56 protein-coding genes and 1 tRNA gene (2 of these 57 running past the window's edge) are annotated in these 54634 nt (G+C 72.4%); 33 read left to right on the forward strand and 24 right to left on the reverse strand.

Going from position 1 to position 54634, the window contains the following annotated elements; genetic code table 11:
* The 6 genes from glp to ACFVFH_RS19840 form a co-directional block, all read left to right on the forward strand.
* Window positions 1–1091: the 3' portion of a gephyrin-like molybdotransferase Glp gene (glp, locus tag ACFVFH_RS19815; RefSeq protein WP_383770195.1), read on the forward strand. 220 nt of this gene lie to the left of the window's left edge; only the last 1091 of its 1311 coding nucleotides appear in the window; its start codon lies beyond the left edge, outside the window; its stop codon occupies window positions 1089–1091.
* A 151-nt stretch (window positions 1092–1242) separates the two neighbouring features.
* Complete coding sequence (moaC, locus tag ACFVFH_RS19820; RefSeq protein ID WP_383770199.1) at window positions 1243–1743, forward strand: cyclic pyranopterin monophosphate synthase MoaC; 501 nt, start codon at window positions 1243–1245, stop codon at window positions 1741–1743.
* Window positions 1740–2264 carry a molybdenum cofactor biosynthesis protein B gene (locus ACFVFH_RS19825; RefSeq protein ID WP_383770202.1) on the forward strand — a complete coding sequence of 175 codons (525 nt, stop codon included), beginning with the start codon at window positions 1740–1742 and terminating at the stop codon, window positions 2262–2264. The genes moaC and ACFVFH_RS19825 overlap by 4 nt, the downstream gene beginning before the upstream one ends.
* A 17-nt stretch (window positions 2265–2281) precedes the next feature.
* A complete protein-coding gene (locus ACFVFH_RS19830) occupies window positions 2282–2893 on the forward strand; it encodes a GNAT family N-acetyltransferase (protein ID WP_383770204.1) in 612 nt (203 codons plus the stop codon).
* A gap of 158 nt (window positions 2894–3051) precedes the next feature.
* Window positions 3052–4143 carry a gephyrin-like molybdotransferase receptor GlpR gene (glpR, locus tag ACFVFH_RS19835; RefSeq protein ID WP_383770207.1) on the forward strand — a complete coding sequence of 364 codons (1092 nt, stop codon included), beginning with the start codon at window positions 3052–3054 and terminating at the stop codon, window positions 4141–4143.
* A gap of 96 nt (window positions 4144–4239) precedes the next feature.
* Window positions 4240–4313 (forward strand) — tRNA-Ala (locus ACFVFH_RS19840).
* Between the two features lie 138 nt (window positions 4314–4451).
* On the opposite strand, the gene ACFVFH_RS19845 is transcribed toward ACFVFH_RS19840, so the two are convergent.
* The 3 genes from ACFVFH_RS19845 to ACFVFH_RS19855 all read right to left on the reverse strand — a co-directional run bounded on the left by ACFVFH_RS19845 (window position 4452) and on the right by ACFVFH_RS19855 (window position 7811).
* On the reverse strand, window positions 4452–4577 hold the full coding sequence (locus ACFVFH_RS19845) for an ALQxL family class IV lanthipeptide (protein ID WP_383770210.1): 126 nt from the start codon (window positions 4575–4577) through the stop codon (window positions 4452–4454).
* 77 nt (window positions 4578–4654) lie between these two features.
* On the reverse strand, window positions 4655–7501 hold the full coding sequence (gene lanL / locus ACFVFH_RS19850; RefSeq protein WP_383770212.1) for a class IV lanthionine synthetase LanL: 2847 nt from the start codon (window positions 7499–7501) through the stop codon (window positions 4655–4657).
* A 139-nt stretch (window positions 7502–7640) separates the two neighbouring features.
* Window positions 7641–7811, reverse strand: a complete 171-nt coding sequence (locus ACFVFH_RS19855) for a hypothetical protein (protein ID WP_383770215.1) — start codon at window positions 7809–7811, stop codon at window positions 7641–7643.
* Window positions 7812–8006: 195 nt separating this feature from the next.
* On the opposite strand from ACFVFH_RS19855, the gene ACFVFH_RS19860 reads away from it, so the two are divergent.
* Window positions 8007–9155: a hypothetical protein gene (locus ACFVFH_RS19860; protein WP_383770218.1), complete on the forward strand. Its 1149-nt coding sequence runs from the start codon at window positions 8007–8009 to the stop codon at window positions 9153–9155.
* 291 nt (window positions 9156–9446) lie between these two features.
* Here the strand turns inward: ACFVFH_RS19860 and ACFVFH_RS19865 are convergent, their stop codons facing one another.
* Complete coding sequence (locus tag ACFVFH_RS19865; RefSeq protein WP_383770220.1) at window positions 9447–12623, reverse strand: BTAD domain-containing putative transcriptional regulator; 3177 nt, start codon at window positions 12621–12623, stop codon at window positions 9447–9449.
* A 201-nt stretch (window positions 12624–12824) separates the two neighbouring features.
* Between ACFVFH_RS19865 and ACFVFH_RS19870 the strand changes: the two genes are divergently transcribed.
* Together ACFVFH_RS19870 and ACFVFH_RS19875 are read left to right on the forward strand one after the other, a co-directional pair.
* Complete coding sequence (locus ACFVFH_RS19870) at window positions 12825–13610, forward strand: SAM-dependent methyltransferase (RefSeq protein WP_383770222.1); 786 nt, start codon at window positions 12825–12827, stop codon at window positions 13608–13610.
* Between the two features lie 85 nt (window positions 13611–13695).
* The gene (locus ACFVFH_RS19875) at window positions 13696–14853 is read left to right on the forward strand and encodes a serine hydrolase domain-containing protein (RefSeq protein ID WP_383770226.1); all 1158 of its coding nucleotides are present in this window, start codon (window positions 13696–13698) and stop codon (window positions 14851–14853) included.
* A gap of 41 nt (window positions 14854–14894) precedes the next feature.
* On the opposite strand, the gene ACFVFH_RS19880 is transcribed toward ACFVFH_RS19875, so the two are convergent.
* Window positions 14895–15536: a TetR/AcrR family transcriptional regulator gene (locus ACFVFH_RS19880; RefSeq protein ID WP_383770229.1), complete on the reverse strand. Its 642-nt coding sequence runs from the start codon at window positions 15534–15536 to the stop codon at window positions 14895–14897.
* A 113-nt stretch (window positions 15537–15649) separates the two neighbouring features.
* Between ACFVFH_RS19880 and ACFVFH_RS19885 the strand changes: the two genes are divergently transcribed.
* Window positions 15650–16702, forward strand: coding sequence for an alpha/beta hydrolase (locus ACFVFH_RS19885; RefSeq protein ID WP_383770232.1), 1053 nt, complete (start codon window positions 15650–15652; stop codon window positions 16700–16702).
* Between the two features lie 27 nt (window positions 16703–16729).
* Here the strand turns inward: ACFVFH_RS19885 and ACFVFH_RS19890 are convergent, their stop codons facing one another.
* Complete coding sequence (locus ACFVFH_RS19890; protein WP_383770235.1) at window positions 16730–17209, reverse strand: GNAT family N-acetyltransferase; 480 nt, start codon at window positions 17207–17209, stop codon at window positions 16730–16732.
* Between the two features lie 50 nt (window positions 17210–17259).
* On the opposite strand from ACFVFH_RS19890, the gene ACFVFH_RS19895 reads away from it, so the two are divergent.
* Complete coding sequence (locus tag ACFVFH_RS19895; RefSeq protein WP_383770238.1) at window positions 17260–18078, forward strand: exodeoxyribonuclease III; 819 nt, start codon at window positions 17260–17262, stop codon at window positions 18076–18078.
* A gap of 97 nt (window positions 18079–18175) precedes the next feature.
* Here the strand turns inward: ACFVFH_RS19895 and ACFVFH_RS19900 are convergent, their stop codons facing one another.
* Window positions 18176–18823: a MerR family transcriptional regulator gene (locus tag ACFVFH_RS19900; RefSeq protein WP_383770734.1), complete on the reverse strand. Its 648-nt coding sequence runs from the start codon at window positions 18821–18823 to the stop codon at window positions 18176–18178.
* 194 nt (window positions 18824–19017) lie between these two features.
* Between ACFVFH_RS19900 and ACFVFH_RS19905 the strand changes: the two genes are divergently transcribed.
* From ACFVFH_RS19905 to ACFVFH_RS19920, 4 genes are all read left to right on the forward strand, one after another.
* Window positions 19018–20544 (forward strand): flavin-containing monooxygenase, encoded by a 1527-nt coding sequence (locus ACFVFH_RS19905; RefSeq protein WP_383770241.1) that lies wholly within the window; start codon window positions 19018–19020, stop codon window positions 20542–20544.
* Entirely contained in the window at window positions 20541–21506 is a 966-nt protein-coding gene (locus ACFVFH_RS19910; RefSeq protein WP_383770243.1) for an alpha/beta fold hydrolase, read from the forward strand. The genes ACFVFH_RS19905 and ACFVFH_RS19910 overlap by 4 nt, the downstream gene beginning before the upstream one ends.
* Window positions 21503–22396 (forward strand): SDR family oxidoreductase, encoded by an 894-nt coding sequence (locus ACFVFH_RS19915; RefSeq protein WP_383770246.1) that lies wholly within the window; start codon window positions 21503–21505, stop codon window positions 22394–22396. The genes ACFVFH_RS19910 and ACFVFH_RS19915 overlap by 4 nt, the downstream gene beginning before the upstream one ends.
* 84 nt (window positions 22397–22480) lie before the next feature.
* Complete coding sequence (locus tag ACFVFH_RS19920; protein ID WP_383770249.1) at window positions 22481–22771, forward strand: hypothetical protein; 291 nt, start codon at window positions 22481–22483, stop codon at window positions 22769–22771.
* Between the two features lie 191 nt (window positions 22772–22962).
* Here the strand turns inward: ACFVFH_RS19920 and ACFVFH_RS19925 are convergent, their stop codons facing one another.
* The 3 genes from ACFVFH_RS19925 to ACFVFH_RS19935 all read right to left on the reverse strand — a co-directional run bounded on the left by ACFVFH_RS19925 (window position 22963) and on the right by ACFVFH_RS19935 (window position 24954).
* Window positions 22963–23361: a hypothetical protein gene (locus tag ACFVFH_RS19925; RefSeq protein ID WP_383770251.1), complete on the reverse strand. Its 399-nt coding sequence runs from the start codon at window positions 23359–23361 to the stop codon at window positions 22963–22965.
* 145 nt (window positions 23362–23506) lie between these two features.
* Window positions 23507–24496, reverse strand: coding sequence for a serine/threonine dehydratase (locus tag ACFVFH_RS19930; RefSeq protein WP_383770737.1), 990 nt, complete (start codon window positions 24494–24496; stop codon window positions 23507–23509).
* Window positions 24497–24564: 68 nt separating this feature from the next.
* Window positions 24565–24954 (reverse strand): DUF4259 domain-containing protein, encoded by a 390-nt coding sequence (locus ACFVFH_RS19935; RefSeq protein WP_383770253.1) that lies wholly within the window; start codon window positions 24952–24954, stop codon window positions 24565–24567.
* Window positions 24955–25228: 274 nt separating this feature from the next.
* Here ACFVFH_RS19935 and ACFVFH_RS19940 point away from each other — a divergent pair, with 274 nt between their 5' ends.
* Window positions 25229–25828 carry a DUF6058 family natural product biosynthesis protein gene (locus ACFVFH_RS19940; protein WP_383770255.1) on the forward strand — a complete coding sequence of 200 codons (600 nt, stop codon included), beginning with the start codon at window positions 25229–25231 and terminating at the stop codon, window positions 25826–25828.
* Window positions 25829–25903: 75 nt separating this feature from the next.
* On the opposite strand, the gene ACFVFH_RS19945 is transcribed toward ACFVFH_RS19940, so the two are convergent.
* Genes ACFVFH_RS19945 through ACFVFH_RS19955 form a run of 3 tightly spaced genes read right to left on the reverse strand, consistent with a single transcriptional unit; the run spans window position 25904 to window position 28175 of the window.
* Window positions 25904–27106: a hypothetical protein gene (locus ACFVFH_RS19945; protein WP_383770258.1), complete on the reverse strand. Its 1203-nt coding sequence runs from the start codon at window positions 27104–27106 to the stop codon at window positions 25904–25906.
* A gap of 33 nt (window positions 27107–27139) precedes the next feature.
* Window positions 27140–27343: a DUF397 domain-containing protein gene (locus tag ACFVFH_RS19950; RefSeq protein WP_383770261.1), complete on the reverse strand. Its 204-nt coding sequence runs from the start codon at window positions 27341–27343 to the stop codon at window positions 27140–27142.
* A complete protein-coding gene (locus ACFVFH_RS19955) occupies window positions 27324–28175 on the reverse strand; it encodes a helix-turn-helix domain-containing protein (protein WP_383770263.1) in 852 nt (283 codons plus the stop codon). The genes ACFVFH_RS19950 and ACFVFH_RS19955 overlap by 20 nt, the downstream gene beginning before the upstream one ends.
* Before the next feature lie 115 nt (window positions 28176–28290).
* Between ACFVFH_RS19955 and ACFVFH_RS19960 the strand changes: the two genes are divergently transcribed.
* Complete coding sequence (locus ACFVFH_RS19960; protein WP_383770266.1) at window positions 28291–28515, forward strand: hypothetical protein; 225 nt, start codon at window positions 28291–28293, stop codon at window positions 28513–28515.
* Entirely contained in the window at window positions 28512–28883 is a 372-nt protein-coding gene (locus ACFVFH_RS19965; protein ID WP_383770269.1) for an ATP-binding protein, read from the forward strand. Before ACFVFH_RS19960 ends, ACFVFH_RS19965 begins: the two co-directional genes overlap by 4 nt.
* A 59-nt stretch (window positions 28884–28942) precedes the next feature.
* On the opposite strand, the gene ACFVFH_RS19970 is transcribed toward ACFVFH_RS19965, so the two are convergent.
* Both ACFVFH_RS19970 and ACFVFH_RS19975 read right to left on the reverse strand, forming a co-directional pair.
* A complete protein-coding gene (locus ACFVFH_RS19970) occupies window positions 28943–29488 on the reverse strand; it encodes a hypothetical protein (RefSeq protein WP_383770272.1) in 546 nt (181 codons plus the stop codon).
* A gap of 289 nt (window positions 29489–29777) precedes the next feature.
* Window positions 29778–33068 (reverse strand): S41 family peptidase, encoded by a 3291-nt coding sequence (locus ACFVFH_RS19975; RefSeq protein ID WP_383770275.1) that lies wholly within the window; start codon window positions 33066–33068, stop codon window positions 29778–29780.
* 304 nt (window positions 33069–33372) lie between these two features.
* Between ACFVFH_RS19975 and ACFVFH_RS19980 the strand changes: the two genes are divergently transcribed.
* Entirely contained in the window at window positions 33373–33945 is a 573-nt protein-coding gene (locus ACFVFH_RS19980; protein ID WP_383770277.1) for a TetR/AcrR family transcriptional regulator, read from the forward strand.
* Window positions 33946–34082: 137 nt separating this feature from the next.
* Window positions 34083–36314 carry an MMPL family transporter gene (locus ACFVFH_RS19985; RefSeq protein ID WP_383770280.1) on the forward strand — a complete coding sequence of 744 codons (2232 nt, stop codon included), beginning with the start codon at window positions 34083–34085 and terminating at the stop codon, window positions 36312–36314.
* Between the two features lie 373 nt (window positions 36315–36687).
* On the opposite strand, the gene ACFVFH_RS19990 is transcribed toward ACFVFH_RS19985, so the two are convergent.
* Entirely contained in the window at window positions 36688–37050 is a 363-nt protein-coding gene (locus ACFVFH_RS19990; RefSeq protein ID WP_383770283.1) for an SsgA family sporulation/cell division regulator, read from the reverse strand.
* Window positions 37051–37262: 212 nt separating this feature from the next.
* Here ACFVFH_RS19990 and ACFVFH_RS19995 point away from each other — a divergent pair, with 212 nt between their 5' ends.
* The 5 genes from ACFVFH_RS19995 to ACFVFH_RS20015 all read left to right on the forward strand — a co-directional run bounded on the left by ACFVFH_RS19995 (window position 37263) and on the right by ACFVFH_RS20015 (window position 41921).
* Window positions 37263–38321: an energy-coupling factor ABC transporter permease gene (locus tag ACFVFH_RS19995; RefSeq protein WP_383770286.1), complete on the forward strand. Its 1059-nt coding sequence runs from the start codon at window positions 37263–37265 to the stop codon at window positions 38319–38321.
* A gap of 1 nt (window position 38322) precedes the next feature.
* Window positions 38323–39084, forward strand: a complete 762-nt coding sequence (cbiQ, locus tag ACFVFH_RS20000) for a cobalt ECF transporter T component CbiQ (RefSeq protein ID WP_383770289.1) — start codon at window positions 38323–38325, stop codon at window positions 39082–39084.
* Window positions 39081–39851, forward strand: coding sequence for an energy-coupling factor ABC transporter ATP-binding protein (locus tag ACFVFH_RS20005; protein ID WP_383770291.1), 771 nt, complete (start codon window positions 39081–39083; stop codon window positions 39849–39851). The genes cbiQ and ACFVFH_RS20005 overlap by 4 nt, the downstream gene beginning before the upstream one ends.
* 103 nt (window positions 39852–39954) lie before the next feature.
* Entirely contained in the window at window positions 39955–41118 is a 1164-nt protein-coding gene (locus ACFVFH_RS20010; protein WP_383770740.1) for a serine hydrolase domain-containing protein, read from the forward strand.
* On the forward strand, window positions 41115–41921 hold the full coding sequence (locus ACFVFH_RS20015) for an SDR family NAD(P)-dependent oxidoreductase (RefSeq protein ID WP_383770294.1): 807 nt from the start codon (window positions 41115–41117) through the stop codon (window positions 41919–41921). Before ACFVFH_RS20010 ends, ACFVFH_RS20015 begins: the two co-directional genes overlap by 4 nt.
* An 18-nt stretch (window positions 41922–41939) precedes the next feature.
* Here ACFVFH_RS20015 and ACFVFH_RS20020 read toward each other — a convergent pair whose 3' ends face one another.
* Window positions 41940–42449 carry a MarR family winged helix-turn-helix transcriptional regulator gene (locus ACFVFH_RS20020; RefSeq protein WP_383770296.1) on the reverse strand — a complete coding sequence of 170 codons (510 nt, stop codon included), beginning with the start codon at window positions 42447–42449 and terminating at the stop codon, window positions 41940–41942.
* Window positions 42450–42532: 83 nt separating this feature from the next.
* Between ACFVFH_RS20020 and ACFVFH_RS20025 the strand changes: the two genes are divergently transcribed.
* Window positions 42533–44029 (forward strand): MFS transporter, encoded by a 1497-nt coding sequence (locus ACFVFH_RS20025; protein ID WP_383770298.1) that lies wholly within the window; start codon window positions 42533–42535, stop codon window positions 44027–44029.
* A gap of 45 nt (window positions 44030–44074) precedes the next feature.
* Here the strand turns inward: ACFVFH_RS20025 and ACFVFH_RS20030 are convergent, their stop codons facing one another.
* Entirely contained in the window at window positions 44075–45067 is a 993-nt protein-coding gene (locus ACFVFH_RS20030) for an Lrp/AsnC family transcriptional regulator (RefSeq protein ID WP_383770301.1), read from the reverse strand.
* A gap of 295 nt (window positions 45068–45362) precedes the next feature.
* On the opposite strand from ACFVFH_RS20030, the gene ACFVFH_RS20035 reads away from it, so the two are divergent.
* Entirely contained in the window at window positions 45363–46901 is a 1539-nt protein-coding gene (locus ACFVFH_RS20035) for an MFS transporter (protein ID WP_383770742.1), read from the forward strand.
* 28 nt (window positions 46902–46929) lie between these two features.
* Here the strand turns inward: ACFVFH_RS20035 and ACFVFH_RS20040 are convergent, their stop codons facing one another.
* The 3 genes from ACFVFH_RS20040 to ACFVFH_RS20050 all read right to left on the reverse strand — a co-directional run bounded on the left by ACFVFH_RS20040 (window position 46930) and on the right by ACFVFH_RS20050 (window position 48372).
* Window positions 46930–47139 carry a DUF397 domain-containing protein gene (locus ACFVFH_RS20040; protein WP_383770304.1) on the reverse strand — a complete coding sequence of 70 codons (210 nt, stop codon included), beginning with the start codon at window positions 47137–47139 and terminating at the stop codon, window positions 46930–46932.
* Window positions 47140–47307: 168 nt separating this feature from the next.
* The gene (locus ACFVFH_RS20045; RefSeq protein ID WP_383770306.1) at window positions 47308–47514 is read right to left on the reverse strand and encodes a DUF397 domain-containing protein; all 207 of its coding nucleotides are present in this window, start codon (window positions 47512–47514) and stop codon (window positions 47308–47310) included.
* Between the two features lie 12 nt (window positions 47515–47526).
* Complete coding sequence (locus ACFVFH_RS20050) at window positions 47527–48372, reverse strand: Scr1 family TA system antitoxin-like transcriptional regulator (protein ID WP_383770309.1); 846 nt, start codon at window positions 48370–48372, stop codon at window positions 47527–47529.
* A 71-nt stretch (window positions 48373–48443) separates the two neighbouring features.
* Here ACFVFH_RS20050 and ACFVFH_RS20055 point away from each other — a divergent pair, with 71 nt between their 5' ends.
* The 3 genes from ACFVFH_RS20055 to ACFVFH_RS20065 all read left to right on the forward strand — a co-directional run bounded on the left by ACFVFH_RS20055 (window position 48444) and on the right by ACFVFH_RS20065 (window position 50919).
* On the forward strand, window positions 48444–48704 hold the full coding sequence (locus tag ACFVFH_RS20055) for a hypothetical protein (protein WP_383770312.1): 261 nt from the start codon (window positions 48444–48446) through the stop codon (window positions 48702–48704).
* Window positions 48701–49195 (forward strand): hypothetical protein, encoded by a 495-nt coding sequence (locus tag ACFVFH_RS20060; protein WP_383770315.1) that lies wholly within the window; start codon window positions 48701–48703, stop codon window positions 49193–49195. The genes ACFVFH_RS20055 and ACFVFH_RS20060 overlap by 4 nt, the downstream gene beginning before the upstream one ends.
* 227 nt (window positions 49196–49422) lie before the next feature.
* Window positions 49423–50919 (forward strand): hypothetical protein, encoded by a 1497-nt coding sequence (locus ACFVFH_RS20065; RefSeq protein ID WP_383770318.1) that lies wholly within the window; start codon window positions 49423–49425, stop codon window positions 50917–50919.
* Here ACFVFH_RS20065 and ACFVFH_RS20070 read toward each other — a convergent pair.
* Entirely contained in the window at window positions 50886–51407 is a 522-nt protein-coding gene (locus ACFVFH_RS20070; protein ID WP_383770321.1) for an NUDIX hydrolase, read from the reverse strand. The two genes, ACFVFH_RS20065 and ACFVFH_RS20070, sit on opposite strands and share 34 nt — an antisense overlap.
* Before the next feature lie 214 nt (window positions 51408–51621).
* On the opposite strand from ACFVFH_RS20070, the gene amcB reads away from it, so the two are divergent.
* From amcB to ACFVFH_RS20085, 3 genes are all read left to right on the forward strand, one after another.
* Complete coding sequence (gene amcB, locus ACFVFH_RS20075) at window positions 51622–52773, forward strand: cyclophane-forming radical SAM peptide maturase AmcB (RefSeq protein WP_383770324.1); 1152 nt, start codon at window positions 51622–51624, stop codon at window positions 52771–52773.
* The gene (gene amcA, locus ACFVFH_RS20080; RefSeq protein ID WP_344517284.1) at window positions 52770–52958 is read left to right on the forward strand and encodes a multiple cyclophane-containing RiPP AmcA; all 189 of its coding nucleotides are present in this window, start codon (window positions 52770–52772) and stop codon (window positions 52956–52958) included. The genes amcB and amcA overlap by 4 nt, the downstream gene beginning before the upstream one ends.
* A 70-nt stretch (window positions 52959–53028) precedes the next feature.
* The gene (locus tag ACFVFH_RS20085) at window positions 53029–53715 is read left to right on the forward strand and encodes a pentapeptide repeat-containing protein (protein ID WP_383770329.1); all 687 of its coding nucleotides are present in this window, start codon (window positions 53029–53031) and stop codon (window positions 53713–53715) included.
* 11 nt (window positions 53716–53726) lie between these two features.
* Here ACFVFH_RS20085 and ACFVFH_RS20090 read toward each other — a convergent pair whose 3' ends face one another.
* Together ACFVFH_RS20090 and ACFVFH_RS20095 are read right to left on the reverse strand one after the other, a co-directional pair.
* Window positions 53727–53936, reverse strand: coding sequence for a DUF397 domain-containing protein (locus ACFVFH_RS20090; protein ID WP_383770332.1), 210 nt, complete (start codon window positions 53934–53936; stop codon window positions 53727–53729).
* Window positions 53937–54044: 108 nt separating this feature from the next.
* On the reverse strand, window positions 54045–54634 hold the 3' portion of the coding sequence (locus ACFVFH_RS20095; RefSeq protein ID WP_383770335.1) for an EamA family transporter. Its footprint extends 262 nt past the window's final position; the window shows 590 of its 852 coding nt (coding positions 263–852); the start codon falls outside the window, past its right edge; it ends in the stop codon at window positions 54045–54047.

Genomic DNA, 54634 nt, shown 5'->3' on the forward strand with positions numbered 1-54634 from the left:
TGGTGCTCACCGTCATCGGTGACGTCGCGGCGGGCAGTGACGGCCTGCCCGACGGCCGGGCGGTCGGCCCCGGCGAGGCCGCCCGCATCATGACCGGCGCCCCGCTGCCCGCCGGTGCCGAGGCGGTCATCCCCGTCGAGTGGACCGACGGCGGCACGGGCGGCGGCCCCGCCGAGACCATGCACCCCCTGAGCGACGCCCCGCAGGCCGCGGGCGGCGAGGTCCGGGTGCACCGTCCCGTCGAGGCCCGCGCCCACGTCCGGGCCCGCGGCAGCGATGTGAAGCCGGGCGACCTGGCGCTGAGCGCCGGATCGGTCGTCGGCCCGCCGCAGATCGGGCTGCTCGCCGCGATCGGCCGCTCGACGGTGAAGGTGCGGCCCCGGCCCCGGGTCGTCGTCATCTCCACCGGCAGCGAGCTGGTCCAGCCCGGCGAGGAGCTGACCGGCGGTCAGATCTACGACTCGAACAGCTTCGCGCTCACGGCCGCGGCCAAGGACGCCGGAGCGATCGCCTACCGCGTCGGCGCCGTCACCGACGACGCCGACGTCCTGCGCGCCACGATCGAGGACCAGCTGATCCGCGCCGACGTCGTCGTCACCACCGGAGGCGTCAGCGTCGGCGCCTACGACGTCGTCAAGGAAGCCCTGTCCTCGGTGGGCGACGAGGACGAGCCCGGCAGCGGCATCGACTTCCGCAAGCTCGCCATGCAGCCGGGCAAGCCGCAGGGCTTCGGCTCGATCGGCCCCGACCACACACCGCTGCTGGCGCTGCCGGGCAACCCCGTCTCGTCGTACATCTCCTTCGAGCTCTTCGTCAGGCCCGTGATCCGCACGCTGATGGGCCTGTCGGACGTGCACCACCCCACCGTCCGGGCCACCCTGAAGGCCGACAAGGCGCTCGCCTCCCCGGCCGGCAGGCGCCAGTTCCTGCGCGGTACGTACGACGCGGAGGCCGGCACGGTCACCCCCGTCGGCGGCTCCGGATCGCATCTGGTCGCCGCGCTCGCGCGGGCCGACGCGCTCATCGTGCTGCCCGAGGACGCCACCTCGGCCGAGCCCGGTACGGACACCGAGGTGATCCTGCTCCGCTGACCGCCCTGCGGTGGCGGTACGGTATCTGCTCGCTGTGCCTTCCCGGGGACACCCCCGGGCCCCCGGCCCGCACCCCGGTGCGGGCCCAGGGCCTGTCCGGCGGACAGGCCTGGCGGGCAACCGGCGCGCCCTACCGCGAGGCGGAGTGAGCTTGAGTACGCAGAACAGACTGACGCACATCGACGAGGCGGGCGCGGCCCGCATGGTCGACGTCTCGGAGAAGGACGTCACCGCGCGGGTGGCCCGCGCGAGCGGCCGGGTCCTCGTCTCGCCGCGCGTCGTCGAGCTGCTGCGCGGCGAAGGGGTGCCCAAGGGCGACGCCCTCGCGACGGCCCGGATCGCCGGGATCATGGGTGCCAAGCGCACCCCCGACCTGATCCCGCTCTGCCACCCGCTGGCCGTCTCCGGCGTCGGCGTCGAGCTGGTGGTCGCCGACGACGCGGTGGAGATCACGGCCACGGTGAAGACCACGGACCGCACCGGCGTCGAGATGGAGGCCCTGACCGCCGTCTCGGTCGCCGCGCTCACCGTGATCGACATGGTCAAGGCGGTCGACAAGGCGGCGGTCATCACCGACGTACGGGTCGAGTCGAAGTCGGGCGGCACATCCGGCGACTACCGCCGCACCGAGGCGGACGGAGCGAACGCGTGACGCCGCCCGGGGCGTCACCGGCCCCGCCCCCCTACCGCGCCCTCGTCGTCACCGCCTCCAACCGCGCCTCCGCCGGCGTCTACGCGGACCGCGGCGGCCCCCTGATCACCGAGGCGCTCGCCGAACTCGGCTTCGCCGTCGACGGCCCGCGGGTCGTGCCCGACGGCGACCCGGTCGAAGAGGCCCTGCGCGCCGGAGCGGCCGCCGGGTACGACGTCATCGTCACGACCGGCGGTACGGGGATCTCGCCCACCGACCGGACCCCCGAGGCCACCCGCCGGGTCCTCGACCGCGAGATCCCCGGCATCCCCGAGGCCATCCGCGCCGAGGGGCGCGACAAGGTCCCCACCGCCGCGCTCTCCCGGGGCCTCGCGGGCGTCGCGGGCGGCACGCTCATCGTGAACCTGCCGGGCTCGACCGGCGGGGTGCGCGACGGCCTCGCCGTCCTCGCCCGTCTCCTGGTGCACGCCGTCGACCAGGTGCGCGGCGGCGATCACCCCCGACCGGGGAGCCCGAGCTGAACGTCTCGACCTGGCCGGTGGTCCTCGGCGACGGCGATGTGGTGCTCCGTCCGATCAAGATGCGCGACCAGCGCGTGTGGCGCGAGGTCAACCGGCGCAACCGCGACTGGCTGCGCCCCTGGGAGGCGACCGTTCCGCCGCCCGCTCCCGGCGCCCCGGCGGCCCAGCGGCCGACGTACCGTCAGATGATCCGTCATCTGCGGGCCGAGGCCAACGCGGGCCGGATGCTGCCCTTCGCCATCGAGTACCAGGGACGGCTGGTGGGTCAACTGACTGTCGCCGGAATCACCTGGGGTTCGATGTGTTCCGGCCATGTCGGCTACTGGGTCGACCAGGACGTGGCGGGGCGCGGCGTGATGCCGACCGCGGTCGCCCTCGCCGCCGACCACTGCTTCCGGACGGTCGGACTGCACCGCATCGAGGTGTGCATTCGGCCGGAGAACGGACCCAGCAGAAGGGTCGTGGAGAAACTGGGATTCCGCGAGGAGGGCCTGCGCCCGCGCTATCTCCACATCGACGGGGCCTGGCGGGACCATCTCATCTACGCGCTCACGGCGGAGGAAGTGCCCGATGGGCTGCTCCGGCGCTGGCACCGGTCACGGCCCGGAACGCCACGGGAAATAAAATAAATGTTCGATATTGATCGGCGATTGACCGGTGATGGACACGCAAACCTCCGTGGCTGATCTGAACAATCACAAAAAAAGTCCGTGATATCAGCCGGATCGTGCGACACACCGGGCCAATTGGCGGATGCCCCCGTGCAAACCCCTCTACGGTGTGAGACGTGAGCAGCAGCGGCCTCATCTACGCAGTCATCGTCGGGGCCTGGGCCGCCTACCTGGTGCCGATGTGGCTCCGCAGGCAGGACGAACTCAACGAAGCCCGTCCGACGGAACGCTTCAGCACGGCCATCCGGCTGCTGTCCGGACGGGCGGCGATGGAGCGCCGGTACGCCAAGGAGCTGCGGGAGCGCACCGCCGGGGAGGCGGAGCCCGACGCGGACCCGGATGGTGCCACGGACCGAATGGACTCCGTGGACGTCCGGGCCTTCGCCGCGCCCGAGCAGCGGTCCGAACCGGCACAGGCGCAAGCCCCGGCCAAGGCACCGGCTTCCTCCCGGCGCGCACGCCAGCGCCCCGGCGGCTCGGAGGCCGAGCGCGTCCGGCGCGCCAAGCGCCTCCAGGTCCTCGCGCGCCGACGGCGCACCACCGTCGTCCTCTTCCTGGCCTTCACCCTCGGCGCGGTCGTCGCGGCGGTCGGCGGTCTCCACTTCCTGTGGGCGCCCGCGGTCCCGGCCGTCCTGCTGAGCACGTACATCGTGCATCTGCGGGCCCAGGAGCGGCACCGGTTCGCCTTCACCATGGACCGGCGCAGGGCCGAGGTGGCGGCGCAGCACCTGCGCGAGAGCCGCACCCGCAGGCACCAGCCGGCCGCGGCGGCCCCCGCCGAGCCCGACGAGGAGCCGGAAGCACGCCGCCCCGAACCGGAGCCCGCGCCCGAGGTCTCCCCGCAGGAGGCCGGCCGCCGCGCCCTCGTCGAGCAGACGGACCACGCGGAGTGGGTCGACCAGCAGCGCGAGCGCGGCCCGGTCCAGGGCGACAGCTGGGAGCCGGTCCCGGTCCCGCTGCCGACCTACGTCACCGCCCCGGTCGCCCCGCGCGCCACGGGCGGCGTCGAGGTCGGCAACCCGGAGACCTGGAGCGCGGCCCGCTCCAGCGCCGCCGAGCCCACGGGCACCTCGCACCCCGTGGCACCCCCGGCCGACCCGGCCCCGCGCCGCCGCACCAACCAGTCCCGCCGCACCCGGGACCGCGGCCGCACCCCGCTCTTCGACCAGTACGAGGACGGGGAACGCCCCCGGGCCGCCAATGAGTGAGCCGGTCCGGCCCCGCTGCGCCGCCGCCTCGGCTGACCAGCACGGACCGGATTTCCGAGCACCCCGTTCGGGGTGCTAGAGTTTCACTCGTTGCAAGGGCCTGTGGCGCAGTCTGGTAGCGCACCTCGTTCGCATCGAGGGGGTCTGGGGTTCAAATCCCCACAGGTCCACCGCACACACGGAGGTCCCGTCCGATCGGAAGATCGGGCGGGACCTCCGTCGTTGTGTCCGCAAGGGACACGACACCGCAGCGGATACGACAGCGCAGGGGACCGGCGCGATGCCGGGCCCCTGCGCTGTACGGGCCGTCAGCAGCCGCTGGTCATCCACCGGCAGGCGGTGATCAGGGCGGCGGCGTGCTCCTCGCCGCGGGCGTCCTCGGTGCGGACGTCCTCGGGCAGCACCTGCAGGGCGTCGATGTCGTGCTCCATCATGTCGGTCTCCTTCGTTCGGGAGGGGTGCCGGTCCGGGGTGCGGAACGGCTGCCGGTGGCCGGCGGCCACCGGACGTATCAGGGGGTGGTGCGGGCGCCCTCGGGAAGCCAGGCGCGGGGGCCGCCGTAGCGCAGGCGCAGCAGCAGCGAGAGGCTTCCGGCGAGGCCGGTGGCGTATTCGGCGAGGACCGTCCGCCGGTTCTCGTCCGGGACCAGGAGGCGGCCGTCGCGCAGGACCGCCTGGGCCGCCAGGTGTTCGACGAGGAGTTCCGCGTCGGCGCGGTGGCGGTCGTCGCCGGTCAGTTCGGCCAGGTCCAGGAGGAGTTCGGCGTTGCCCGCCAGGCCGTGGCAGGTGGCGGGGGAGTCCGTCACCCGGCCCGCCCGGACCGCCTCGGCCGCCCCCTCCGCCAGGGCGCGCAGCTCGTCGTGTCGGGAGTCCCCGGCGCCCTCGGCCGCCCACAGGCGGATCAGGAAGGTGCCCACGCCGGACGAGCCGCTGCACCAGTGGCGGGCGAGGTCCGGCGAGTCGGAGAGGTGCCGGGCGCGGTCGACGGGCCAGAGGGCACCCGCCGGGCCGCTGCGGACGGCGCTCGTCAGGGTCTCGCCCGCCGCGACGGCCGCGGCGCGGAAGCGCTCGTCCCCCGTGGCCCCGGCCGCAAGCAGCAGGAACGTGCCGACTCCGGCGACGCCGTGCGCGAAGCCGTAGTGCCAGGAGCCCGCCAGTGCCGAGCCGAAGTCCTCGGGCACCGGCCAGAAGACGCCCTCCGGGGTCTGCCGGGCCGCGCCGAGCAGCCCCTCGGCGGCCTGGGCGGCGCGGTCGAGGAAGCGGTCGTCCCCGGTGCCGTGCCAGAAGTGCAGCTGCGCCAGGCCCGATCCGGCCGCGCCGTGCGTCACATCGGGGTTGGGCCACCGTACGGGCAGCTCCAGGGCCAGCTTCCTGGCGCGTTCGGCGAGGTCGGTGTCGTCCAGCGCACGGGCGGCGTCGAGCAGCGCCCAGGCCGTTCCCGACCGGCCGAAGTGCAGACCGGGCAGCTCCCCGGGGAGTTCGTCCTGCCGGTCGGCGGTCCAGTGCGCGGCGGTCCGCAGCCCCTCGCGCAGCGCTTCGCGGCTCACGGGCCCCGACGTTCCGGCGGGCCGGTCGTCCCACTGGCGCAGCGCCCGTGCGAGCACCGCCACCCCGCCCGCCGAGCCGTGCTGGAGGGCGACCGGGTCGCAGGTCTCGCCGAAGCTGTCCGAGGGCCAGAGCCGTTCCGGGTCGCCGGGGCGCATGGTGGCCAGCAGATGGGCGATGCCGTCGTGCAGCAGGCGGTCGCGGGTGTCCTCGGCCCGGTCCGCGGGGCCCGCCGGGCCGGTGCGGGTGTTCCCGGCCGCGTCCGGGCGGAAGGTGCGGGCCGCCTCCAGGGTCCAGCGTTCGGCGGGCTCGTCCCGCATCAGTCCCAGGACCAGCGGCGCGTAGCCGCGCACCAGGGGCCGGTCGCGGGCGAGGAGTTCGACGAGCGCGGCCAGGCGCTCCTCGTCGGGGCGGGCCGCGGCCTCCGGCAGGTCGGGGGCGAACAGCGGGTCGGCGCCGCTCAGCGCGTGCAGGACGGTCGCGCCCAGGGCGAACAGGTCGGCGGAGGGCGGCAGCGCGGGGGCCACCTGCTCGGCGGCGCGCAGCTCCGGGGCGGTGTAGCCGGGGGTCGCGCCGAGTACCCAGCGCTCGCCCTGCGGGGCGGCCATCTCCAGATCGATCAGCAGCAGCCTGCCGTCCGGGGTGACCATGATGTTGTTGGGGTTGAAGTCGTGCAGGGTGAGACCGGACCCGTGGGCGGCGGCGACCAGGTCGACGAGCCGGCCGACCAGGGACTCGGCCGTCCCGGCGTCCGGGCAGGCGGTACCGTCCTCGGCCAGCCGGTGCGCGACGCTCCGGCGCAGGGTGGTCCCGGGCACCGACTCCACGGCGAGGAAGACACTGCCCTGCTGCTCGAAGACCTCGACGACGCGCGGGACGACCGGGTCCGGGAGGCCGACCTGGTCCGGGCGGTCCGCGCCGAGGCGTTCCAGCAGCGCGGCCTCCCGGCGCAGCAGGTCCCGTACGTCGAGCCCTTCCAGCCCGGCGCCCACGTGGGCCCGCGCCTGCTTGACGACGACCTGCTCCCCGGTCCTGGAGTCCTCGGCCCGGAAGACCCCGCCCTTGTTGGAGTGCTGGATCGCGCCCCGTACGAGATAGCGCCCGTTCAGCAGCACGGGCTTGGCGGTGGCGGTGCTGCGGACCGGGGCGGCCGGGCGGTCGGGGAACGGGTCGCCCGCCCAGGCCGGTGGGCTGAACCAGGCATTGCGCTCGTCGGCGACCTGCCTGCCCTCGGGGTCGGTGAGGAGCGCGGCGTACCCGCCGTCCGGTGTCAGGCGGCGGACGCCGGAGAACACCCCGTACCGGTAGAAGACCTGGCTGTCCGGGCGGTAGCGCCGGTCGGAGAGGATGGCGGGTCCCGGCAGCCCGGCGGTGGCCCGGTGCAACTCCTCGGCGAGCAGCCGGAACTGCTCGTCGTCCGCCGGGTACACGGTGATGAACTTGCCGGACCCGCCCCGGGCGAAGCGCCCCGAGACCAGCCCGGCGACCCGCGCGGGGCTCCCCGCGAACTTGAACCTGCACCGGTGGGCGACCAGCACCTCGGCGGCCCTGGCCAGGGTCAGGGGCGCGGCGAGCGGGGTGGCCGGGACATGGAGCTTCCAGCCCTGCGCCCGCCGCACCGACCCCGCCGGGACCACATGGCACCAGAACTCGCCCTGGTCGACGGTCCATTCCCGGGCCGCGTCCGGTGTCTGCCGGGCGATCACGGCACGCACCAGATCGGGCAGCAGCGCGAGGTCCGCCGGGCGCTCGGCGCGGACGCGCCGGGGCCCCGGTCCTGACGGTGAGGCGGTCTCGGGCAGTGCTGCTGACACGCTGGTCGACCTCGCATCTTGTGGACGGGACGGGACGGGACGGGACGGGGCGGGACTTGGCGGTGGCGCGGGTCCGGGGGGCCTGGCGGACTTGGCGGGCCTGGCAGGTTTGGCGGACCCGGACCCGGGGCCGGTGGGCCTACTGCCGGGGCGGGGCGTACTCGTCGCCCCAGCTGGTGTCGAGGAGCGACGCCGCGACCGTGCCGACCGGCTCCGCGCCGGATCCGTGTGCCGAGGGGAGCGCCGCGACGGCGGCGCCGGCGGACAGCAGGACCGTGAGGACGAGAAGGCTGCGGACGGCTGAGGGCATGGCGCGGCTCCTGGGTCGGGAGTGGGGGCGGCGGCGAGTACCGCGAGGGACGGGGTTCGCCGCCAGATGTCGCGGCTGAGGGGGTTTCGGCCGGACGACCAAAGTTCATCCTCCAACGCCCTGTTGGTCCAGCGCTCCGGGCTGGCAATACCCTGCATGGCACGGAAGTAGCAGGGCCGCATTGCGGGGAAGAACATGACTACAGGGAAAAATTCCGGCGAACTGCCGCGCCTCGATCCGGCGACCGTCGCGGTCTTCGAGCACGCGCTGTCGCTGGGCAGCGTCGGGCGGCGGCACCCCGACGTGCCGCCCGGCCTCGGTCTGGACCCGGAGGAGGTCGAGCGGGCCTGCCGCGCCCTGCTGGCGCTGCGCCTGCTCCGGCCGGCCCCGGGCGACCCCGGTCGGCTGATTCCGGTCAGCCCGGACGCCGCGGCGGCCGAGGTGGTCGGCCCCCGGGAGGCGGAGCTGGCGCGGGCGGCGGCGCACATCCAGGCGGTGCGCGACGAGTTGCAGTCCCTGATGCCGCAGTACCGTGCGGCCCGGCGGGCGCGGAGCGGCGAGGAGGGCATCACCGTACTGCCCGATCTGGCGGCCGCGTCCGCGATGCTCACCGAGGAATCGGCCCGCTGCTGGGACGAGGTGTTCACCGTCCAGCCCGGTGGCGGACGCTCCCCGCACCACCTCCGGGACGCCATCGACCGGGACCTGGCGATGCTCGGCCGGGGCGTGCGGATGCGCACCCTCTACCAGCACTCGGCCCGGACCAGCCTGGCCACCCAGGGATACGTGGAACGGCTCACGGCGGCCGGTGCCGAGTACCGCACTGCCGCCGAACTCCCGGACCGGGCGGTGGTGTTCGACCGGTCCGTGGCCTTTCTTCCCCGGCGCGTGAGCGGTGGCTCGGGCGAGGGCGCGGTGCTCGTCAGGGACGCCGACGTGGTGGCGTACCTGTGCCGGTCCTTCGAGCAGCACTGGTCGGGCGCCACGCCGTTCCGGGGCACCAGCGAGGCCGCCTACAAGGAGGTCGGTGGCAGCATGCGCCGCGCGTTGGTGGGGCTGCTGGCCGAGGGCGTGAAGGACGAGGTGATCGCCCGGCGGATGGGCATGTCGCTGCGCACCTGTCGACGGCACATCGCGGAACTGCTGGAGGAGCTGGGTGCTTCGTGCCGCTTCCAGGGCGGTGTCCTCGCCGAACGCGCGGGCCTCACGGCCCCGGCGCCGCCCGGCGCGCCGGGCGAAGTGGTCGGTGGGTGTGTCGACGTGTCCGATGTGCCGGAAGAGTCCGGAGGGTCCGTGGTGCCTGGTGGGCCTGTCGCGCCCGTTGCGGGTCAGGTGACTCCCTGAGCGGTTGCCGCGTCGGAGCCTGGGGCGTGTCGATGTGTGCGAGGTACTGGATGGGTTCGGCGGGGTCCTGACGACCGGCGTGGCGGGCATGGCGGGCATGGCGGGCGTGGCGGGGATGGTCTGTGTGCCTGTTGTGCCCGTTGTACCTGTTGTGCCTGTGTGGGTCGGGCGTTTCCCTGAGCGGTTCTAACGTCGGAGCCGGGGCGCGTTAGACGATGCTCAGCGAAGCGTTGGTGGCCGTCGTGGCCGCACTCGTACGCGCTGCGGTCGGCTTGCTTCGCGGCGCACCCGTCAGGAAGGTACGGGCCGGTCGGCGCCGTCCGGTGCCGCCGGGAGGTCCACCGGGCTCCCCAGGGCCTTCAGCTGGGACCTGGCCCGGTCGACCCCCTCCTGGAAGCCCTGGCTCGCGGCCTCCGCGAGTGCCTGACGGGCGCAGCTCTCCGCCGCGTCCCGCTCGCCCAGCGCGAGCAGCGCCTCACCCCGGCTCAGCCGTAGCGCGGCCCTGCGCATGACGCCCAGGCCCGTCGTCACCCCGTGGTCGTCGAGCGCCAGCGCGTACGCCGTGCAGCGTTCCGCCGCCGCGATGTCGCCCCGGGCCAGGAGCTGGTGCGTCCGGTGCTGGAGCGCGAGGAGTTCGGTGAGGACGTCCTGCGCCTCGCGGGCGAGCCGGACCGCGCGGGTGACGTGGCGCAGCGAGGCGCCGGTGACCCCGTCCGAGTCCAGTGCGACCGCCAGGTTGACCAGGGCGATGGCCTCGCTCGACGGGTCGTGCGCGCGGGCCGCGAGGGCGGGCGCGAGCTCCAGCTGGACGAGCGCCTCGGACAGCTGCCCCTCCCGGGTCAGCACCCAGCCCAGCAGCGCCCGTACCCGGGACTCCGCGTCCGGGTCGTCCAGGCGCCTGCTGGCCTCCAGGGCCTGTTCGAGCAGCGGCGCCCAGCCGTCCCGGACGCACCACACCACGTACGGCCACTGGAGCACGGCCAGGCGCCAGGCCCGGTCGTCGTGGCCCGCCGCGCGGGCGGCGGTGACCGCGGCGGCCAGGTTCTCGCGCTCCGCCGCGTACCACCGCAGAGCGGCGGCCCGGTCGGGGAACGACCGGGCCGGGGTGTCGGCCGCCGCCTCCCGGGGCAGGGCGCAGCAGGGTTTCTCGCCCGGTTCGGCGGCGAGGGACGCGGCGAGCGCGGTGGCCGTGTAGCCGTCCAGCAGCCGCAGCAGCGCCCCTTCATCGGTGCCGAGCCCGCGCGCGTACAGCCGGACCAGATCGTGCAGGGAGTAGCGGCCGGGGGCGCACTCGGTCACCAGATGGGCCCCCGCGAGCCGTTCGAGCGCCTCGGCCGCCACAGCGGGATCGCGGCCGAGCAGCGCGGCGGCGGCGTACCGCTCCAGATCCGGCCCGGGGACCACCCCGAGCAGGGCGAAGAGCCGCACCGCCTCCGGCGGCAGCCCCTGCACCGTGATGCGGAGCGCCGCCGCGACCCCCGACTCCTCCGCCTCGTCGAGCGAGAGCAGGGCCAGCCGCCGCTGCTCGTCCGCGAGTTCGTCCGCGAGCTCGGCGAGCCGCCAGTGGGGTCTGGCCGCCAGCTGTGCCGCCGTGATGCGCAGCGCGAGGGGCAGCCCGTCGCAGAGCCGGGCCAGCCGGTCCGCCGCCTCGGGCTCGGCCGCCACCCGCTCCTCGCCGACCGCCGCGGCGAGGAGTTCGGTGGCGGGCACCGGCCCCAGGACGTCGAGCGGCACCGGCCGGGCCAGCTCCTCGACGATCAGCCCGCCGAGCCGGACGCGCGAGGTGACCACGGCGGCCGAGCCGGTCCCCGAGGGCAGCAGCGGGCGGACCTGGTCGGTGCCGCGCGCGTTGTCGAGGACGACCAGGAGCGCGCGTTCCCGGGTCAGTTCGCGGTACAGCGCGGTGGCGGCCGTCGAGGAGTCGGGGAGGTCGCGCGCCGGTACCCCGAGCGCGAGCAGGAACTCCCGTACGGTCTCCCCGGGTTCGGCCGGTACGCCGCCGAAGCCGCGCAGGTCGGCGAAGAGCGTGCCGCCCGGGTAGCGGGCCTGGCCGCGGTGCGCCCAGCGGAGCGCGAGCGCGGTCTTGCCCACACCGGCGGGGCCGGTCACCAGCGCTACGGCCCCGGCTCCGGCGATCCGGTCCAGCGCGGCCAACTCCGCGTCCCGGCCCAGGAACCCCCGTACCCCGCGCGGCAGCAACCGCGGCACGGGGTCGGAGGGGGTGGGGGCGGAGAGGCGGGGGTCGGAGGACGCGAGGCCGGAGGGGGAGAGGCCGGAGGGGGAGAGGCCGGAGGGGGAGAGGCCGGAGCATGCGGGGCAGGAGGGGCCGGGGCAGGAGGGGCTGGGGTCGGAGGGGCTGGTGTCGGAGGGAGTGGGCCAGGCCGGCACGCGAGCAGGACCGGCCCCCGGCCCCGGGGCGGCTTCCATGACCGGCCCGGTCCCAGTCCCTGGCACCAGGCCGAGTCCGTTCCCCGACATCAGCCCAGCCCCCGGCCCCGACACCGGCCCCAGCTCAGCCCCGCACCCGATCCCCGGCCCCAGCCCAGCCCCCGGCCCCGACACCGGCCCCAGCTCAGCCCCGCACCCGATCCCCGGCCCCAGCCCAGCCCCCAGCCCAGCCCCCGGCCCCGACACCGGCCCCAGCCCAGCCCCGCGCCCAATCCCCGGCCCCAGCCCAGCCCCCAGCACAGGCAGCAGGTCCACCGGGCCGGGGCCGGTCGCCCCCGCGGGGTCGCCGTGCAGGATCGTTTCGTAGGCGGCTCGCAGCCCCGGGCCCGGGGCGACGCCCAGTTCGTCGGCGAGCAGGCAACGGGTGCGGTGGTACCGGTCGAGCGCGTCCGACCGGCGCCCCGCCCGGCACAGCGCCAGGATCAACGCCTCGGCCAGTGACTCGCGCAGCGGGTACGCCGTCGCCTCCGCCTGGAGCACGGCCACCGCACCGGCCCGGTCCCCGAGCCGCTCGTGGGCCGCCGCCAGGCTCTCCACCACATCGAGCCGGGCCTCCTCCAGCGCCCGCGCCGCGGCCCGCAGCGAGGCGCTCGGGGTGGCGCCGTCGAGCGCCGGGCCGTGCCACAGCGCGAGCGCCCCACCGAGGTCGGCCACCGCGTCGGCGGGGCGCCGGCGGAGCCCGCCGCGCCGGGCGAGCCGCTCGAAACGGCAGGTGTCGAGCAGCGCCTCCGGCACCTCGAACACGTACGACCGGCCCCGGGTCAGCAGGCAGACCCCGTGCTCCCCGGCATCGGCCGAGGCCAGCAGGGCCCGCAGCCGCGAGACATGTCCCTGAACGACCGTACGGGCATGAGCGGGTGGCGCGTCGTCCCAGAGCGCGGTGATCAACTGATCGACGGGGACCGCCGAGTTGGCCCTGAGGAGCAGCGCCGCGAGCACACTGCGCCGCTTGGCGGGGCCCAGTGGCAGCTCTCCCGCGCCGGTGACGGCCCCCACCCTGCCGAGCAGCCGGAAATCCATCAGCGCCTCCCCATCGGTGCGAGAACGCTCAGCGTCAGGGCCGCCGGGTCGCGCCCGGAGGCCGTGCCCCGGACCGACGATCTTACGAGCCCTGCCATCGGCCCCGGGAACCGCGTCGCCTACGCTGGGCGCGTTCGCACGCGCGTGGATTCCCCCGCGATTCCGCGCTCATGGATTCTCCGTACCGCGAGGAGCGCCCCCGTGCCGGTCGACCAGCCCGAGCCCCGGATCGACACCAGCAAGCCCCATCCCGCCCGCGTCTACGACTGGCTGCTCGGCGGCAAGGACAACTACCCGGTCGACCAGCAGGTGGCCGAGAAGCTGCCCGCGGAGGCGCGGGGCAACGCCGCGCGGAACCGGGCCTTCATGCACCGGGCCTCCGCCTGGCTGGCCCGCACCGGGGTCGACCAGTTCCTCGACATCGGCACCGGCATCCCCACCGAACCCAATCTGCACCAGGTGGTCCAGGGCATCGTCCCGTCCGCCCGGATCGTCTACGCGGACAACGACCCGATCGTGCTGCGGCACGCGGAGGCGCTGCTGATCAGCAGCCCGGAGGGTGTCACCGACTACATCCACGCGGATGTGCGCCGGCCGGAGGCGATCCTCGAACACGCCCGTGAGCTGCTCGACTTCGACCGGCCCATCGCGCTCTCCCTCATCGCGCTCCTGCACTTCCTGCCGGACGACGAGGACCCGTACGGCCTCACCCGAACCCTGGTCGACGCGCTGCCCGCCGGCAGCTACCTGGTGGTCTCGCACGGTACGGCCGACCAGCACCCGGAGCTGAAGCAGGAGACCGAGAGCGCGTACAAGAAGGGGGCGATCCCGCTGCGGATGCGTACCCGGAGCGAGGTCGAGCCCTTCTTCGACGGGCTGGAGATGGTCGAGCCGGGGCTGGTCTTCGCCACCGAGTGGTACCGCGAGGAGCCCGCGCCGGTGCGGGAGCGCAGCGGCTTCTACGTGGGGGTCGGCCGGGTGCGCTGAGCCGTCGGGGCGTACGTCCGGGGCCGATGAGTCCAGGACGGTGCGGCGGTCCTTCCTCCGGACGCACGGGCGAGAGGGTGGACCGATGAGCAATCTGCACGATGTCCTGAGCAAGCATGTCGGCGGCGGAGCGGCGCCGGGAGCCGTCGGCCTGGTGGCCCGCGGGGACCGGGTCGAGGTGGCGGCGGTCGGCTCCGCCGACGCGGACGGCACGGTCCCGATGGAGCGGGACTCGGTCTTCCGTATCGCCTCGATGACCAAGCCGGTGATCGCCGCGGCGACCATGGTGCTGGTCGAGGAGGGCCGGATCGCGCTGGACGAACCGGTGCGGCAGTGGCTGCCGGAGCTGGCGGCGCCGATGGTGGTCCGTACGCCCGCCTCCCCGGTCGACGACGTGGTGCCCGCGGAGCGGGTCATCACCGTGGCCGATCTGCTCACCTTCCGGGCCGGGTACGGCTTCCCGTCGGACTTCTCGCTGCCCGCGGTCGGGCTGTTGTCCAGCGAGCTGAAGCAGGGGGCGCTGCGCCCCCGGGACGTCGTGGCGCCGGACGCGTGGATGGCCGCGCTGTCCGGTATCCCGCTGCTCCACCAGCCGGGCGAGGCATGGCTGTACAACACCTGCTCCGACATCCTCGGCGTGCTGATCGCCCGGGTCTCGGACCGGCCGCTGTCCGAGTTCCTGGCGGAGCGGCTGTTCGAGCCGCTGGGCATGGCCGACACCGGTTTCTCCGTGCCGCCGTCCGAGGCCGACCGGTTCACCAGCCTCTACCGCACCACCCCCGAGGGCGACGGCCTCCGGCTGGTCGACGCCCCGGACGGGCAGTGGAGCGCTCCACCCGTGTTCCCGTCCGGGGCGGGCGGGCTGGTCTCGACCGCCGACGACTGGTACGCCTTCGCCCGGATGCTCCTCGCTGAGGGGCACGCCGGGAAGAGCGGCCGCCGGCTGCTCTTTGCCGAGTCGGTGCGGCTGATGACCACCGACCACCTGACGGCGGCGCAGCGCGAGGGCGGTGCGATGTTCCTGGAGGGCCAGGGCTGGGGGTACGGGGGTTCGGTCGACGTCGCGGCGGTCGAGCCCTGGAACGTTCCGGGGCGCTACGGCTGGGTGGGCGGCTCGGGGACGACCGGGCACCTCACGCCCGCCACCGGTACGGTCGCCGTCCTGCTGACCCAGCTGGAGATGACCGGGCCGACCCCGCCCGCACCGATGCGGGAGTTCTGGACGTACGCGGCCGGAGTCTGAGGGCCCCGGGCGCGGGGCGGGCGGCCCCGGGCCCCCGGGTGTCAGTTCGGCCGCAGGCGCCGGTCCTGATCAAGCAGCGCATCCCCGGCCCGGCCCCGCAGGCCGTACAGCACCATGTCCGCCAGGCGCTCCGGCAGATCCGGTTCGAGCGGGCGGTGGCCGAGCAGGGCACGGGTCTGGAGCGGGGAGCAGAGCAGTTCGAGCGCCAGGGCCGTGTCGGTGTCCGCCGGGAGCTCCCCGCGCTCGACGGCCCGGCCGACGATGACGCCCGCCTGATCGAGGCGGGACTGCCAGAAGGTCTGCCAGGCCTCGGCGAGGCCGGGGTCGTCGGAGCTGAGCGAGGCGGCGCGGGCGATGGCGCGGCCGGTCGGCGTGGCGAGGTACCCGGCCAACGCGCGGGCGAAGGCGGCCAGATCGGTGCGGACGGCCCCGGTGTCGGGGACGGGGATGCCCTCGTCGCTCCCGGCGAGCATGGCATCCAGCACGAGCTTCTCCCGGCTGCCCCAACGCCGGTACACCGTGCTCTCGTTGACGCCTGCGCGAGCCGCGACCTCGGCGATGCTGAGCCGGGCGATGCCCTCCTCGGCCAGCACCTCCATGGCGGCCGCCAGCACGGCCTTGCGGACGCGCGCGGCGCGGCCCCCGGGGCGGCGGCGGATCGGCTCCGATTCTTCCTCGGTCATGTATCGATCACCTCGGCCACCACCTTAACGCAAGTTGCTTGCGTTAAGGATTGCGTGGGTGCATAGTCGCTAATGCAAGAGATCAGGCTTTAAGTGCAGCAGGAGGCAGCACCATGTCATTCACCTGGCCCCTGGACCCGCAGGAACTGTTCGTCGAGCGCTATCCGCAGATGACCCTCGGCCTTCCCGTCGACGAGGTGGACGCGGTCCGTGCCGCCGTCACCGAGATGTGGCCCGACCGGCCCGGCGGCTGGGTGTACGAGTGGTCCGCGCTCGCCGCCCGGCATGCCGAGGCCGGGCAGCACCGGCTGGCCGCGCAGGCGTACGGCTGGGCGAAGTTCCCCTCGCTGGCCGACGCCCCGAAGCGCACCGCGCTCGCCCGCCAGGTCGAGCAGTACGCCCTCGCCGCCCCCGGCTTCCCGGTGGAGTTCGAGCGCCGCACGCTCACCGTTCCGTACCGGGGCGGCGAGGCCACCCTGCCGGTCCACCTGATAGCCGCCCCCGGCCTGCCCGCCGACGCGCCGGTCGTGCTGGCCAGTGGAGGGGTGGACTCCTGGAAGACCGACCTGCACGGGATGTGGGAGCAGCTCGCGTTCGCCCTGCCGGCGCGGCTGCTGCTGTTCGACCTCGCGGGCACCGGCGAGACCGCCCATCTGCCGATGACCCCGGACGGCGGGGCCGAGGTGGTCGCTGGGCTGGTCTCCTTCGCCCGCGCGACCGGGAACGGGAAGGTCGGCCACTTCGGCATCTCGATGGGCGGCTACTACTCCGCGCGGAGCGGGCTGACCGGCGCGGTCGACGCCTCCGTGGTGCTCGGCGGTCCGGTGGAGCGCTCCTTCGCCCCGGGCCGGGGCTTCGCCTTCGGCATGGACGGCATCGTCGGCAACGCCCTGGGCTTCGACGCCATGCCGAGCACGGCCGCGCGCGAGGCGGCATTCGCGGCCTTCGACCTGCGCCCGCTGCTGGACCGGGACACCAATGGGCCGATGCTGGTGGTCAACGGGACCGAGGACGTCCATGTCCCGCTGGACGACACCCTGGTGTTCGAGGGCCGCCGGGACACCCGGGTCGTGCTGATCCCGGACACCGGCCACTGCGCCATCTCGCGCTTCGACGAGGCGATGGCCGTGATCGCCCCCTGGCTGAAGGACACCCTGACCGGCTGACCGGGCGCTTCCGTCGCCCGGCGGCGGCTACCGCAGCGGCTTCGCGAAGCAGCGGCTGCTGTCGTACGTGCGGTAGTGGCCGAACTTCTCGCACGGGGCGTATCCGCTGGACGCGTACAGCGCGATCGCCTCGGGCTGCTGGTCCCCGGTCTCCAGCACCATGCGGACCCGGCCCGCCGCCCGCGCGTCGTCCTCCAGGGCGGCCAGGATGCGGCGGGCCAGCCCGTTGCCCCGGCCCTCGGGTATCACGAACATCCGCTTGAGCTCGGCGTCGCCGTCCGAGTACCCCTCGTCGTTCCGCTCCTGGGAGCGCCAGCCGCCGGTGGCGACGGGGCGGCCCCGCGCATCGTAGGCGAGCAGATACAGACCGTTCGGCGGCACGAACATCGTGGGGTCGAGCGGTGTGACATCGCCCTCGTCCCCGTAGCGCTCGGCGTATTCGAGCTGCACCTGGTCGTTGAGTTCGACGGCATCGGGGTGGTCGAAGGGACGGGGCTGGATATGCATACGAAGAATGGTACATGTATGCAGCCGCTAAGTGTCGGTATCGTGCCGTAATGCTCACCACCGTGACCACCGTCAATGTAAACGGGCTCCGTGCCGCCGCCAAGAAGGGCTTCGTCGAGTGGCTGGCCCGGACCGAGGCCGATGTGATCTGCCTCCAGGAGGTACGGGCCGAGCCGGAGCAGCTGCCCCAGGAGGTGCGTGATCCCGAGGGCTGGCACACCGTGCACGCCCCGGCCGCCGCCAAGGGGCGGGCCGGGGTCTCCCTGTACACCCGGCGTGCGCCCGAGCGCGTGCAGATCGGGTTCGGCGGCTTCGGGGACGCCGGGAGCGAGGAGTTCGACACGAGCGGCCGCTACGTCGAGATCGACCTGCCGGGCATCACGGTCGCGAGCCTGTACCTGCCCTCCGGCGAGGTCGGCACCGAGAGGCAGGACGAGAAGGAGCGGTTCATGGCCGCGTTCCTCCCGTATCTGAAGGGCCTGAGGAAGCGCGCCGCGGCCGGTGGCCGCGAGGTGGTGGTGTGCGGCGACTGGAACATCGCCCACCAGGAGGCCGACCTGAAGAACTGGAAGGGCAACAAGAAGAACTCAGGCTTCCTCCCCGAGGAGCGGGAGTGGCTGACCCGGGTCTTCGACGAGGCCGAGTACGTCGATGTCGTACGGTCCCTGCACCCCGACGAGGAGGGTCCGTACTCCTGGTGGTCCTACCGCGGGCGGGCCTTCGACAACGACACCGGCTGGCGGATCGACTACCAGGTGGCGACGCCGGGGCTGGCCGGGCGCGCGGTGAAGGGCTGGGTCGAGCGGGCCGCGACGCATGCCGAGCGGTGGAGCGACCATGCGCCCGTGACGGTGGTCTTCGAACAGTAGAGCGTGCGAACGCGGGGAGTGCCGGGCCGTCCGGGCCGGGCAGTATCCCGGCGTGCGATCAAGGAAAACGTCCCGTCGGCCGCCGTGCGGCCATCCGTCAGTCAGGGTTCCGCGGCGGTTCGTCGGTGTGCTCGCGGCGCAGGCGCCGGTCCAGGGCCATGGAGAGTTCGGCGTCCACCACCGCGCGGGCCAGCGGGCGCAGCTGGGGTGGTTCGGGGTCGTCGCTGTGGTTCTCCAGGACGCCCACGAAGAGCTCGGCGAGCGCGTCGGCGTGCTCGCGGACGCGGCGTCCGGCCGAGAGCACCGTGGCGAGCGGGACCCCTTCCCGGACCAGCTCGGAGGAGACCTCCAGCAGCCGGCGGCTGATGTGGACGATCTCGTCGCCGTCGGTGGCGAGATAGCCGAGGTCGAGGGCGGCGGCCAGGTTCTCCGCGCTGGTCTCGCCCTCGAAGTAGTCCGCGAGCTGCTCGGGCGTGAGGCGCACCGGGGTCTCCTCGGTCGGCTCGCCCAGCCCCAGCACCTCGGCGACGTCCCGGCCGCTCTCGAAGGTGCGGGCCAGATCGGCGATGCCGGTGAGGGTGTGGCCGCGTTCCAGCAGGCCCGTGATGGTGCGCAGCCGGGCCAGGTGGTGGTCGTCGTACCAGGCGATGCGCCCCTCGCGGCGGGGCGGCGAGATCAGCCCGCGCTCCCGGTAGAAGCGCACGGTCCGCACGGGGATCCCGGCCTCCTTGGCCAGCTCCTCCATGCGGTATTCGCGGTGCTCGCGTCCTTCAGCCACCCCCGCACCCTACCGGCCGGGACCGGGGAGGGGACCGCATGTTGTACCGCCGGTAACTTTCCCCCGCCGACCCCTACCCATCGGTACGGAGCTGCTCTACTCTCCCAACAATGCCAGTGATTGCTGGCAGAGTCGTGTGACGTACCGCGGGAGGCGGCAGCATGGCCCAGCACGAGCATGTACGAGTGGCGGTGATCGGTTCCGGGTTCGGGGGCCTCGGGGCGGCGGTCCGGCTGCGCCGCGAAGGCATCACGGACTTCGTCGTCCTGGAGCGGGCCGACTCCGTCGGCGGCACCTGGCGCGACAACAGCTATCCGGGCTGCGCCTGCGACGTGCCGTCCCACCTCTACTCGTTCTCGTTCGCACCCAACCCGGAGTGGCCGCGCACCTTCTCCGGGCAGCAGCACATCCGCGCCTACCTGGAGCACGTCGCCGACACCTTCGGGCTGCGCCCGCACCTCAGGCTGGGCCATGAGGTGACGGTCATGCGCTGGGACCGCGAGGAGCTGCGCTGGACCATCGAGACGGCGAACGGGGCCTCCTTCACCGCCGAGGTCGTGGTCTCCGCGAGCGGCCCGCTCTCCGACCCGAAGACTCCGGACATCCCCGGACTCGACGGCTTCCCCGGCAAGGTCTTCCACTCGGCCCGCTGGGACCACGACGCCGACCTGACCGGCAAGCGCGTCGCCGTGATCGGCACCGGCGCCTCCGCCATCCAGATCGTGCCCGCCATCCAGCCGAAGGCCGGGCGCCTGACGCTCTTCCAGCGCACCCCGCCCTGGGTCATGCCGCGCATGGACCGCAGGATCAGCGGCGCCGAACGCTGGCTGCACCGCACCCTGCCCATCACCGGCACCGCCCGCCGCGGACTGCTCTGGGGCATACGCGAGTTGCAGGTCAGCGCCTTCACCAAGCATCCGGGCGAGCTCGGCATGGTCGAGAAGATAGCCAAGGCCAACATGGCGCGGGCCATCAAGGACCCCGCGCTGCGGGCCAAGCTGACCCCCTCGTACCGCATCGGCTGCAAGCGCATCCTGCTCTCCAGCGCCTACTACCCGGCGCTCGCCCAGCCCAATGTGGACGTGGTCGCCTCCGGCCTGGCCGAGGTGCGCGGCTCCACGCTCGTCGCCTCCGACGGCACGGAGACGGAGGTCGACGCGATCATCTTCGGGACCGGCTTCCATGTCACCGACATGCCGATCGCCGAGCGGGTGGTGGGCGCGGACGGCAGCACGCTCGCCGACTCCTGGAAGGACGGCATGCAGGCGCTGCGCGGCGCCAGCGCCGCCGGTTTCCCCAACTGGATGACGATCATCGGCCCCAACACGGGCCTCGGGAACTCCTCGATGATCCTCATGATCGAGTCCCAGCTGAACTACATGGCCGACTACCTGCGCCAGCTGGACGTGCTCGGCGGACGGGTCGCCCTCGACGCGCGGCCCTCGGCGGTCGGCACCTGGAACCGCCGCGTCCAGGACCGGATGAAGCGCACGGTGTGGAACACCGGCGGCTGCAACAGCTGGTACCTGGACGCCAACGGGCGCAACACCACGGTCTGGCCGGGCACCACCTCCGAGTTCCGCAAGGCCACCCGATCGGTCGACCTCTCCGAGTACGAGGTCGTACGGCCCCCCGGCAAGCAGGCCGTCGCCGCGCGCAAGGCCGTCGCCGAGGAGGTCGTGGGATGAGCCGGCTGCTCAAGGCCGCCGCCGCCCCGCCCGTCCCCACGCGCGAGCTGACCGCGCGCTCCGCCGACGGCGCCCGCATCCATGTCGAGGTGCACGGGCGGGACGGCGCCCCCGCGGTGGTCCTCGCGCACGGCTGGACGTGCAGCACCCGCTTCTGGGACGCCCAGGTCAGGGACCTCGCGGTGGACCACCGGGTCGTCGCCTACGACCAGCGGGGCCACGGCCGTTCGCCCGCCGTGGGCCGCGAGGGGTACAGCACGGACGCCCTCGCCGACGACCTCGAAGCGGTGCTGGCCGCCACCCTCGCGCCGGGCGAGCAGGCCGTGATCGCCGGGCACTCCATGGGCGGCATGACGCTCATGGCCGCCGCGCGCCGGGCCGGACTGCGGGAACACGCGGCCGCCGTACTGCTGTGCAGCACCGGCAGTTCCAGGCTGGCCGCCCAGTCGCTGGTGGTGCCGTTCGGCGCCGGGGCCGTCCGGACCGCGGTGACCCGTGCGATCCTCCGTGCGAAGGCCCCCCTCGGACCGGTCACACCGATTTCCAGGCGGATGCTCAAGTACGCCACGATGGGAGCGGGCTCCGCACCGGACCGGGTGGACACCTGCGCCCGGATCGTGCACGCCTGCCCGCGCGGCGCCAGGGCGCCCTGGGGCCGTGTCCTCGCGGATCTCGATCTCGACGCGGGCGTACGGGAGTTGAGAGTGCCCGCCGCGGTGATCGCGGGTACGGAGGACCGGATGACACCGCCCGCGCACGCCCGCGCCCTCGCGGCGGCGCTGCCCGACTGCCTGGGGCTCACCGAGCTGACGGGCATGGGGCACATGACACCCGTGGAGGCGCCGGAGGCGGTCACGGCGAAGATCCGGGAGCTCGTCACCGCGTACCTCCCGGCGGGCGGTACGGGAACGAGCACAGGCACGGGCACGGACGGTACGGCCGAGAAGGAGGAGGTCGCATGAGCGACAGGCGGAGTCTCGAAGGACAGGTCGTCGTCGTCACCGGCGCGGCGCGCGGCGTGGGCGAACTGCTGGCCCGCAAGCTCTCGGCACGTGGCGCGAAGCTCGCGCTGGTCGGTCTGGAACCGGATGAACTGAAGAAGGTCTCCGAGCGGCTGCACGCGGAGAGCGACCACTGGTTCGCCGACGTCACCGACCACGACGCGATGGCGCGCGTGGCCCAGGAGGTCAAGGCCCGGTTCGGGAAGATCGACGTCGTCGTCGCCAACGCCGGGGTCGCCTCCGGCGGGCCGTTCGTCGACTCGGACCCCGAGGCGTGGCGGCGGGTCATCGAGGTCAATCTGATCGGTGGCGCGGTCACCGGACGGGCCTTCCTGCCGGTGCTCATGGAGAGCCGCGGCTACTTCCTCCAGATCGCCTCGCTCGCGGCGATGACACCCGCGCCGATGATGACCGCGTACTGCGCGTCCAAGTCCGGCGTGGAGGCGTTCGCGCACAGCCTGCGGGCCGAGGTCGGCCACCGGGGCGTGAAGGTCGGGGTCGGCTATCTCTCCTGGACCGACACGGACATGGTGCGCGGCGCCGACCAGGACGACGTGATGCGGGAACTGCGGCAGCGGCTGCCCTGGCCGGCCAACCGCACCTATCCGCTGGGCCCCGCCGTCGACCGGATCGTGGCCGGCATCGAGCGCCGGTCCCCGCACGTGTACGCGCAGTGGTGGCTGCGCGGGATGCAGTCAGTGCGGGGGTATCTGCCCTCGCTGATAGGGGTCGTCGGCCAGCGGGAGGTCCGCAGGTTCGGGTCCCGGCTGGACGGCGTGAGCAAGGGCCTCGTGGGCGCCGGGGGCGCCGCGGACCGGGACGCGAGGGCGGCGAACACGCAGCGTAAGTGATCGACATGCGGTGGGTGGCGGGGGCTGCGACGCTGAACGAGGTCCTCACGGACCGCCCCCAAGCACCCACGAGGAGTGAACGGCATGGGTATCGCAGACCAGTTCAAGGACAAGGCGCAGCAGCTCGCTGACCAGGCGAAGAAGAAGGCCGACGAGGGCCGCGACGAGGGCCGGGAGCGGATGCGCCCCGAAGGTCAGGAGCGGATGCGGCCCGAGGACCGGGAGCGGATGCGCCCCGAGGGCCGGGAGCGGATGGGCGCCGAAGGCCGGGAGCGGATGCAGGGCGCGTCCGAGCGGGCCTCGAAGACGTCGCAGCAGGGCCGCGACAAGGCCCGGGGCGCCGCGGACGAGCTCCGCGAGCGCCGCGACCGCTGACGCCGGTCCGCGGCACCGCGTGTGACCGGTGAGGGGCGCGCCCGGGTTCCGGGCGCGCCCTTTCCGCACGGCGCTGGTGCCGCGGTGCCTGGCGGGCGCGGACGATCTCCCCGTCAGGCACGGATGATCTCCCCGTCAGGCACGGATCAGACCCGATTAGACCCGATCAGACTCGATCGGATCAGATCAGATCAGGACGGGTCGGGGAGGTGGGACCAGCCGGTCCAGTTTCCGCCGTTGTCACGCCAGTTGGCCCACAACCAGCCGTCGGATCCCTTGAGGACGAGAGCGAAGAGGTAGGGGCGTACCTCCTGAGTACGGATGCCGACCCCGCTGTACCACTCCCCGCCCATGGACGACCACGAGGTCCAGCCCCCGGACTTCGTCCAGCGCGTCCACACCGCACGGTCGGTGCCGATCGCGAACTCCTGCTTCGTGCCGTCGGGGAGCGTCGTGGTGCTCACGCCGTACTCGCAGATGATGGTGCCGCCACCGATGTTGCAGTAGTCGACCGCCTGTGCCGGGGTGGCGGCCACCGCCATGCCCGCGACGACGGTGGCCGTGAGGAGAGCGGCCTTGATTCTCTTCATCCTGAGTCCCTTTGTTCGCCCGAAACGCAACCCTCACACTCTCCGGTCCACCGCTGATGTTCTGCTCACGTCCCGCTTATGCCCACGGACCAGGGCGGTTCGGGATGCCTTGCGGCGACCGGGGCCGGCCCCGGCGGTCCCGGTCTCAGCTGCCGGCCGCCGGGCGCACCAGGTCGCGCGGGTCGGTGTTCGCCCCGCACAGCACGACGGCGATCCGCTCGCCGTCGCCCGGCCGGTAGCCCGGGTCCGGCGCGGTGAGGGCGGCCAGCGCGGTGGCGGCGGCGTGTTCGACGGCGACGCGGTGCTGGTCCCACAGCGCCTGGCGGGCGCGGACGATCTCCACGTCCGGGACGAGGACCGAGCGGACGTCGTTCTCGCGCACCGCGTGCAGTGCCAGGGGGGTGGCGCGCCGGGCGCCGAGGGAGTCGACGGCGACCGAGTCGACGGGCACGTCCACCGGCGCCCCGGCCGCGATGGCGGCGTTCAGCGAACGGCAGTTCTCCGGCTCGACGGCGACCGTACGGATGCCGTGGTGCCGGGCGGCGGTGGCGACCCCCGCGAACAGCCCGCCGCCGCCGACCGAGACCACCACGGTGTCCAGGCCGGGGATCCGGGCGTGGATCTCCTCCAGCAGGGTGCCGGCCCCGGCGGCGATCAACGCATGGTCGTAGGCGTGCGCGGCGAGCGCGCCCGACGAGGCGGCGAACTCCTCGCACGCTTCGAGGGCTTCGGCGTACTCCGTGCCGACCAGCCGCACGTCCGCCCCGAACTCACGGAGCCTGGCCACCTTCACCGCCGGGGCGGTGCCCGGCAGGAACACCGTGGCCCGTACGCCCTGCTGCTGGGCGGCCCACGCGCAGGCCAGCCCGGCGTTGCCGCCGGAGGCGATGGTCACCCCCGCGTCCGGCAGGGTGCCCGCCTCGCGGTGGGCCTGGAGGAAGTTCTGCGCGCCGCGCGCCTTGAAGGAGCCGGTGTACTGCATGAACTCCAGCGCGAACCACATCTCGTACGGTTCCCCGGACGCCGCCGCGCCACCCGGTGCGACGGGCGCGACAGGCGCGACGGCGACCGGGCGGATGCGCCCGGCGGTCCGGTCGGTGGCGGCCTTGATGTCGTCGTAGCTGAGCTGGTCCACGTCGGTGCTCCTGCGGAGAGTCGGGCCGGGATGGTCGAGGTGCGGCACCGGGAAGCCGGGTGCCGGTTTCACGGAAGCAGTTCCTCGCGGATACCGCCAAGGGTGGCACGCCACTCCTCCTCCGTGCCGTCGGCCCACTCCCCGACCAGTGCGGGCGGCGCGGCGGCGATGGCGTCCAGTGCGCTCACGGCCAGCGCCCGCAGACCGGGCAGATCGGCGAACGGCTCCCCGGCGGCGGCCGGTTCGTCCTCCTCGTCGGCGGGGAAGGCGCGGGTGAGCCAGGCGGCCGAGGCCACCGTCAGCCGCGCGGACTCCTCGTCCCGGCCCTCCGCGGCCACGGCCGCCTCGCACGCCGTGCGGACCATGGCCTCCTGCTCCTCCTCGGGGGAGGCGTCGAGAGCGCCCTCGAACTCGTCGGTGAGGTCGTTGTCGAACGGGTCCGTGTCCCAGCCGCCCATGTCTGTTCCGTTCCGTGGTCGCTGCACCGGTCAGCCTATGCGGCGACCGGTCCGGGAAACAGGGCGAGCGGACTCGTCGGGGCGCTGCGGCGAGTCCAACCACCTTGTGTGGCAGCGCGGTTGGCGGTGCCGGTGCGGGCTGGGCCGGTCGCGGGCGAGGCGCCCTCGTGCGGTCGTGACGCCGACGGTTCGGTGAGCGCCGAACCGTCCCGCCAGTAGCGTGCCGAGTCCCGCGCGGGAGGTGCCCGCGCCGGTAGGAGCAGGAGGCGACCCGATGCCGGAGACAGACCTGAAGCAGCAGCTCGCCGGGCGGTTCCGCGAGGTCAACGGTGACCATCCGATGACCGAAGCCGACGACGTGTACGTCAGCGCGCAGTTCGTTGACCTGGAGAAACTGTGCGCGGTCCACGGTCGTGACGCCGATGCCGTCCGGCGGCTGATGCTGGGGCGGCGCCTGCCGCTTCCGGGGTATCTGCGCTCCGACGGCGCCGAGATGGTGCCGTCCGACCTGTTCGCTCTCGCTGGTGAAGCCGGTGGCGTGGAGCTGCTCGAAGCGTGGTTCACCGCTCACTGGGCCGACCCGGCGACCGGGAAGGCGGAGTGGAACGCGTATCTCAGCGGACAGTACGTGTGCCTGCACTCGGTGACCCCGGCCGCCATCCAGCACAAGGCCCATGTGACGGCCGCGATCAGTGCCTCGGAGTACGAGCCGGATGCCGGTACGGCGCGGTGGTCCGAGCGGCTGCACGTGCTGGTCGACGAACTCGACGCGCTGGAACCGGCGTTCACGGCGTATGACCGTCTTCGGTTCGGCGGGCCCACGTCCAGGGACACCTGCATCGACGCCGTACGCGCCCGCTTCCCGCGCTCGTGAGCACGCCCCGGGCCTGCCGCGAACCCGATCCGACCCGATTCGACCCGGCCCGATCCGATCTGCCCGCCCCGGCCGTCACGGCGGCCCGGACCCCAGCAGTGTGAACGCGCCGTACACCCCCGACGCGAGCGCTGCCACAGCCACGATCACCGCCGGGATGGCCCCCCGCCGGGCGCCCGCCAGGGCCACCGCGGCCGGGAGCAGCAACGGGAACGCGGGCATCATCAGCCGGGGCCTGGAGCCGAAATAGCCGGAGCCGATCAGCGAGATCACGACCACCACGAGGCAGTAGACGATCACGGGCAGTGGCTGGCGCGGCCGTTGCCGTACGCACCGCCACACCACCCAGAAGAGGAAGGCGAAGGCCGCGCACAGCCCGAGTCCCGCGAGGACGTCGTGGCGGAACTGCTGCGCCACGAAGGCGGCCAGCGCCGCCCCTCCGTCGATCCGGTTGTTCCAGGCGGCCTGGACGTCGAAGTAGGCGAACGGGCTCCTCTCCCGTACGGCCACGAAGACGATGTACGACAGCCAGCCCAGCGGGGCCAGACAGGCGCCCGCCAGCATCCGGCGGTGTGCCCGCAGAGGTTCGCCCGCGCGCCGCGCGGTGACCAGCCGCCACAGCGCGGTGACGCAGATCGCCGCGATCAGCGCGGCCGCGACCGGCCGGGTGAGCCCGGCGCCCATGCACAGCACACCCGCTGTGATCCATCGGTCGGTCAGTACGGCGTACAGCGCCCAGGCCGCGAGCGCCGTGAACAGCGTCTCGGTGTACGCCATGGACTGCACGAACGCCGTCGGGTACACCCCCCAGAGCACGGCCAGCAGCACCCCCGCCCGGTGCCCGTACAGCCGCGCCCCCACGGCGTAGATGCCTGCGGCGGCGGCCAGCGAGGCGAGCCAGGAGACCAGCAGGCCCGCACCGGCCACGCCGAGGGGCGGGAGGAAGGCGGACACTCCTCGTTCCAGCGCGGGCAGGAGCGGGAAGAAGGCCAGGTCGGAGTGGAGGGTGCCGTCCGGGAGCCGGACCTCGTAGCCGTATCCGTGCTCGGCGATCCGCTGGTACCAGACCGAGTCCCAGCGGCCCGACAGCCGGTGCATGCCGTCCTTGCCGGTGGCGGCGGCCGTGATCAGGAGGATCGCGACGCCGGTGACCCGGACGGCGACGTACCCCAGCAGCGCGGGCGCGGCGTCGCGGAGCGAGAGCGCCGACGGACGGGACGCGGAGCCTGGCCGCAGGGCGGCGGCCCATGAGGGGGGTACGGCCTTGGTCTCGGACATGCCGAAAAGTATGCCCGGGTCGCTTCGGCGGGGTCAGGACGCCTTGACGGACTCGACGAACGGCGTCCAGGCGGACGCGGGAAGCACGAGCACGGGTCCTTCGGGGCGCTTGGAGTCGCGGACGGGGACGAGGTCCTGGTGGCCGTCCGCGACTTCTAGGCAGTTGCCGCCATCGCCATTGCTGTGGCTGCTCTTGCGCCAGGTGGCAGCGCTGAGATCAAGGACGATGCTGGCCATTCCGGTACTCCTCAGCCGCCTTCTCGATCACGTCGAGGGACGCCTCTGGCGACAAGCCGGCGGCCCTCAGCCGATCGTATGCCTTGCGGTAGCGCATGACGATGGACGGATCGTCGATGGTCTGGCCATGGTACGAGCCCTCGGTGTACAGAAGCGGCGGCTCGTTGTCGAAGTCCATGAGGAAGAGCGGTAGTTCTGTGAGCGCCCGGGTCGGACCGTTCCACGGAAGGATCTGTGCAACGATGCGACGGCGGCGTACCAGGGCGGCGATGTGCTCCAACTGCTCGGCCATTTCCGCAGGCGGGAGGACGGAGTGGTGGATCAATGCCTCGTGCAGGATCACCCAGTACTCGGGCCTCTTGGGGTTGTCGAAGAGCTTGGCTCGTTGCAGCCGGGCATCGATCTTGGCTTCGACCTCTTCCGCCGTGTCCAGGGCGTGTGCGGAGCGGATGATGGCATCGGCGTACGACCTGGTCTGGAGTAGCCCGGGAATCAGAGTGCCGGACCACTCGGCGATGGCGCGGGCTCGTTTTTCTGCCTCCACGACCCCCGCGAAGTAAGAGGAATGGGCTCCCTGCTTGGCCTTCCGCACGTCCTCGCACCGCCGCCCGAAGAACCCGTCCGTCTTCAGTACCCGGTCCGCGTGCCGGGCCAGATCCTCAGGCATCCGCCGGTGACCGTGTTCGATCTCGCTCAGGTACGTGACGCCGTAGAAGCTGCCGTCCGACAGCTTCTCCAGGGTCAGGCCCGCCTCCTCCCGCTTGAAGCGGAGTTCCTTGCCGTAGAACTGCGGGACGCCCGCCGAGCCGTCGATCTCCTTGCGTGTGGCCACTGTTGACCGCCTTTCGCGCTGTGCTTTGTGGAGCGGGAAGTCCTTTCACGGTAGAGGCCCATGCGGCAGCGTGTGAGGCGTTCGTCACAGTCAGCAACGAAAGGTGGACTTCCCCATGGACGACGCATACGACCTCGCCTCCGGTCACGACATCGGCGCGGACATCGACGCGCTGCGCGCAGCGCTCGCCGCGCACGGCATCGTGCTGCCGTCGCTCGGGGTCGATCCGCTGACCCTGGCCGCCTGGACGACCCGGCCGCCATTGGTCGCGCTCGGTAACTGCAATGTGGCGACCGCGCGCCGGATGGCCGAAGTGCTGCGGTCGGCGGCCGGGGGATGAGCCCGCTGCCGATCGCGGTGGAACTGCTCGCCGTGCCGAAGGCCGTACCGGAGTTGCGGCGCACCTTGCGGGAGCGGTGTGGGGGTGTGGATTCGCCGGATCTGCTGCTCTGCGTCAGCGAGTTGCTGACCAATGTGATCGTGCATCTCGGTGAGGGGACACCGGTCACGCTCCGGGTGGTGGGTACGTACTCCGGCCGGGTCCGGGTCGAGCTGAGCGATCCCGAGCCGGGCGTCTGGCCGACGCTCCGCGCCGCCGGTCCCGGGGACGAGGCGGGGCGGGGGCTGTCGCTCGTGGACGCGGTGGCGCTGCGGTGGGGCGTCGATCAGGGGCCGTACGGGAAGACGGTCTGGTGCGAGTTGCGGTGAGCGGGAGCAGCGGCCTTGGTCGCGGGCAGAGGCGCGGCGGAGGCCGGGCGGCGGCCGATTCAGCCGGAAGGGGCGGTCATGTCCCACACGATGTAGTGGAACTGCCGTCGGCCGCCCTCGCCCGGGCCGAGGTACTCCAGGCCCGCCACGTGGCCCGCGCTGGTCGGCAGGCAGAACCACGAGCCGGCCGGGGCCATCCGCGCCATTCCGAGTGAGTGGTCACGGATGAGATCCGCGCAGGTCGTGGGGGTCGCTCCTGTCAGGGAGGAGGCGACCCGCCCGTTCAGCGCGGAGAAGGAATCGTTGCCGCTCCACGACATGTCGGGGCTCTCCACCGACTTCCCGGCGGTGCCGTGTTCGAGGTCGGCGAGCCCTCCCTGCTCAAGGGCGAAGGTGCCCGACCGGAGAACGGCGGGGGCCGTCTTCGACGGGGAGGGCGAAGGCGAGTCCTTGGCGGTGTCCTCGTCGGCCGACGCATCCGGCTCCGCAGGGGGGCTCGCCGGTGGAGCGGCGGTCGGCGCGTGTCCGGGCGGCGGACTCGTCTGCGGTGTGTCGGACCGTTGCTGGGTGAGCACCGTGACGACCAGGCCGATCACGGGGATCACGATGCCGACCACCCACCACGCCCAGCGCGGCGCCCCGTGGCCGCTCGGGGGACTGTGGGGCGGGAGGTGCGGGGGATGCGGAGGATGCGGGGGAAGTGAAGGACGCGGCGGTGGCGAGCTGCCCGGATCATGCGTCATCCCCGTAACCGCCCCCATGGCCGTGTGGTCGCGACAGCCGCCGCACTCAGTGATCCACACCGTACCGAGTGCGTCGCGTCCATGTCACTGTCGTTCCCGCAGCCACCGGCCACGGCTGCGGGAACGGCTGCGGGAACGACGGCGGGGCCCCTCAGCGTGGCGGCAACGGTGGCCGTCGCCGGTCCGGGACGTCGTCGTACGTCGGCGGGGTCGCCGCGGGCTGGGCGGCCAGGAGGTCCAGGGCGACCCGGACCGCGTCGTCCAGCACCGCGTACCGGCCCTCCGCCCAGTCGAGGGGGGTGCGCAGCGCCTCCAGGTCCGGTTCGACGCCGTGGTTCTCCACGGACCAGCCGTAGGTGTCGAACCAGGCCGCGTTCATCGGCACCGTGATCACCGTGCCGTCCCCGAGCCTGGTCCGGCCGGTCATGCCGACGACGCCGCCCCAGGTCCGCTGGCCCACCACCGGGCCGAGCTTCAGCAGGCGGAACGCGGCGGTGATCATGTCGCCGTCGGAGGAGGTCGCCTCGTCGGCCAGGGCGACCACCGGGCCGCGCGGGGCGTTCGAGGCGTACGAGACCGGCTGGGCGTTGCGGGTCAGGTCCCAGCCCAGGATGGTGCGGGTCAGCTTCTCCACCACCAACTCGCTGATGTGTCCGCCCGCGTTGCCACGTACGTCGACGATGAGCGCGGGGCGGGAGACCTCCAGGCGCAGGTCCCGGTTGAACTGGGCCCAGCCCGATCCGCCCATGTCGGGGATGTGCAGATAGCCGCACTTGCCGCCGCTCAGCTCCCGTACGACCTCCCGGCGCTTGGCCACCCAGTCCTGGTAGCGCAGCGGCCGTTCGTCGACCAGCGGCACGACCGCGACGCGCCGGGGCCGCCCCTCGTCCCCGGCCGGGCGGAAGGTCAGCTCGACCGTGGTGCCGCCCGCCGCCGTGAGCAGGGGGTACGGGCCCGTCACCGGGTCGACCGGGCGGCCGTCGACATGGGTGAGCACCGCGCCCTCGCGGATGCCCGTACCGGCCAGCGGGGAGCGGGCCTTGGAGTCGGAGGAGTCGCCGGGCAGGATCCGCCGGACCGTCCAGTCGCCGTCCCGGCACACCAGGTTCGCGCCGAGCAGGCCGATCGCCCGCTGGTAGTGCGGCGGGCCCTCGTTGCGGCGGGCCGGTGAGACATACGCGTGCGAGGTGCCCAGTTCGCCCAGGACCTCGCGCATCAGATCGGCGAACTCGTCGGGGGAGGCGACCCGTTCGACCAGCGGGCGGTACTGGTCGAGCACGCCCGACCAGTCGATGCCGCACATGTCCGGCTCCCAGAAGTAGGACCGGATGATGCGGCCGCCCTCCTCGTACGCCTGGCGCCACTCCGCCGCCGGGTCCACCTCGTGCAGGATGCGGCGCAGGTCGAGGTAGACGGTCGTGTCGCCGTCGCCGGGCTCGGTGGCGGGGACCGCGCGCAGCTCGCCCTCGTCCATGACGACCAGTCGGCTCGCGTCGCCGCTGACCGCGAACCAGTCGAGATGGCCGACCAGTTCGGTCTTCCTGGCCTTGGTGATGTTGAAGTGTTCGAGGGTGGGGCGGCCCGACATGTCCGACGGGTTGGCGAAGGTCTCGCCGAGCGCGCCGGAGATGGGCCAGCGCAGCCAGACCAGGCCGCCGCCGCTCACCGGGTGCAGGGCCGAGTACTTGGACGCGGAGACCGGGAACGGCGTCACCCGGCTCTCCAGGCCCTCGAACTCGACGGTGACCGTGGACGGGCCCTCGCCCGTGCCGATGTCGGGGAGGTCGTCGGCCGGGTCGAGACCGCCCGCCGCCGGGCGCCCCTCCGGGGACAGCGCGAACGGGGAGGGCGTGGCGGAGGAGAGCGGCACCAGATAGGGGCGGCAGCCCAGCGGGAAGGAGAGGTCTCCGGTGTGGACGTCGTACACCGGGTCGAAGCCGCGCCAGGAGAGGAAGGCGAGATAGCGGCCGTCGCCCGTGAAGACGGGGTTCTCGTCCTCGAAGCGCCCGTTGGTGACGTCGACGATCACGGGCGCGCCGGTGCCCAGGATGCGGGCCAGCTTGATCTGGCGCAGCGAGCGGCCGATCCCGGGGTGCGACCAGGTGAGCCAGGCGCCGTCCGGGGAGAACGCCAGGTCGCGGACCGGGCCGTTGATGGAGCGGATCAGCTCGGTGGGTTCGCCGGTGGACGTCTCCTCGTCCGTCTCCAGGAGCAGCAGCCGTCCGTCGTTGGTCGCGATGGCGAGGCGTTCGCCGTCCGGGTCGGCGATCAGCTCGTGCACCCGGCCGATCAGCCCGGAGGCCAGCCGGCGCGGGGCGCGGTCGCCGCTGGCGCGCGGCAGGTACGCGATCTCGATCGCGTCCTCGCCCTCGGCGTCCGTGACGTAGGCGACCTGGCCGCCGCTGCCGAGCATCTCGGGGAGCCGGACCCGGACGCCGGGGGTGTCGGCGATGGTCCGGGCGGGGCCGTCGCGGTGGGTGAGCCAGTACAGGCTGCCGCGTACGGTGACGGCGCTGGCCCGGCCCGTCTCGTCCACGGACAGCGAGTCGACGTGGCTGGCGGCGGGCACCTGGTACGGGCGCCGCCCGTTGCGCGGCCCGCCGAGCCGGACCGCGAGCTTGCGGGGCACCGCGTCCGGCGACGCCAGATCGTCCACCAGCCACAGATCGCCCGCGCACTGGTAGACCACCCGGTGGCCGTCGCTGGAGGCGTGCCGGGCGTAGAAGGCGTCGTGGTCGGTGTGGCGGCGCAGATCGGTGCCGTCCGGCCGGCAGGAGTACAGATTGCCGACGCCCTCGTGGTCGGAGAGGAACGCGATCCGGCCGCCGACGAACATCGGGGAGGCGAGATGGCCGCCGATGTCCGGCAGCAGCCGCTTGCCGTGCAGCCAGAGCCGGCCGGTCGCGCCGCCCCGGTACCGCTTCCAGGCGGCCGGTTCGTGCGGCGGTGTGCCGGTGAGCAGCAGGGTGCGCCGCTCGCCGTCGATGTCGGCTACCGCGATGTCGGAGACCGGGCCCCAGGGCAGCTTGCCGCCGGGGCTGCCGTCGGTGGGGACGCTGTAGGCCCAGGAGATGTGCGAGAACGGCTGGTGGTGCGAGGACACGGCGAGGATCTGGGCGGAGTCCTCGGGATCGGGGGTCCAGCCGCAGACCCGGGTGTCCATCGACCCCCAGTACGTGAGCCGGCGGGCCGGTCCGCCGTCGACCGGGGCGAGATGGATCTCGGGATCGAGGCTGCGCCAGGTCGTGTAGGCGATCCGGCTGCCGTCGGGGGAGAAGCGCGGGTGGCTGACCCGGGTCCGGTCGACGGTCAGCCGCCAGGCGCGGCCGGGCCGCTGCCCCTCGGGCGCGAGGGGGGCGACCCAGAGGTCGTCCTCGGCCGCGAAGCAGAGCAGGTCGTCGTGGAGGTGCGGGAAACGGAGATACGCGACGTCGTCACTCACCCTCCAATGCTTTCCGCGCGGGAGGGCCCCGGCAACTCGTGGTGCGGGGCGGGTTGTGGCACGGAACACAAGCGAAACGATTTCGTTTCGCTGGGCGGACGGGTTACCGTCGATGTGTACGAAACAGTTTCGTTCGATTGACAGATGTACGCATACGATTCGATCAACTCGCGTACGCCCGGCAACCGAATGACGTACGCGTAGGAAGAAGCGTACGAGCACGAGACGTACGGGCACGAGACGTACGAGCAAGAGACAACGGACGAGCAGCGGAAGCACGAGCATCCGGACAGGAGGTCGGCTCATGGCACGCACCCGGCTCACACCCGAGCGTGAGGGCGAGCTGTACGCCGCCGTGCTCGACCTGCTCCGCGAGGTCGGTTACGACGCCCTGACCATGGACGCCGTCGCCGCCCGCACCCGTTCCAGCAAGGCCACCCTCTACCGCCAGTGGGGGAGCAAGCCCGAGCTGGTCGTCAAAGCCCTGCGGCACAACAAGCCGGTGACCCTCGGTGCGATCGACACCGGGTCGCTGCGCGGCGACTTCCACGCCGTGCTGGGCCGCAGCGACGACTGCCAGATGGAGAAGGACTCCGCGCTGATGCGGGGCCTGAGCCATGCCGTCCACGAGAATCCCGATCTGCATCAGGCTCTGCGTGAGCTGCTGATCGAGCCGGAGATGACCGGTCTCGACCTGCTGCTGCGCCGAGCCGTGGACCGGGGCGAGGTGCGTCCGGACAATCCGGCGCTGAAATACGTGTCGCACATGCTGATCGGCGCTTTCGCCGCCCGGCAGCTGGTCGAGGACCGCTCGGTCGACCAGGCGTTCCTCATCGATTACGTCGACTCCGTGGTCCTCCCCGCCCTCGGAGTCTGACCCCCGGGCCGCCCCCGCGCGGCCCGTCCCCGCCCGCACGGCCCCCTCCCCGCGCTCCACCTGACACGCCGCTCTCGTCGTCGGGCTGGTTCCTCACGCCCATTTCCACTCACGACCCGACCCGGGAGTACCCCTCCGTGGCCACATTCCTCTACAAGCTCGGACGGCTGTCGTTCCGGCGCCGCCGCTATGTCGCCCTGATATGGGTGGCGCTGCTGGCCCTCGCCGGATTCGGCGCCGCCTCCGCCTCCACCGCCACCTCCAGCTCCTTCTCGATCCCGGGCACGGAGGCCCAGCGCGCCTTCGACCTGCTGGAACAGCGCTTCCCCGGAGCCAGTGCCGACGGCGCGAGCGCCCGGGTCGTCTTCAAGGCCCCGGACAGCGAGAAGATGACCGACCCGGCGAACAAGGCCGAGGTCGGCAAGGTCGTCCGCGAGCTGAAGTCCGGCTCGGACCAGATCGCCTCGGTCTCCGACCCGTACGCGGCGGGAGCCGTCAGCAAGAACGGTTCCACGGCGTACGTCTCGGTCTCGTACAAGGTCAACTCGATGGAGCTGACCGACGCGACCCGGGACGCCCTGGAGGACGCGGGCCACGCGGCGCAGAAGAGCGGGATGACCGTGGAGATCGGCGGTGACGCGCTCCAGGTGATGCCGGAGACCGGAGCCACCGAGATCATCGGCGTCGCCATCGCCGCGGTCGTGCTGGTCATCACCTTCGGCTCGCTGATCGCCGCCGGGCTGCCGCTGCTCACCGCCCTGATCGGGGTCGGCATCGGCGTCTCGACGATCACCGCGCTGGCCAACGTGCTGGACCTGGGCTCCACCACCTCCACCCTCGCGATGATGATCGGCCTCGCGGTCGGCATCGACTACGCGCTGTTCATCGTCTCCCGCTACCGTGCCGAGCTGGCCGAGGGCCGGGAGCGCGAGGAGGCGGCCGGGCGGGCCGTCGGCACGGCCGGGTCCGCGGTGGTCTTCGCCGGTCTCACCGTCGTCATCGCGCTGGTCGGCCTCGCCGTCGTGAACATCCCGATGCTGTCGAAGATGGGCTTCGCCGCGGCCGGCACGGTCGCCATCGCCGTCCTCATCGCGCTCACCCTGGTCCCGGCGATGCTGGGCTTCGCCGGGAAGCGGGTCCTGGGACGCAGGGCGCGCAAGGCCGCCGAGGCTTCGGACGGGGCCGAGGACAAGCCGAACATGGGCACCCGCTGGGCGCGGTTCGTACTGCGCAAGCCGGTCTGGGTGCTGCTGGTCGGCGTCATCGGCCTCGGTACGGTCGCCGTACCGGCCGCCTCCCTGGAGATGGGCCTGCCCGACGACGGCTCCCAGCCCACCAGCACCACCCAGCGGCGCGCCTACGACCTGCTCTCCGAGGGCTTCGGCCCCGGCTTCAACGGGCCCCTGATGGTCGTCGTCGACACCGCGAACAGCTCCGACGGCAAGACCGCCGCCAAGCAGGTCTCCGACGAGATCTCCGGCATGAAGGGCGTCGTCGCCGTCACCCCGGCCCAGTTCAACAAGGCCGGCGACACCGCGATGATCACCGTCGTCCCGAAGGACCGGCCGAGCTCCGTCGACACGGAGAACGTCGTGCACGCGATCCGTGACGCGGGCGAGGACATCAAGTCCGACACCGGCGCCGAGGTCCTGGTCACCGGCTCGACCGCGATGAACATCGACTTCTCGCAGAAGATGAACGACGCGCTGCTGCCGTACCTGGCGCTCGTCGTCGGCCTCGCCTTCCTGCTGCTGATGGTGGTCTTCCGGTCGGTGCTGGTGCCGCTGAAGGCGGCCCTCGGCTTCCTGCTCTCGGTCGTCGCGGCCCTGGGCGCGGTCGTCGCGGTCTTCCAGTGGGGCTGGCTCGGCTCGCTCTTCGGGGTGGAGCAGACCGGTCCGATCATGTCGATGATGCCGATCTTCATGGTGGGCGTGGTCTTCGGCCTCGCGATGGACTACGAGGTCTTCCTCGTGACCCGGATGCGCGAGGCGTACGTCCACGGCGAGAAGCCCGGCCAGGCGATCGTCACCGGATTCCGGCACGGTGCCCGGGTCGTCACGGCCGCGGCGGTGATCATGATGGCGGTCTTCGCCGGGTTCATCGGCTCCAGCGAGCAGATGGTCAAGATGATCGGCTTCTCGCTCGCCATCGCCGTCTTCTTCGACGCGTTCGTGGTCCGGATGGCGATCGTGCCCGCGGTCCTCGCCCTGCTCGGCAGGCGCGCCTGGTCGCTGCCGGGCTGGCTGGACCGGATCCTGCCGAACGTGGACGTGGAGGGCGAGGGGCTGCGCGAGCAGCTCGGCGAGACGCCCGCGGGCGGCGCCGGACACGGTGACGCCGGGGGCGAGCGCGAGCTGACCCGGGTCTGAGCCGTGCGGCCGGAGCCGCGAAGGGCCTCCGGAGCCGCGAAGAGTCTCCGGGGCCCGCGCCCGAGCGGAGCGCGGCCCCGGACGCGCCGGTTACCTGTGGGGACGGGGGACCGGGGCACATGAGGAAGCCCCCGTGCGAGCGGCACGGGGGCTTCCGGCGCGTGCGCCCAGGCCCACCGACGGGGCGCGGTCCTCGGCCAGGCGGGCGTGGCGTCGGGTCCCGCTCTCCGTCCGCTCTCCGCCGGGCGGGCGTGGCGTCGGGTCCCGTTCTCCGTCCGTCCTCGGCTGGGCGGGCGTGGCGTCGGGTCCCGTTCTCCGTCCGTCCTCGGCTGGGCGGGCGTGGCGTCGGGTCCCGTTCTCCGTCCGCTCTCCGTCAGGCGGGTGTCGCGTCGGATGCGGTGCCGACGTCCTCGCCGGTGTGGGTGCGGTGCAGGAAACGGATCAGCGGCGCGCTGTCGAACTGCACCACCTCCACGCCCTCCGCCGAGCGCACCTCCACCACCAGCTGGGTGCGCCCGCAGGGCCACACCCGTACGCCGCCGCGCTCGGTGGGGGAGTGCAGCCCGCCCTCCAGCAGGTCGCGGCCGAAGGTCCATTCGTCGCCGCCGGGGAAGGAGACATGGACGGCCCGGGGGTCCTTGTCGGCGTCGTACAGCAGGTCGACCGGGACCGCCGGAAGGTCGGGGGTGTCGTTGACGAGCCAGGCTTCCGCCTGCTCGTGGATCACGGGGGCCATGGTTCGACTCCTCCTGTACGTGCCGCTTCGCCATCCAATGTCCCATATTTTCGGTAAGGGGCGCGGCGAGCAGTTGTGATGTATCCGCTCTTGCGAAGGCTTTGCAACAAGGTCCTATCATTGAGCGGTTCACGACATCTTCATCCTCTTCACCTTCATCGTCGTCGCCGTCGTCCGCGGCAACGCAGGACCGCAGGAAGCGGAGCCCCTCCATGCATGTACCCGACGGATTCATCAACGCGCCCGTCTCCGCCGCCGCCGGAGTCGTTGCCGCGGGTGCGGTCGCCGTCAGCCTGCGGGGCGCCCGCCGCGAACTGGACGAGCGCACCGCGCCGCTCGCCGGGCTGGTCGCCGCGTTCATCTTCGCCGTGCAGATGCTGAACTTCCCGGTCGCCGCGGGCACCAGCGGGCATCTGCTGGGCGGGGCGCTGGCCGCGATCCTGGTCGGGCCGTATACGGGCGTGCTCTGCGTCACCGTCGTCCTCCTCATGCAGGGCATCCTCTTCGCCGACGGCGGCCTCACCGCGCTCGGCGTGAACGTGCTCGACATGGGCATCGCAACCACCGTCGTCGCGTACGCCCTGTTCCGCGGGCTGCTCAAGGTGCTGCCGAAGGCCCGCCGCTCCGTGACCGCCGCGTCCTTCGTCGCCGCACTGGTCTCCGTACCGGCCGCGGCCTGCGTCTTCACGCTGATCTACTGGATCGGCGGCACCACCGACATCCCGATCGGCAAGGTCTTCACCGCGATGGTCGGGGTCCACGTCCTGATCGGCATCGGCGAGGCCCTGATCACCGCGCTGACCGTCGGCGCCGTCATCGCCGTACGCCCCGACCTGGTCCACGGCGCCCGCGGACTCACCACCTCGCTCAAGCTCCGGGTCGACGGCGAACTCGTCGACGCCCCCGCCCAGCAGCCCGCCGCCCCGGCCGCCGCCCGCTCCCACCGCGGGATCTGGGCCACCGGCCTGGTCACCGCCCTCGTCCTGGCGGGCTTCGTCTCCTACTACGCCTCCGCCAACCCGGACGGCCTGGAGAAGGTCGCCGCCGACCAGGGCATCGACAAGAAGACCGAGGAGCACGCGGCCAAGGACTCCCCGCTCGCCGACTACGGCGTCAAGGACATCTCCGACGCCCGCATCTCCGGCGGCCTCGCCGGAATCATCGGCGTCGGCGCCACGATCCTGGTCGGCAGCGGAGTCTTCTACGTGGTCCGCCGCCGTCGCACGCAGGACGTCCCCGACGGCACCACGCGCACCAGCGAAAACGTCTGACATGGGCGCGGGACACGCACACAAGCTCTACCGGCACGGCCACTCGCCCGTCCACGACCTGCCGCCGCACTGCAAGATCGCCGCCGCCTTCTGCTTCGTCGTGGTCGTCGTCTCGACCCCCCGCGAGTCGGTGTGGGCGTTCGGGCTGTACGCGGTGCTGCTCGGCGCGGTCACCGCGCTCGCCCGCATCCCGGTCGGCTTCCTGCTCAAGCGGCTGCTCATCGAGGTGCCGTTCGTCGCGTTCGCGCTGCTCATGCCGTTCGTGGTGCCCGGCGAACAGACCCATGTCCTCGGCCTCTCCGTCAGCGTCCCCGGCCTCTGGGGCGCCTGGAACGTCCTGGCCAAGGGCACCCTCGGCGTCGCCGCCTCCGTGCTCCTCGCCTCCACCACCGAACTGCGCTCGCTGCTGCTCGGCCTCCAGCGGCTCAGGCTGCCGCCGCTCCTCGTCCAGATCGCCTCCTTCATGATCCGGTACGGCGACGTGATCACCGACGAGATGCGCCGGATGTCGATCGCCCGCCGCTCCCGGGGCTTCGAGGCGCGCGGAGTACGCCAGTGGGGCGTCCTGGCCAAGACGGCGGGCGCCCTCTTCATCCGCTCCTACGAGCGCGGCGAACGCGTCCACCTCGCGATGGTCAGCCGCGGCTACGCCGGTGCCATGCCGGTCATCGACGAGGTGACCGCCTCCCGGGCCCAGTGGGCCCACGCCGCCGCACTCCCCGTGCTCGCCCTCGCCGTATGTCTGCTGGGATGGACCCTATGAGTCAGCCCACCGCCCACGCGCCGTCCCTCGAAGTCAGCGGCCTCGCCTACGCCTACCCCGACGGCCACCAGGCGCTCTTCGGGGTGGACCTCACCGTCGCCCGGGGCGAACGGGTCGCACTCCTCGGCCCCAACGGCGCGGGCAAGACCACCCTGGTCCTCCACCTCAACGGCATCCTCGACGCGGGCGCCGGCACCGTCCGGGTGGCCGGGCTCCCCGTCGAGAAGCGCAACCTCGCCGAGATCCGCCGCCGCGTCGGCATCGTCTTCCAGGACCCCGACGACCAGCTCTTCATGCCCACCGTCCGCGAGGACGTCGCCTTCGGCCCCGCCGCCTCCGGACTGCGCGGCGCCGCGCTGGAGGAACGCGTCACCGAGGCCCTGGAGCAGGTCGGCATGGCGGAGTACGCCGACCGGCCGCCGCACCACCTCTCCTTCGGCCAGCGCCGCCGCGTCGCCGTCGCCACCGTCCTCGCCATGCGGCCGGAGATCCTCGTCCTGGACGAGCCGTCCTCCAACCTGGACCCGGCCTCGCGGCGCGAACTCGCCGACATCCTGCGCTCCCTGGACGTCACCGTCCTCATGGTCACGCACGACCTCCCGTACGCCCTGGAGCTCTGCCCGCGCGCGGTGATCCTCAGCGACGGCGTCATCGCCGCCGACGACCGCACCCAGGACCTGCTCTGCGACGAGGAGCTGATGCGCGGTCACCGCCTGGAACTGCCCTTCGGCTTCGACCCGCGCTCGGTGACGCTGAACGCCCGTTGACGGCGGCGGACGTTCCACGCCCGTGAACATGAGGTGACCCGGCACACCTCCCGCCCGCCACGCGATGCACCATGGGGGGATGAGCGGGAGCGCAGGAGCAGGCGTGGACGTACGGGGCACGGTGGCGGCCGGATTCGAACCGGTCAGGGATGCCTTCATCCGTAACTTCGAGCAGCGCGGCGAACGCGGCGCCGCCGTCGCGGTCTACCGGGACGGGCAGAAGGTCGTCGACCTCTGGGCCGGTACGAGAGACGTCGACGGCACCGAACCATGGGCCGTGGACACCGTGCAGATCGTCCGCTCGGCGGGCAAGGGCATCGCCGCCGCCGTACCGCTGCTGCTCCACCAGCGCGGCCAGGTCGACCTCGACGCCCCGGTCGGCACGTACTGGCCGGAGTTCAAGGAGGCGGGCAAGGAACGCGTGCTCGTCCGCCACCTCCTCGCCCACCGGGCCGGAGTCCCCGCGCTCGACACCCCGCTGACCCCCGCCGAAGCGGCCGACGGGACCTCCGGGCCACGGGCCGTCGCCGCCCAGCGCCCCCAGTGGGAGCCCGGCACCGACCACGGCTACCACGCCCAGACCTACAGCTGGCTCATCGGCGAACTGGTGCGCAGGGTCACCGGCCGCACCGTCGGCCGCTGGATCGCCGAGGAGATCGCCCGCCCGCTCGGCCTGGACTTCTGGTTCGGCCTCCCGGCCGACGAGGCGCACCGCATCGGCCGCATCGGCCCCGTCGAACCCCCCGCCACCACCGCCGACAGCGGCATCCTGCGCGTACGGCCCAAGCGTTCCGTCACCGAGGCGTACCGCGACCCGCACTCCCTCACCCGCCGCGCCTTCGGCGCCATCGACCCGCTGCCCGACGAGAACGACCCCGGCTACCGTACGGCCGAACTCCCCGCCTCCAACGGCATCGCCACCGCCCGCGGGCTGGCCCGCTGCTACGCCGCGATGATCGGCCCGGTCGACGGCCACCGTCTGTTCGCCCCGGCCACCCTCACCCTGGCCCGCACCGAGGAATCGGCGGGCCCGGACCGGGTCCTGGTCGTCAACACCCGCTTCGGCCTGGGCTACATGCTGCACGGCCCGTCCGCCCCGCTGCTCGCCCCCGGCTCCTTCGGCCACCCCGGCCGCGGCGGCTCGCTCGGCTTCGCCGACCCCGAATCCGGCATCGCGCTGGGCTATGTGACGAACGGTCTGCAGAAGGGAGTCACCGCCGATCCCCGTGCCCAGGCCCTGGTCAGGGCAGTACGGTCGGCGCTATGACTCCTCCTCATCCTCACTTCGCAGGTGCACGGTTCGACGGATACGGCGTCCTCATCACCGGAGCGGGCCGGGGCATCGGCGCGGCCACCGCCCGCCGACTCGCCTCGGAGGGCGCCCGCGTCCTGGTGACCGACCTGGACGCCGAGCGCGCCGAACGGACCGCCGAGACGATACGCGCGACAGGCGGCACCGCCGAGGCCCTCGCCTGCGACGTCACCGAACAGACCGCCGTCGAGGCGGCGGTGGCCCACGCGGTCGCCGCCTTCGGCACCCTGGACGTGCTCGTCAACAACGCGTACGCCTGCACCACCGACGCCCCGCTCTTCGAGGACGAGCCCGACGACGCCTGGCAGCGCGACCTCGACGTCACCCTCACCGGCCCCTACCGCTGCGCCCGCGCCGCCCTCCCGCACCTGGTGGCCTCCGGCCGGGGCGCGATCGTCAACATCGGCTCGGTCAACGGCGAACAGGACTTCGGCAACCACGGCTACAGCGCCGCCAAGGCGGGCCTCGCCAGCCTCACCCGCACCCTCGCGGGCCACGCCGGACCGCGCGGCGTCCGGGTCAACCTGGTCGCCCCCGGCACGGTCCGCACCGACGCCTGGGCGGGCCGGGGCGCCGAACTCACCCGCGCGAGCGCCCTCTACCCGCTCGGCCGGATCGGCGAGCCGGACGACATCGCCGCCGCCGTCGCCTTCCTCGCCTCGCGCGACGCGGCCTGGATCACCGGGACGACGCTGCGTGTGGACGGCGGGCTGACGGCGGTCAACTCCGGCTTCCGGCAGGCGGTTTCGGGGGAGTAACGCCTTGGCCGCGTGCGGTCAGCGGCCGGTCGCCCCGTCGTAGACGCCGACCACCCGCCGCAGGAACGCCGCCACCACGGCCCGGTCCTGCGGGGAGAGGTCGGCCGCGGCCTCGGTGACGCCCTGGATGACCGGGGCCACATGCTCGTACGCCAGGGCCTCCCAGTGTTCGGCGGGAGCCACGATCACCTTGCGCCGGTCGGTCGGATGGGGCTCCCGCCGGGCGTGCCCGGCGGCCACGAGCCGGTCGATCACCAGCGTCGTCGCCGCCGTCGACGCGTCCAGCCGGCGGGCGAGGTCGGTGGGGGTGGTCGGCCCGACGTGCACGAGATGGTCCATCACGGCCAGCCCGGCCGCGTCCACCCGCAGCCGACGGCCCAGATGGCGCTCGAAGCGCTGCTGGCGCAGGGTCAGATTCCGCAGCTGCTCACGGATGGCACCGTCGTCGGCGGGGGCGCCGGAGGGAGCCCCGGCGGGGGCTTCGGCCGGGGGTCCGGTGGGGGTGCCGACGTGCGGTTTGACATCCATGGGGCTCAGGATACTCTCAATCTTGCTAAGAATATTGGTAAGTTTATTGGCGAGTTAATTGGTAACCAATGAGTAGAGGTAAAATGAGTGCCGACCCGAGCGCCGCACCGCCGCCCTACCGGTGGCGGTGGCTGATCCTGGCGGTGATGCTCGTCGCGGAGATCATGGATCTGCTGGACGCGTCGATCGTCAATGTGGCCGGGCCCGGACTGGAGCGGTCGCTGGGCGCCGGCCCGGTCGGGCTCCAGTGGGTGATCGGCGGATACGCCCTCACGCTGGGCGCGGGGCTGATCCTCGGCGGACGGCTCGGCGACCGCTACGGGCGGCGCCGGATGTTCCTGATCGGCCTCGCCTCGTTCACCGCCACCTCCCTGCTGTGCGCCTGCGCGCCGGACATCGGGTCCCTGATCGCCTTCCGGCTGCTCCAGGGCACCGCGGGGGCGATGCTCCTGCCGCAGGGGCTCGGGCTGCTGCGGGAGAACTTCTCGGGTGCCGAACTCACCAAGGTCTTCGGCATCTTCGGGCCCGTCCTGGGGCTCGGCGGCATCATCGGTCCCGTCCTGGGCGGCGGCCTGATCCAGAGCGACCTCCTCGGCCTGGGCTGGCGGCTGGTCTTCCTGGTCAACCTGCCCATCGGTATCGTCGCCCTGATCGTCGCCGCGAAGTTCGTCCCCCGGCGGCCGGGCGACCGCACGGTGGTCGTCGACGCGGTGGGCGCCGCCCTGGTGGCACTGGCCTGCGGGCTGCTCGTCCTGCCGCTGAACCAGGGCCAGGAGGACGGGTGGCCGCTGTGGACCTGGCTCTGCATCGCGGGTTCCGTCATCGGATTCGGCGCCTTCGCGCTCCGGCAGCGCGGCACCGCGGCCCAGGGGCGCCAACCGCTGGTCACCCCCGCTCTGCTGCGCAAGCCCGCCTTCACCGTGGGGCTCGGCGGCATCGCCCTGTTCTTCGCCGGACTGGTCGGCACCCAGCTCGTGCTGACCCTCTACCTCCAGATCGGGCGGCACTTCACGGCGGGCGAGGCGGGCCTCGGCAACCTCCCGCTCGCCGTGGGGACCGCTGTCGGCGGCGCGGTCAGCGGCGCCGTGCTCGCGGACCGGATCGGCCGCGCGGTCCTCCAGATCGGCCCGCTCGTCCAGCTCGCCGGCGCCGCCCTGCTCGGCTACGAACTCGGCGGCCTGGGCGCCTCGTTCTCCATCTGGGACATCGCCCCCGGCGTCGTCGTCTCGGGTATCGGCGCGGGCATGGTCATCGCGGCGCTGTTCAGCTTCATCCTCGCGGCCGTCGACGACCACGAGATCGGCTCCGCCTCCGGTGTGCTCTCCGCGGTCCAGTCGATCGGCGGCTCGATCGGGGTGGCCGTCTTCGGCTCCGTGTTCTTCGCCGACGCCAGGAGCGGCGACTTCACGTCCGGTTTCCGGCACGCCCTGATCGCGCAGTCCTGCCTGCTGGTCGCCTTCCTGGCCATGACCTTCCTGCTCCCGAAGAAGGGACGGCCGGAGGGCGAGGAGTTCACCGCGGACGAGGGGACGGGCACGGGCGAGGGAGCGGACGACGAGCCCCGGCGGACGGTGGCCTGAGCGCGCTTCCGACCGCCTTCCGGTCCGCCCCGCCCCGCCCCCGTGTCAGGCGAGCGCCGGGTGGATCAGGCGCCCGTGGTGGACGAGCGACGCCGCCTGTTTGAGACGGCGCACCCGCACGCTGATCTCGTAGCCGCTGATGCCCTCGGTACGGGCGAACCGGCCGCTGAGGTAGCGGTAGAAGTCCGGGGTGTCCTTGCAGATGACGACGGCCATGAGGTTGTGCTTGCCGCTGATGGCCGCGGCGAAGGCGCACTCGTCGTGCCTGCTGAGCTCCTCGCCGATCTGCTGGAGCCGGGACAGCTCGACCTGGAGCCAGAGGGTGGCGTTGAGCTCGTAGCCGAGGCGTTCGGGCACGGTGTCGATGTCGAAGACCAGCGAGCCGCTGCCCTCCAGGGCCTCCAGACGGCGGGCCACCCGCGGCTTGGACCAGCCGGTGACCTCCGCGAGCCGGGTGTGGGAGGCGCGGCCGTCCTCCGCCAGCGCTTCGAGCAGCGGAAGGTCCTCGTCGGTCGCCGGGACCGGCGGACCGGTGGGTACGGGCCGCCCCGCGGTCAGTATCCGCACCTGCTCGCCGGTGAGCGACCCCTCCCGGCCGGTCCAGCCGGCCGTGTCCTGGGAGCCGAAGGCGTGGATCACCAGGTCGACGTTGAGGTCCAGGACCGAGGCGGCCCGGGGAAGCTGCCGCAGCAGCACGTCGTCCCGGGCGGTCCCGGCGGGTGAACGGATGATGCAGATGATCTCCGAACCGCCGGATGCGATGCTCGTGTACGCGACGTCCGGCCTGCGGGCCAGGGAATCCGCGAGGGGCCCCACGGCGTCCGGGCGGCAGCGCAGCCGTGCGATCCACTCGGTCCGGCCGTGCGCGGCCGGACTGATCAGCCCGACGACGCGTACGACCCCACTGCGCCGCAGGGCGTTGTAGCGCCGCGCCACGGTCTGCTCGGACACCCCGACGACCTCGCCGAGGCGGCGGAAGGAGGCCCGGGGGGAGCAGTGGAGTCCATGGATGATCAAGCGGTCCAGATCGTCAGGCATGGAGGAATGGTCACACGTCCGCTGCCCGAAACGGAGGTTCTGTGACATTCGCCGGGATCGCTTGGGGATTCTCCGATGTCCGGGGCGAAGCTGGTCGGCGGCTCCGCGGGCGATCGGTGGACCGCGCGGAACGCGGCGGTGGACCGGTGCGACCGGCCCGGGAGCGAGCGCACGCCCCACGGCGGTGCTCACCTCGCAGCCGTGCCCGCGCGGCACCGGCCCCCGCAGCAGAAGGAACCTCTCCGTGAATCCCGCAACGACACAGGACAGATCAGGGCGCGGCGTCACGCTCGTCATGGCCTGCCTGGGCGTCTTCGTCTCCTACCTCCCCGTGACCTCCGTGTCGGTGAGCCTGCCCGCCATCCAGCGGGCCCTGGGCGCCTCCACGTCCCAGCTCTCCTGGGTCTCGGACGCCTTCGTACTGCCGATGGCCGCACTGATCCTGACCACCGGGGTATGGGGCGACGTCCACGGCCGCAAGCGGGTGTTCCAGACGGGCATGGCCCTCTGCACGCTGGGCGCGGCGATATCGCTGATGTCGGACACGGTGCAGTGGCTCTGGGCCGGCCAGGCGCTCTCCGGTCTGGGGGCGGCGGCGCTGCTGCCCACGACGCTGGCCCTGATCAGCCACGCGGTCCCCGACCATCGCGAGCGGGGCAAGTACATCGGCCTGTGGGCGATGTCCCTGATGGGTTCGCTCGCCGTGGGCTCGCTGATCGCCGGTGCGCTGCTGGAGCACGTCGCATGGCGCTGGATCTTCCTCCTGCCCATCCCGGTCTCCCTGATCGTGCTGGTCGTGGCGGCGTTCCGGCTGCCCGACTCGCGCGCCCCGCACGGCCGACGCCTCGACTGGCCGGGCCAGATCAGCGCGGCCGTCGCCGTCACCGCGATCGTCTACGGCGTCATCGAGGGCGGCGCGGACGGCTTCGGCGAGCCCGCCGTGGTGACGGCCCTGGTGCTCGGCGCGGTCGCCGCCGCCGTGTTCGTCGTCGTGGAGCGCCGCAGCGCGAGCCCGATGCTCGACCTGGCGCTGTTCCGCAGCCCGGCCTTCACCGCCACCGCCCTGGTCGCCATGATCAGCTTCCTCGGCCTGATCGGCTTCTTCTTCGTGCTGAGCCTCTACTTCGGCATGGTGCAGCACCTGACCACGATCGAGGCGGCGCTGCGGATGGTGATGGTCACCGGGGTGTCCCTCCTCGCGGGCCTGCCCGTCGGACGCCTGATGCACCGGGTCTCCTCCCGGGTCCTGATCACCACCGGCCTGGTCCTCGCTGCGGGCGCGATGTTCCTGCTGACGGATGTCGACGCACACACCTCCTACGTCTCCGTCGCGTGGCGGCTGGCGCTGCTGGGTCTCGGCATGGGCGCCGTGATCACCCCGATGACCGCCTCCGCGGTGTCCTCCGTCCCGTACCAGCTGGCCGGGATGGCCGCCGCCGGGAACAACGCCTTCCGCCAGCTCGGCGGCGCCCTCGGCCCCGCCGTGCTCGGCGCCCTGCTGACCACCCGGGCACTCGACGCGCTGCCCGGCCACCTCACCGACGCGGGAGTGCCCGCCGAGGCGAGTGCCCGCGTCGTGGACACCGCCCGTGAGCAGGGGCTCGGCGCCGTGGCCGGACTCCGCCTGGACGCCGCCACCGGACCGGCCCTGTCGGCCCTGGGCGACTCCTTCCTCGACGGCATGCGGCTCTGCCTGACCGTCTCCGCCTCGCTCGCCCTGCTGGCCGCCCTCGCCTGCGCCGTACTCCTGCGCCCGGCCGCCAAGCCGACCGCCCCGGCGTCCCCGGCCACCGGGGAACCTGCGGCCCGCCCCGCGTCGGTCCCGGTGGGCTGAGCGCCCGCCGTGCGCGGATCGGCCCAGCTCAGACGGCCCTGAACTCCCCCGCCTTGACGCCTGCCACGAAGGCGGCGAAGGAGGCGGGGGAGGTGTGCAGTACGGGTCCGCCGGGGTTCTTGGAGTCGCGTACGGGGACCACGCCGTGCGGGGCGGCGAGGTTGGTGGCGGCCTCCACACAGTCGCCGCCGTTGCTGCTGTAGGAGGAGGTGACCCAGCGGGCGGATTCGATCGCCATGGGAGCCCTTTCGTGACTGGCCGGATGCGGCACCGAAGGCTGTGCAGCGTTCCACGTGCCCGTTGGCCCGGGAAGGCAAACCGGCGCGGGCGGGTACGGACAGCGCAAAGCCCCACCGTGCGTCGCGCGGTGGGGCTCGTCGGATCGGGTGCGCTGGACCTCCGCCGGTCAGACGGTGCCGAACTCCCCTGCCTTGACGCCCGTCACGAAGGCGGCGAAGGAGGCGGGGGAGGTGTGCAGTACGGGTCCGCCGGGGTTCTTGGAGTCGCGTACGGGGACCACGCCGTGCGGGGCGGCGAGGTTGGTGGCGGCCTCCACACAGTCGCCGCCGTTGTCGCTGTAGGAGGACTTGAACCAGCGGGGCTCGTTAGTCACGGAACTTCCCTTTCATGCCTGCTTGATCATCGCCACGGATGCCGCTTGGGAGAGGGCTTCGGCCTGTAGTTGATGGTAGGCCGTCAACAGAGGCAGAACGGAAGCGCTCTCGCGGTCCACGTTCCCCTGCGAGTGGGATTCGGCATACGAGACCATGGAACGGTCCGGAAGGGTGAGCAAGTTGACCGGCAGGTTGAAGGGCCGACGTTCCCCTATGTCAAAAGGCGCCACCTGGAGGACCGTGTTGGGGAGTGCGGCGAAATCGACCAGCTTCTGAATCTGGGACTTCATGACCTCAGGGCCGCCGATCGGGCGACGGATGCAGCTTTCGTCCAGGACCACGATCAGCATGGGTGGCCGCGCCCTTGCCAAGGCGTTCTGTCTCTGAGTCAGGAACGAGACGCGTTCTTCCGCCTGTTCGGGCGTGATGGAGCCGCGCCACACGTGACCGTCCGCCAGCGCCCTCGCGTACTCCGGAGTCTGCAACAGTCCGGGGACGATCCCGATCTGGAACAGTCTGATCTCCGTCGCCCTGCCCTCGTACCCGACGTACTCCGGGAATCCCTCCAGCAGGTTGCCGTGCTTGATATCGCGCCATTCGCGCTCGAACGAATCGGCGGTGTTTGTCGTATCCAGCGCCACATCAACGCGGCGCGAGAATGGCAGAGTCGGTGATTTACGACCAGTTTCGAGGGCCGAGATATGCCTGCCCGTACAGCCGACCAGCGCACCGACGTGATCCTGGGTCCAGCCGCGCTCTTCGCGCAGCCTGCGTAAACGTGCGCCGAAAGCTGCCTGGGGGCTTGCTTCCGGATTCAACTCCTTGCGGTTTACCAATGTGTCCTCCCGTTCGGCCATGTTGATGACACTCCGACTCTAGGTCACTCTGAAGCCTCCTGGTAGTGGGATGACTACGGAGCGGAGTTGACGTGCCCGAAGAAGATGGTGCCCTGACTCGTCACGAGCCCCCTCAAGTTCCGCCCTCAGGAACGCTTTTCCGGGATTCCGGCCATGGCGACCGGGTGGGGGAGTTCCGTGGGGTCGTCGGTCCGTACTGGTCCCTGCGGCCGCTCGGCGGCGGTGTGGAGTGGGAGGCGGAGCCCGAGTGGGTCCAGGCGCTGACTCCGGCCGAGCGGCTGAGCGCGGAGAACGCCTTGCGGAACCTGCGGAGCAGCCGGGGTGGCGTGTGAACGCGGCGGCGGTGCCCGGGGGTTACCAGTGCGAGGCGCTGGCGGTGGAGTTCTTCGGGGGAGAGATGGCGAGGTACGTGCTGGGCACGTTCCGGACCGTCTCCCCGGTGCTGGCGATGCGGTGGCTGGGCGGCCAGGCGCTGTGGATCGCGGACCGGATCGGCGCCGATGCCGATGCCGACCCGGATTCCGACCTGGATTTCGATCTGGGTTGCGACCCGGACCGCGACACCGACTTCGACTCCGACGCCGGCACCGACCTCGGCACCGACCTCGGTCCCTGGCCGGACCCGGCGCGTTCCGCGTGGGCGCAGCCCCTGACGCGGCTACCGGTCGGCTCCACGACCGACCGCCCCGCCGAGCTCCGGGCCTGGTACGAGGACCGGCAGAGCCAGCGCGCGGCTCAGGCGCACATCAAGAACGGCCACCCGTTTCTCGTCGTCGTCCCCGACACCGACTGCACGTACACCCTCTCCGTGCACCCTGATTGAGGCGCGACGGCCGACTCGTGCCGTGTGACGTTCCTTCGCGGACGCCCCGGGAGGTCCGCCCGCCCGGACGGACCCCGAGGGTCAGACGGAGCCGAACTCCCCGCCCCTGACGCCCGCCACGAACGCGGCGAAGGCGGCGAAGGTGGCGGGGGAGCAAGCGTTGGCAGTAAGGGGGGTGGGTACGGTCCGTCCGTCCGGCGGTCCGGGATCGGCAGCGGAGGCGAATCATGAAGAGTGCGGATGTGGGGCTCGCGGCATTCGAGACCAGGGCGGGCAAGGCTGCCCGGACCTTGCTGCACAACCAGGGCCACGACGGTGGGTGGGGTCTCACCCTGACCTCGGTTTCCTCGATCGTCAATACCAGCGAGGTCCTGCCCATTCTGCGGGCTGCGGGCATTGCCGGGCAGCCGGTTCGTCAGGCGCTGGACTTTCTCACCGGCGCCATCCCGGAGCACTCGCGGCCCCGGCCCAAGGGGGGCCGCGGTGAACACACTCGGTTCATCGCCTTTGGCCTGGCCGGACTGCTGTCTCATCCTCGCTTCTTTCACCATGACGGTGTCGCGGAGATCGTGGCTTGGTGCGTCGGCTGGTTGGAGGACCACCGGGTCGACCACGGCTGGCCCGAAGTCCTCGGACTCGACGACACCTCCCTGCACCAGACTGCGCTCGTGGTGCACCGGCTCGCCGAGCTCAGAGATGCCCTTCACGACTTCGGTCCCGGAGTCCTCTTACCCGGTGGGGTGGAGACCACCAGCTTGCTGGAGCGTGTCGTACCGCTGATCGACCATGGGGTGTACGGCCTGCTCTACCACCGGCGCGGAAGTGGGGCATGGGGCTGGCGTACCTACGTCGACACCGAACCGAGCCCGAGCAAGACCGCGCTGTGCCTGCTCGCGCTGTCGGCCGTCTGCGCCGGAACCGGGCCCGGCGGCGAGCCCGCGTACCGGGACGACCCGCGGGAGACGGGTGGTGTGCACGGCTCGGTGCAGCAGAAGCGTCTGTCCGCAGTCGTCGCCGAGGCCGGCCAATGGCTGCTGTACAACCACCACCGGTGGGAGACGTTCGTCGAGGACGACACGGACGTGCAGGGCACCGCATGGGAACACATGGCGTACGCGCTGTGTGCCCAGGCTGCCGTCCGGGGCGGCGCCAGCCCGCGTGATGCCCGGCTCGCCAAGGCGTGGAAGTTGATGAGCGACTTGTGGGATCCGAAGGCCGGACTGTGGAACGAGCCGGGTGCCTCGGGCAAGCGCGCCACCATCCGGGCCGCGTACTACACGGTGTCGGCCTACGAGGAAGCGATGAAGCGTCTGGCCCGGATGCACCTCGCCGACGGCACCTCGGAGGACGTGAGCGAGACCTCCGCCGAGATGGTCATCGTGCATGTCGCACTTGGTCCAGGCCGAACCGTCCTCGTCCGCGCACGCGACAGGGAAGGCAGTGTGGCGTGTGAGCTGTCGGAGCGCCTGTTCGACCTGGTGAAGGTCGTACACGATGCTCCCGAGGCCGGGCTGACGACCGAGCGGATCGCTGCGACGCTCTACGTCGCCCCGTCCTCGGTGCCCAAGTACGTTCAGCGCCTCAACCGGGCCATCTCCGCGGCGTTCGGCGGAGCCCCGGCCCGGCTACTGCTCGCCGGGACGGTGGACGGGAACGGCGGGTATCGCCTCGCAGGACGACAGGCCAGCACCTACGACGTGGCCCGCTCCCCGGTCACCGGATAGTTCAGCAGAGCGAACCGAGCCAGGGAACGGACCTGATCGAAGGTCTTGAGGGTGTCGAGGTCATCCAGGCCGAACCAGGCGGCCCCGTGCACCTCTTCGAGCTGCGCCTCCACGGCCTGCTCCCGGGTGCCCGGCTGCCTCTGAACGTAGAAGAACTGCACCACCGCCGGGGTGGCGAACCCCTCCCGCTCGATGTCGACGTAGAACGGCACGGGCTCGGGCGTGGCATTGGCATCGGCGGGGTGGATCTCCGGCTGGCTCGAAATGGCTTTCACCAGCAAGCCGGTCTCCTCCTTGAACTCGCGCACCGCCGTCCCGGCGAAGGTCTCGCCGGGCTCGATGTGGCCGCCCGGCGGCACCCATTTGTCGAAGCGGTTGTGGTGCACGAGCAGCACCTTGCCGTGCTCGACGAGGTAGCCCGAGCAGATGTGGACGAAGCCGGTATCCCGGGACGTCCGGCCGTCATGGATCAGAATCGAGCGAGGCACATCCGCCACGATATCCCACCACTTGATCCCAGAACTCCTGTGCGGAAAAGGCGACTTCAGGGGTGTCATGGCGCGGCCGATGACATGTCATCGGCAATGACAACGCGATGTCATCGGGTGCACGTCATGGAGAGGCGGATGGTGATCGCATACCGGCCTGCGGCTCCTCTGCCCGCGGTCGGCGATGCCTCCGTCCGTCGAGGAGAGGACTCCGATGCGCTCTCGCCCGTCACCTTGGCGTGCCCGGTACCAGCAGCGGTTCGCGGCCCCGCAGACCGTGGTGGTCCAGCCCACGACATGGTGCAATCTTGACTGCCGGTACTGCTACCTGCCATTGCGCAAGCTCAAGCACCAGATGCCGGCGGAGGTGGCCGAGGCCCTGGCACAGGCGGTCGCCCAGTTCGATGACAGCGGCCATCCGGTCGGTGTCGTCTGGCACGGCGGGGAGCCGCTCGCCGTCGGGCGGCACAAGTTCAAGACCCTTCTCGCGCCGTTCGAGGGCTTGCGCCGGGTGGGCCGAGTCGACCACTACGTGCAGACCAACGCGACGCTTCTCACCGACACGTGGTGCGAACTCCTGGCCGCGTACCGCGTCCGCGTCGGGGTGAGTATCGACGGGCCTGCCGCTCTGAACGCCGAGCGAGTCGATCTCCGGGGCAGGCCCGCCTTCGACCGGATCCTGCGCGGCATCGCGCGGCTGCGTGAGCACGGCATCCCGTTCTCCGTCATCTCGGTGGTCGGTGCCCTGGGCGCAGCGGTGCCGGAGGAGCTGTTGGAGTTCCTGGCTTCCCTGGGAAGTCACTCGGTGGGCTTCAACATCGAGGAGATCGAAGGGGTCAACACCGAACGGCAGCCGCCCACCGCAGTTCAGGCCGAGGAGTTCTGGCGCCGCATCCTCACCTGGTCCCGGGAGCACCCTGGCGCGCCGCCGGTCCGGGAAGTCGAACGCCTCGTCGAGTACCTCCAGCTGATCCGTTGCGGCCGGCGGACGGAGTGGGAACGACGCCGCCTCGATCCGATCCCCACGGTCTCATGGAAGGGTGACGTGGTCCTGCTCTCTCCCGAACTCGCGGACACGGCGGCGCCCGAGTACGGCGACTTCGTGGCCGGAAATGTCCTCGAACAGCCCCTGGCGGAGATCCTCTGCGGGGCCCACCGGCTGGGCTACGTACGCGACTTCCTCACCGGTCTGAGCCGCTGCGAGGCCGCATGCGAGTTCTTCGATTTCTGCCGTGGCGCTCAGGCTGCCAATCGCTACTTCGAGAACGGCAGCCTCCAGTCCACCGAGACCAACTACTGCCGGGTCTCCCGGCAGGCCCTGGTCACGGCCCTGTCCACTCTCGCAACGAAGGAGACAGCTGTATGACGGTCCTGGACAGACTTGCCGTATCCGACACACCTGTGGTGATGGAGTTGATGGCCATGTACGGCTCCCCGGCCCCGGTGATCGCTGGAGGGCCATGGGACAACCGGCCCACGTGGGACAACTGGGCGAAGACCCCGGCGCCCTTCGACAACCGTCCTACCTGGGACAACTGGAACAAGAAGTAGAAGCCCGTTGCTGTCGCCCCGCGGGGGGCGACAGCAACGGTGACCGTGTCACCGCGCTGAAAGGCTGTTGATGGACACCCGCACGATCCGCCGTACGAGCGTCATCCTCCCGGCCCTGAACGAGCCGGGCCTCTACCTTTCCCACGTCACCTCGCTGGAGGGCGGCCGAGGGCGGCTGGCGGAGTTCCACTACGCCGACGCAGATCTACGTGACCTCGACCTCGCCGACACCCACCTGCTCGGCGGGCGGATCACCGGGCTGAAGACTCAGCGCGCCCGGCTGGAGAGGCTGCGCTGCGACTCCGTGGAGTTCGCGTACTGCGACCCGGCCTCTCTGCGGTGGAGCGACAGCAAGGTGTCCCGGACCGTGTTCCGTGACTGCAAGTTCATGGGCGCCACGCTGGAGAACGTCACTTTCGACAACGTGCTCTTCGAGAGCTGCAGGATCGACTACAGCACCTTCGCCCGGGTACGGGCCGTCGGCCCAGTGATCTTCTCGAAGTGCACGCTGCGCGAGACGGCCTTCGCCGACTGCGACCTGGGCGCTGCCCTGATTGACGGCTGCGACCTGCGGCTGACCGAGTTCGACGGCGGAAAGTACCGCGGTCTCGACCTTCGGGGCAATGACCTCTCCCAGCTCCGCGGCCTGGCCTCACTCAAGCAGATCGTCATCGACCGGGCGCAGAAGCTCCAGCTGGCCGAGGCCCTCACCACCGAGCTGGACGTCACCTTCGGCGAAGACCTCGACGACAAGTAGGCCGGTCCAGGTCAGACGGAGCCGAACTCCCCGCCCCTGACGCCCGCCACGAACGCGGCGAACGCGGTGGGCGAGGGGTGCAGCACGGGGCCGCCGGGGTTCTTCGAGTCGCGGACGGGGACGGTGCCGTGCGGGGCGGCGAGGTTGGTGGCGACCTCGACGCAGGAACCGCCGTTGTCGCTGTGGGATGACGTGAACCAGTGCGGGGAGTTGGCTGTCACGGGAAGGCCCTTCGTAGGAGGCGGAGGTGTGGAAGCGACCTACCCGCATCGCCGCCGAACCAGGCCCCTGCACCCGCCCCCTGAACCCGCTCCCTGCACCCGTCCCGCTCACCCCGTGTGCAGCATCAGGCCGATGCCGACGACCATCAGACCGGCCGCCGCGATGCGCGGTGCGCCGAAGCGTTCCTTGAAGAGGAGCGTTCCGATGGCCGCGCCGACGATGATGGAGGACTCGCGCAGGGCCGCGATCGGGGCCAGGGCCGCCCGGGTCTGGGCCCAGAGGACCAGGCCGTACGCGGTGACCGACAGGGCCGCGCCCAGCAGGCCGCGTATGGCGAACGGGCGCAGGGCGGGCAGGAGTTCGGCGCGGCGGCGGTGGAGCGCGTAGGCCGGGATGGCCAGGCCCTCCAGGATCATCAGCCAGGCGATGTAGCCGAGCGGGGTGCCGGAGGCGCGGACGCCGACGCCGTCCACCGTGGTGTATCCGGCGATGGCCAGTCCGGTCGCGAGGGCGGCCAGCAGGGCGGGCCAGTCCGGGCGTCTGCCGCTGCCCCGGATGCCCCAGAGGGCCAGTCCGACCAGCCCCGCCGAGGCCACCGCGACCCCGGCGGTGGCCCAGCCGTCCGGGTGCTCGCCGACGAAGACCGCGGCGAGGACCGTCACCACCAGCGGGGCCGTGCCCCGGGCGATCGGGTACA

It is taken from the genome of Streptomyces sp. NPDC057697 (assembly GCF_042799335.1).
GTDB lineage: Bacteria > Actinomycetota > Actinomycetes > Streptomycetales > Streptomycetaceae > Streptomyces.

Bases quoted from the DNA above. Each gene is read 5' to 3' on its own strand.
- ACFVFH_RS19845 (WP_383770210.1), bottom strand. From the start codon at position 4,577: ATGATGGAGCACGACATCGACGCCCTGCAGGTGCTGCCCGAGGACGTC.
- ACFVFH_RS19855 (WP_383770215.1), bottom strand. From the start codon at position 7,811: ATGCCCTCAGCCGTCCGCAGCCTTCTCGTCCTCACGGTCCTGCTGTCC.
- ACFVFH_RS19860 (WP_383770218.1), top strand. From the start codon at position 8,007: ATGACTACAGGGAAAAATTCCGGCGAACTGCCGCGCCTCGATCCGGCG.
- ACFVFH_RS19865 (WP_383770220.1), bottom strand. From the start codon at position 12,623: ATGGATTTCCGGCTGCTCGGCAGGGTGGGGGCCGTCACCGGCGCGGGA.
- ACFVFH_RS19875 (WP_383770226.1), top strand. From the start codon at position 13,696: ATGAGCAATCTGCACGATGTCCTGAGCAAGCATGTCGGCGGCGGAGCG.
- ACFVFH_RS19880 (WP_383770229.1), bottom strand. From the start codon at position 15,536: ATGACCGAGGAAGAATCGGAGCCGATCCGCCGCCGCCCCGGGGGCCGC.
- ACFVFH_RS19885 (WP_383770232.1), top strand. From the start codon at position 15,650: ATGTCATTCACCTGGCCCCTGGACCCGCAGGAACTGTTCGTCGAGCGC.
- ACFVFH_RS19890 (WP_383770235.1), bottom strand. From the start codon at position 17,209: ATGCATATCCAGCCCCGTCCCTTCGACCACCCCGATGCCGTCGAACTC.
- ACFVFH_RS19895 (WP_383770238.1), top strand. From the start codon at position 17,260: ATGCTCACCACCGTGACCACCGTCAATGTAAACGGGCTCCGTGCCGCC.
- ACFVFH_RS19900 (WP_383770734.1), bottom strand. From the start codon at position 18,823: ATGGAGGAGCTGGCCAAGGAGGCCGGGATCCCCGTGCGGACCGTGCGC.
- ACFVFH_RS19905 (WP_383770241.1), top strand. From the start codon at position 19,018: ATGGCCCAGCACGAGCATGTACGAGTGGCGGTGATCGGTTCCGGGTTC.
- ACFVFH_RS19910 (WP_383770243.1), top strand. From the start codon at position 20,541: ATGAGCCGGCTGCTCAAGGCCGCCGCCGCCCCGCCCGTCCCCACGCGC.
- ACFVFH_RS19915 (WP_383770246.1), top strand. From the start codon at position 21,503: ATGAGCGACAGGCGGAGTCTCGAAGGACAGGTCGTCGTCGTCACCGGC.
- ACFVFH_RS19920 (WP_383770249.1), top strand. From the start codon at position 22,481: ATGGGTATCGCAGACCAGTTCAAGGACAAGGCGCAGCAGCTCGCTGAC.
- ACFVFH_RS19925 (WP_383770251.1), bottom strand. From the start codon at position 23,361: ATGAAGAGAATCAAGGCCGCTCTCCTCACGGCCACCGTCGTCGCGGGC.
- ACFVFH_RS19935 (WP_383770253.1), bottom strand. From the start codon at position 24,954: ATGGGCGGCTGGGACACGGACCCGTTCGACAACGACCTCACCGACGAG.
- ACFVFH_RS19940 (WP_383770255.1), top strand. From the start codon at position 25,229: ATGCCGGAGACAGACCTGAAGCAGCAGCTCGCCGGGCGGTTCCGCGAG.
- ACFVFH_RS19945 (WP_383770258.1), bottom strand. From the start codon at position 27,106: ATGTCCGAGACCAAGGCCGTACCCCCCTCATGGGCCGCCGCCCTGCGG.
- ACFVFH_RS19950 (WP_383770261.1), bottom strand. From the start codon at position 27,343: ATGGCCAGCATCGTCCTTGATCTCAGCGCTGCCACCTGGCGCAAGAGC.
- ACFVFH_RS19960 (WP_383770266.1), top strand. From the start codon at position 28,291: ATGGACGACGCATACGACCTCGCCTCCGGTCACGACATCGGCGCGGAC.
- ACFVFH_RS19965 (WP_383770269.1), top strand. From the start codon at position 28,512: ATGAGCCCGCTGCCGATCGCGGTGGAACTGCTCGCCGTGCCGAAGGCC.
- ACFVFH_RS19980 (WP_383770277.1), top strand. From the start codon at position 33,373: ATGGCACGCACCCGGCTCACACCCGAGCGTGAGGGCGAGCTGTACGCC.
- ACFVFH_RS19990 (WP_383770283.1), bottom strand. From the start codon at position 37,050: ATGGCCCCCGTGATCCACGAGCAGGCGGAAGCCTGGCTCGTCAACGAC.
- ACFVFH_RS19995 (WP_383770286.1), top strand. From the start codon at position 37,263: ATGCATGTACCCGACGGATTCATCAACGCGCCCGTCTCCGCCGCCGCC.
- cbiQ (WP_383770289.1), top strand. From the start codon at position 38,323: ATGGGCGCGGGACACGCACACAAGCTCTACCGGCACGGCCACTCGCCC.
- ACFVFH_RS20005 (WP_383770291.1), top strand. From the start codon at position 39,081: ATGAGTCAGCCCACCGCCCACGCGCCGTCCCTCGAAGTCAGCGGCCTC.
- ACFVFH_RS20015 (WP_383770294.1), top strand. From the start codon at position 41,115: ATGACTCCTCCTCATCCTCACTTCGCAGGTGCACGGTTCGACGGATAC.
- ACFVFH_RS20020 (WP_383770296.1), bottom strand. From the start codon at position 42,449: ATGGATGTCAAACCGCACGTCGGCACCCCCACCGGACCCCCGGCCGAA.
- ACFVFH_RS20025 (WP_383770298.1), top strand. From the start codon at position 42,533: ATGAGTGCCGACCCGAGCGCCGCACCGCCGCCCTACCGGTGGCGGTGG.
- ACFVFH_RS20030 (WP_383770301.1), bottom strand. From the start codon at position 45,067: ATGCCTGACGATCTGGACCGCTTGATCATCCATGGACTCCACTGCTCC.
- ACFVFH_RS20035 (WP_383770742.1), top strand. From the start codon at position 45,363: ATGGCCTGCCTGGGCGTCTTCGTCTCCTACCTCCCCGTGACCTCCGTG.
- ACFVFH_RS20040 (WP_383770304.1), bottom strand. From the start codon at position 47,139: ATGGCGATCGAATCCGCCCGCTGGGTCACCTCCTCCTACAGCAGCAAC.
- ACFVFH_RS20050 (WP_383770309.1), bottom strand. From the start codon at position 48,372: ATGGCCGAACGGGAGGACACATTGGTAAACCGCAAGGAGTTGAATCCG.
- ACFVFH_RS20065 (WP_383770318.1), top strand. From the start codon at position 49,423: ATGAAGAGTGCGGATGTGGGGCTCGCGGCATTCGAGACCAGGGCGGGC.
- amcB (WP_383770324.1), top strand. From the start codon at position 51,622: ATGCGCTCTCGCCCGTCACCTTGGCGTGCCCGGTACCAGCAGCGGTTC.
- amcA (WP_344517284.1), top strand. From the start codon at position 52,770: ATGACGGTCCTGGACAGACTTGCCGTATCCGACACACCTGTGGTGATG.
- ACFVFH_RS20085 (WP_383770329.1), top strand. From the start codon at position 53,029: ATGGACACCCGCACGATCCGCCGTACGAGCGTCATCCTCCCGGCCCTG.